The 56826-nt window shown below is 69.6% G+C and carries 50 protein-coding genes and 1 other RNA gene (2 of these 51 running past the window's edge); 12 read left to right on the plus strand and 39 right to left on the minus strand.

Translation table 11 applies throughout. From position 1 onward, the window contains the following. The 4 genes from BO64_RS14025 to BO64_RS14040 all read right to left on the minus strand — a co-directional run. Positions 1 to 2471, minus strand: the 5' portion of a protein-coding gene (locus BO64_RS14025) for a M14 family metallopeptidase (protein ID WP_496403929.1). It extends 289 nt beyond the left edge of the window; only the first 2471 of its 2760 coding nucleotides appear in the window; its start codon is at positions 2469 to 2471; the stop codon falls past the left edge of the window. A 106-nt stretch (positions 2472 to 2577) separates the two neighbouring features. Continuing rightward, complete coding sequence (locus tag BO64_RS14030; RefSeq protein WP_496403930.1) at positions 2578 to 2808, minus strand: FecR/PupR family sigma factor regulator; 231 nt, start codon at positions 2806 to 2808, stop codon at positions 2578 to 2580. Beyond that, positions 2732 to 3325, minus strand: coding sequence for an RNA polymerase sigma factor (locus BO64_RS14035; RefSeq protein WP_496403931.1), 594 nt, complete (start codon positions 3323 to 3325; stop codon positions 2732 to 2734). Before BO64_RS14035 ends, BO64_RS14030 begins: the two co-directional genes overlap by 77 nt. Before the next feature lie 217 nt (positions 3326 to 3542). Continuing rightward, the gene (locus BO64_RS14040) at positions 3543 to 4859 is read right to left on the minus strand and encodes a dicarboxylate/amino acid:cation symporter (RefSeq protein WP_496403932.1); all 1317 of its coding nucleotides are present in this window, start codon (positions 4857 to 4859) and stop codon (positions 3543 to 3545) included. Positions 4860 to 5296: 437 nt separating this feature from the next. Here BO64_RS14040 and BO64_RS14045 point away from each other — a divergent pair, with 437 nt between their 5' ends. Next, positions 5297 to 7564, plus strand: a complete 2268-nt coding sequence (locus BO64_RS14045; protein ID WP_496403933.1) for a TonB-dependent receptor — start codon at positions 5297 to 5299, stop codon at positions 7562 to 7564. A 174-nt stretch (positions 7565 to 7738) separates the two neighbouring features. Here the strand turns inward: BO64_RS14045 and BO64_RS14050 are convergent, their stop codons facing one another. Next, positions 7739 to 9199, minus strand: coding sequence for an amidohydrolase (locus tag BO64_RS14050; RefSeq protein WP_496403934.1), 1461 nt, complete (start codon positions 9197 to 9199; stop codon positions 7739 to 7741). Positions 9200 to 9457: 258 nt separating this feature from the next. On the opposite strand from BO64_RS14050, the gene gcvA reads away from it, so the two are divergent. Continuing rightward, entirely contained in the window at positions 9458 to 10351 is an 894-nt protein-coding gene (gene gcvA, locus BO64_RS14055; protein ID WP_496403935.1) for a transcriptional regulator GcvA, read from the plus strand. 10 nt (positions 10352 to 10361) lie between these two features. Here the strand turns inward: gcvA and BO64_RS14060 are convergent, their stop codons facing one another. The 3 genes from BO64_RS14060 to BO64_RS14070 all read right to left on the minus strand — a co-directional run bounded on the left by BO64_RS14060 (position 10362) and on the right by BO64_RS14070 (position 13666). Further along, a complete protein-coding gene (locus BO64_RS14060) occupies positions 10362 to 11795 on the minus strand; it encodes an FAD-binding oxidoreductase (protein WP_496403936.1) in 1434 nt (477 codons plus the stop codon). 2 nt (positions 11796 to 11797) lie between these two features. Next, positions 11798 to 12757: a DUF1338 domain-containing protein gene (locus BO64_RS14065; RefSeq protein ID WP_496403937.1), complete on the minus strand. Its 960-nt coding sequence runs from the start codon at positions 12755 to 12757 to the stop codon at positions 11798 to 11800. A 183-nt stretch (positions 12758 to 12940) separates the two neighbouring features. Further along, a complete protein-coding gene (locus BO64_RS14070; RefSeq protein WP_496403938.1) occupies positions 12941 to 13666 on the minus strand; it encodes a TVP38/TMEM64 family protein in 726 nt (241 codons plus the stop codon). A gap of 186 nt (positions 13667 to 13852) precedes the next feature. Here BO64_RS14070 and BO64_RS14075 point away from each other — a divergent pair, with 186 nt between their 5' ends. Together BO64_RS14075 and BO64_RS14080 are read left to right on the plus strand one after the other, a co-directional pair. Beyond that, positions 13853 to 15037 (plus strand): calcium-binding protein, encoded by a 1185-nt coding sequence (locus BO64_RS14075; RefSeq protein ID WP_496403939.1) that lies wholly within the window; start codon positions 13853 to 13855, stop codon positions 15035 to 15037. Between the two features lie 280 nt (positions 15038 to 15317). Further along, positions 15318 to 16520, plus strand: a complete 1203-nt coding sequence (locus tag BO64_RS14080; protein WP_496403940.1) for a pyridoxal phosphate-dependent aminotransferase — start codon at positions 15318 to 15320, stop codon at positions 16518 to 16520. A gap of 9 nt (positions 16521 to 16529) precedes the next feature. Here BO64_RS14080 and BO64_RS14085 read toward each other — a convergent pair whose 3' ends face one another. Then, positions 16530 to 16766 carry a DUF2171 domain-containing protein gene (locus BO64_RS14085; protein ID WP_496403941.1) on the minus strand — a complete coding sequence of 79 codons (237 nt, stop codon included), beginning with the start codon at positions 16764 to 16766 and terminating at the stop codon, positions 16530 to 16532. Positions 16767 to 16827: 61 nt separating this feature from the next. On the opposite strand from BO64_RS14085, the gene BO64_RS14090 reads away from it, so the two are divergent. Then, positions 16828 to 17004 carry a DUF4169 family protein gene (locus BO64_RS14090; protein ID WP_496403942.1) on the plus strand — a complete coding sequence of 59 codons (177 nt, stop codon included), beginning with the start codon at positions 16828 to 16830 and terminating at the stop codon, positions 17002 to 17004. A 13-nt stretch (positions 17005 to 17017) separates the two neighbouring features. On the opposite strand, the gene BO64_RS14095 is transcribed toward BO64_RS14090, so the two are convergent. Further along, the gene (locus BO64_RS14095) at positions 17018 to 17791 is read right to left on the minus strand and encodes a Coq4 family protein (protein WP_496403943.1); all 774 of its coding nucleotides are present in this window, start codon (positions 17789 to 17791) and stop codon (positions 17018 to 17020) included. 94 nt (positions 17792 to 17885) lie between these two features. Here BO64_RS14095 and BO64_RS14100 point away from each other — a divergent pair, with 94 nt between their 5' ends. Then, positions 17886 to 18101, plus strand: a complete 216-nt coding sequence (locus tag BO64_RS14100; RefSeq protein ID WP_496403944.1) for a ribbon-helix-helix domain-containing protein — start codon at positions 17886 to 17888, stop codon at positions 18099 to 18101. Here the strand turns inward: BO64_RS14100 and BO64_RS14105 are convergent, their stop codons facing one another. Next, complete coding sequence (locus tag BO64_RS14105; protein ID WP_496403945.1) at positions 18102 to 18848, minus strand: pseudouridine synthase; 747 nt, start codon at positions 18846 to 18848, stop codon at positions 18102 to 18104. It abuts the gene before it with no gap. Further along, positions 18845 to 19783 carry a class I SAM-dependent methyltransferase gene (locus BO64_RS14110; RefSeq protein WP_496403946.1) on the minus strand — a complete coding sequence of 313 codons (939 nt, stop codon included), beginning with the start codon at positions 19781 to 19783 and terminating at the stop codon, positions 18845 to 18847. Before BO64_RS14110 ends, BO64_RS14105 begins: the two co-directional genes overlap by 4 nt. Positions 19784 to 19935: 152 nt before the next feature. Between BO64_RS14110 and BO64_RS14115 the strand changes: the two genes are divergently transcribed. Then, a complete protein-coding gene (locus tag BO64_RS14115) occupies positions 19936 to 22275 on the plus strand; it encodes a UvrD-helicase domain-containing protein (protein WP_496403947.1) in 2340 nt (779 codons plus the stop codon). On the opposite strand, the gene BO64_RS14120 is transcribed toward BO64_RS14115, so the two are convergent. Then, on the minus strand, positions 22272 to 22739 hold the full coding sequence (locus BO64_RS14120) for a DUF7662 domain-containing protein (RefSeq protein ID WP_496403948.1): 468 nt from the start codon (positions 22737 to 22739) through the stop codon (positions 22272 to 22274). The genes BO64_RS14115 and BO64_RS14120 overlap by 4 nt on opposite strands. A 140-nt stretch (positions 22740 to 22879) precedes the next feature. Here BO64_RS14120 and BO64_RS14125 point away from each other — a divergent pair, with 140 nt between their 5' ends. From BO64_RS14125 to BO64_RS14135, 3 genes are all read left to right on the plus strand, one after another. Next, the gene (locus BO64_RS14125) at positions 22880 to 23260 is read left to right on the plus strand and encodes a hypothetical protein (protein ID WP_496403949.1); all 381 of its coding nucleotides are present in this window, start codon (positions 22880 to 22882) and stop codon (positions 23258 to 23260) included. A 51-nt stretch (positions 23261 to 23311) separates the two neighbouring features. After that, complete coding sequence (locus tag BO64_RS14130) at positions 23312 to 24181, plus strand: 50S ribosomal protein L11 methyltransferase (protein ID WP_496403950.1); 870 nt, start codon at positions 23312 to 23314, stop codon at positions 24179 to 24181. 74 nt (positions 24182 to 24255) lie between these two features. After that, the gene (locus tag BO64_RS14135; protein WP_496403951.1) at positions 24256 to 24642 is read left to right on the plus strand and encodes a hypothetical protein; all 387 of its coding nucleotides are present in this window, start codon (positions 24256 to 24258) and stop codon (positions 24640 to 24642) included. A gap of 5 nt (positions 24643 to 24647) precedes the next feature. Here the strand turns inward: BO64_RS14135 and BO64_RS14140 are convergent, their stop codons facing one another. Next, positions 24648 to 24989 (minus strand): GIY-YIG nuclease family protein, encoded by a 342-nt coding sequence (locus BO64_RS14140; RefSeq protein WP_496403952.1) that lies wholly within the window; start codon positions 24987 to 24989, stop codon positions 24648 to 24650. Between the two features lie 82 nt (positions 24990 to 25071). On the opposite strand from BO64_RS14140, the gene BO64_RS14145 reads away from it, so the two are divergent. Continuing rightward, positions 25072 to 26886 carry an aminopeptidase P family protein gene (locus tag BO64_RS14145; protein ID WP_496403953.1) on the plus strand — a complete coding sequence of 605 codons (1815 nt, stop codon included), beginning with the start codon at positions 25072 to 25074 and terminating at the stop codon, positions 26884 to 26886. Positions 26887 to 26894: 8 nt separating this feature from the next. Here BO64_RS14145 and ligA read toward each other — a convergent pair whose 3' ends face one another. The 6 genes from ligA to ftsZ form a co-directional block, all read right to left on the minus strand. Continuing rightward, positions 26895 to 29225, minus strand: coding sequence for an NAD-dependent DNA ligase LigA (ligA, locus tag BO64_RS14150; protein ID WP_496403954.1), 2331 nt, complete (start codon positions 29223 to 29225; stop codon positions 26895 to 26897). Between the two features lie 33 nt (positions 29226 to 29258). Beyond that, entirely contained in the window at positions 29259 to 30956 is a 1698-nt protein-coding gene (gene recN / locus BO64_RS14155; protein WP_496403955.1) for a DNA repair protein RecN, read from the minus strand. Between the two features lie 42 nt (positions 30957 to 30998). Beyond that, positions 30999 to 31934 carry an outer membrane protein assembly factor BamD gene (locus BO64_RS14160; protein WP_496403956.1) on the minus strand — a complete coding sequence of 312 codons (936 nt, stop codon included), beginning with the start codon at positions 31932 to 31934 and terminating at the stop codon, positions 30999 to 31001. A gap of 93 nt (positions 31935 to 32027) precedes the next feature. After that, positions 32028 to 32909 (minus strand): UDP-3-O-acyl-N-acetylglucosamine deacetylase, encoded by an 882-nt coding sequence (gene lpxC / locus BO64_RS14165; RefSeq protein ID WP_496404029.1) that lies wholly within the window; start codon positions 32907 to 32909, stop codon positions 32028 to 32030. Positions 32910 to 33067: 158 nt separating this feature from the next. Then, positions 33068 to 33286 (minus strand): hypothetical protein, encoded by a 219-nt coding sequence (locus tag BO64_RS14170; RefSeq protein WP_496403957.1) that lies wholly within the window; start codon positions 33284 to 33286, stop codon positions 33068 to 33070. A gap of 118 nt (positions 33287 to 33404) precedes the next feature. Next, the gene (ftsZ, locus tag BO64_RS14175) at positions 33405 to 34886 is read right to left on the minus strand and encodes a cell division protein FtsZ (protein WP_496403958.1); all 1482 of its coding nucleotides are present in this window, start codon (positions 34884 to 34886) and stop codon (positions 33405 to 33407) included. A gap of 359 nt (positions 34887 to 35245) precedes the next feature. Between ftsZ and BO64_RS14180 the strand changes: the two genes are divergently transcribed. Beyond that, positions 35246 to 35710, plus strand: a complete 465-nt coding sequence (locus BO64_RS14180; protein ID WP_496403959.1) for a hypothetical protein — start codon at positions 35246 to 35248, stop codon at positions 35708 to 35710. Positions 35711 to 35729: 19 nt separating this feature from the next. On the opposite strand, the gene ftsA is transcribed toward BO64_RS14180, so the two are convergent. From ftsA to BO64_RS14275, 19 genes are all read right to left on the minus strand, one after another. Beyond that, positions 35730 to 37076, minus strand: coding sequence for a cell division protein FtsA (ftsA, locus tag BO64_RS14185; protein ID WP_496403960.1), 1347 nt, complete (start codon positions 37074 to 37076; stop codon positions 35730 to 35732). A gap of 21 nt (positions 37077 to 37097) precedes the next feature. Beyond that, positions 37098 to 38009, minus strand: a complete 912-nt coding sequence (locus BO64_RS14190; RefSeq protein WP_496403961.1) for a cell division protein FtsQ/DivIB — start codon at positions 38007 to 38009, stop codon at positions 37098 to 37100. Continuing rightward, positions 37945 to 38922, minus strand: coding sequence for a D-alanine--D-alanine ligase (locus tag BO64_RS14195; RefSeq protein WP_496403962.1), 978 nt, complete (start codon positions 38920 to 38922; stop codon positions 37945 to 37947). The genes BO64_RS14190 and BO64_RS14195 overlap by 65 nt, the downstream gene beginning before the upstream one ends. Before the next feature lie 62 nt (positions 38923 to 38984). After that, positions 38985 to 40268, minus strand: a complete 1284-nt coding sequence (locus tag BO64_RS14200) for a SulP family inorganic anion transporter (RefSeq protein WP_496403963.1) — start codon at positions 40266 to 40268, stop codon at positions 38985 to 38987. Positions 40269 to 40343: 75 nt separating this feature from the next. Continuing rightward, positions 40344 to 41717, minus strand: coding sequence for a M20/M25/M40 family metallo-hydrolase (locus BO64_RS14205; protein WP_496403964.1), 1374 nt, complete (start codon positions 41715 to 41717; stop codon positions 40344 to 40346). A gap of 127 nt (positions 41718 to 41844) precedes the next feature. Then, positions 41845 to 42759, minus strand: coding sequence for a UDP-N-acetylmuramate dehydrogenase (gene murB, locus BO64_RS14210; protein WP_496403965.1), 915 nt, complete (start codon positions 42757 to 42759; stop codon positions 41845 to 41847). A gap of 10 nt (positions 42760 to 42769) precedes the next feature. Further along, positions 42770 to 44179 (minus strand): UDP-N-acetylmuramate--L-alanine ligase, encoded by a 1410-nt coding sequence (gene murC, locus BO64_RS14215; protein ID WP_496403966.1) that lies wholly within the window; start codon positions 44177 to 44179, stop codon positions 42770 to 42772. Between the two features lie 38 nt (positions 44180 to 44217). Further along, complete coding sequence (murG, locus tag BO64_RS14220; protein WP_496403967.1) at positions 44218 to 45315, minus strand: undecaprenyldiphospho-muramoylpentapeptide beta-N-acetylglucosaminyltransferase; 1098 nt, start codon at positions 45313 to 45315, stop codon at positions 44218 to 44220. A 13-nt stretch (positions 45316 to 45328) separates the two neighbouring features. Continuing rightward, the gene (ftsW, locus tag BO64_RS14225) at positions 45329 to 46504 is read right to left on the minus strand and encodes a putative lipid II flippase FtsW (protein ID WP_496403968.1); all 1176 of its coding nucleotides are present in this window, start codon (positions 46502 to 46504) and stop codon (positions 45329 to 45331) included. Then, positions 46501 to 47910, minus strand: coding sequence for a UDP-N-acetylmuramoyl-L-alanine--D-glutamate ligase (gene murD / locus BO64_RS14230; RefSeq protein WP_496403969.1), 1410 nt, complete (start codon positions 47908 to 47910; stop codon positions 46501 to 46503). Before murD ends, ftsW begins: the two co-directional genes overlap by 4 nt. Positions 47911 to 47927: 17 nt before the next feature. Then, positions 47928 to 49037, minus strand: a complete 1110-nt coding sequence (gene mraY, locus BO64_RS14235; RefSeq protein WP_496403970.1) for a phospho-N-acetylmuramoyl-pentapeptide-transferase — start codon at positions 49035 to 49037, stop codon at positions 47928 to 47930. Continuing rightward, on the minus strand, positions 49037 to 50443 hold the full coding sequence (locus BO64_RS14240; protein WP_496403971.1) for a UDP-N-acetylmuramoyl-tripeptide--D-alanyl-D-alanine ligase: 1407 nt from the start codon (positions 50441 to 50443) through the stop codon (positions 49037 to 49039). Before BO64_RS14240 ends, mraY begins: the two co-directional genes overlap by 1 nt. Beyond that, positions 50436 to 51884, minus strand: coding sequence for a UDP-N-acetylmuramoyl-L-alanyl-D-glutamate--2,6-diaminopimelate ligase (locus BO64_RS14245; protein WP_496403972.1), 1449 nt, complete (start codon positions 51882 to 51884; stop codon positions 50436 to 50438). The genes BO64_RS14240 and BO64_RS14245 overlap by 8 nt, the downstream gene beginning before the upstream one ends. Beyond that, entirely contained in the window at positions 51884 to 53632 is a 1749-nt protein-coding gene (locus BO64_RS14250) for a peptidoglycan D,D-transpeptidase FtsI family protein (RefSeq protein ID WP_496403973.1), read from the minus strand. Before BO64_RS14250 ends, BO64_RS14245 begins: the two co-directional genes overlap by 1 nt. Beyond that, positions 53629 to 54069, minus strand: a complete 441-nt coding sequence (ftsL, locus tag BO64_RS14255; protein ID WP_496403974.1) for a cell division protein FtsL — start codon at positions 54067 to 54069, stop codon at positions 53629 to 53631. Before ftsL ends, BO64_RS14250 begins: the two co-directional genes overlap by 4 nt. Then, positions 54066 to 54998 carry a 16S rRNA (cytosine(1402)-N(4))-methyltransferase RsmH gene (gene rsmH / locus BO64_RS14260; protein ID WP_496403975.1) on the minus strand — a complete coding sequence of 311 codons (933 nt, stop codon included), beginning with the start codon at positions 54996 to 54998 and terminating at the stop codon, positions 54066 to 54068. Before rsmH ends, ftsL begins: the two co-directional genes overlap by 4 nt. Beyond that, complete coding sequence (locus BO64_RS14265; protein ID WP_496403976.1) at positions 54995 to 55462, minus strand: division/cell wall cluster transcriptional repressor MraZ; 468 nt, start codon at positions 55460 to 55462, stop codon at positions 54995 to 54997. Before BO64_RS14265 ends, rsmH begins: the two co-directional genes overlap by 4 nt. 248 nt (positions 55463 to 55710) lie before the next feature. Further along, positions 55711 to 56108, minus strand: an RNA gene (gene rnpB, locus BO64_RS14270) — RNase P RNA component class A. Positions 56109 to 56174: 66 nt separating this feature from the next. Further along, positions 56175 to 56826, minus strand: partial view of an N-acetylmuramoyl-L-alanine amidase gene (locus BO64_RS14275; RefSeq protein WP_496403977.1) — the 3' portion only. Its footprint extends 71 nt past the window's final position; the window shows 652 of its 723 coding nt (coding positions 72-723); its start codon lies off the right edge, out of view; the stop codon is at positions 56175 to 56177.

The following is a 56826-nucleotide window of genomic DNA, read 5'->3' on the forward strand; positions in this document are numbered from 1 at the left end:
AGGCCGTAGGCCAGCGGGTCGTTCACATCGACCTTGTTGGCCATGATCGCGCCGGGGACGAAGAACTGGGTGCGCGGCACGCGGACCAGCTTGCCGTCCGGACCCGGCTCCTGCAGGGCGTTGAACACCGGAAGTTTCAGCTGCTCGGCCAGGGTGGTCGAGCTGCCGATGGCGATCAGGGTGCCGCCGTTCTTCACGAAGCGGTCGAGCTGCGGCGTGGTCTTCTCGGCGGTGATGTAGCCCAGCCACGGACGGAACTCGGCGGGGATGTCTTCCGGCTTCGGCTGCGGACGAATGCGGCCGCCCGGTTCCGGCACCACGTCGTTGGCGAACAGCAGCACGTCGAACTTGCTGTTCAGGCCGCCGGCGTCGAGCGTCTTCGGATAGACGACCGTGTACGGGAACTCGAACTGCTCGAAGATCCAGCGGATCCAGCCGGAGGGCATGACCCCGCCGTAGGTGTCCACCAAGCCGATCTTCACCGGCTTGATCTTCATCGCCGGCGCGGCGGGCTGGGCGCCCGTGGCATAGACGTCGACACCCGCATCCTTGGCAGCGGCTTCCAGAATCTGGCGAACGCCCGCGCCCGCCGGAACCCACAGGGCCCCCGGCGAAAAGCTCTTGCCGTCCACCGTCGTGGCCTGGGTCAGCCAGTAGACCGGCTTGCCGGCCTTGAGCAGGCGGTTCTGGATGATGAAGGCGTTATTGATCTCGTGGCTGATGACAAAGCCGGCCGAGCCAGAGCCAAGGATCTTGCCCGGCGGCGGGGCGATCACGTCGCCCAGGGGCTGAACCGGCGCGTCGAAGCCGTCCAGGATCCGGTCGAAGTCGATGCCCATCTGATAGGCCGGCGTATAGCCCGCCACGTCATACGGCGGGATCGGAGGGCCGCCCGGATAGGCGAAGTCGTTCGGGTGGTCCTGGGGCTCGAACATGTCGAGCACGGTGGCGCGGTAGGCCTGGCCGGTCTTCACCACAAACGAGCCGGCGGCATAGGTCTTGCCGCCGACAGTGAACGGCTGGGTCGCCCGGCCGACGTCCACGCCGTTCTTGATCAGCATGTTCACGAACGCCACCGCGGTGGGCAGGTCGGTCTGATCGGCGGGGATCACATAGCCGCGGGGATCGCGCTGGGCGGGATCACGGAGGAACTTCTCGAACAGCGACGGGTCCACCGCCTCGGACCGGCGGCCGTACTGGGGCTCGCCCTCATAGGCCGGACCGGCCTTGGCCGCCGCCTCCAGGGCCGCGATCTTGCTCGGCGTGATCGTCCAGCTGTCCTGGTTGCCCTTCTCAACGCCGTTCTTGCCCATCCGGTAGAAGGCGTAGAGCAGATTCTCCTTGTTGCGCACGGCGTAGTCGAGCACCGCGCGGTTCATGCTAACCGAGTAGTCGATCGACTGCTTGAACTTCCACGTCTTCTGCGGCGTCAGCGGCAACGGCAGATCGTTGCGGGCGATCTGGTTCTTCGGCACCAGCGGAATCGACATGGGCGTCGGGTGGCCGCTGATCTCGGTGAGGATGCCGATGGAGTTGTGGAACAGCGCCGTCGACCGCAGGGTGGCGTTCGTCCAGTTGGAATAGGTGGCGACGCTGCGGCGGCCCGAGCCGGGCTTGCCCTCGCGGATCAGCCGCTCGTGCATGAAGGCGCCGACGCCGTCGAGGCCGGTGATCACCAGCGGATCGAGGTTGTAGTTGTAGGGGTCGCGGAAGGGCGGGATGAAGACGATCATCCCCTCCGGGCCGGCCTGGTGGTGGTTATAGACGATCTGCGGGAACCACTCGCGGTACAACACCTTGTTGATATTGGTGTTTTCCGGCTGGTTCGAGATCAGGAAGTCGCGGTTGTTATCGTGGCCGACGTACTTCTGATAGAGCCGCGGGATGTGGTTGTATTCCCGCTTGGTCGGGTCCGCATGGCGCATGTACCAGTTGGACACGAGCTCCATGCCGTCCGGGTTCGCCGGCGTGAACAGGATGATGGCGTCCTTCAGGAACCGCATCGTCTCGGGATCGTCCCGGCTCACCATCTCATAGAGCGTCTGGGTCAGTTGCTGGGCGCCCACCGTCTCGGTGGAATGCAGGCCGCCGTCGATCCAGACCACCGCCTTGCCCTCGGCCGCCAGGGCCTTGGCCTGCTCGTCAGTCAGGCCCTCGGCCTTCGCCAGCCTGCGCGAGATCTCCTGGTAGCGCGCCAGGTTCTTCAGGTTCTCCGGGCTGGAGACGATGGCCATCATCTGGTCGCGGCCTTCGGCCGTCTTGCCGATGGTGGTCAGCTTCATCCGGTCGGAGCTGGCGGCGAGCTGTTTCCAGTAGGCCTGGATCTGGGTGTAGTTGGCGAGTTGGTAATCGTCGCCAATGTCGAAGCCGAACACGGACCGCGGGCTCGGAACTTCGGCGGTCGTCGCGATCTGTGGCGCGGCGAACGCCAAGGCCAGGCCGCAGGCGGCAGCCATCAGTACGTTGCGCATTTGCATCCCCCGAGAAGCGGCGCCCACATGGCGCACGAGACTCATTCGGGTAGACGCAGAGCGCGGGAGTTCCGCCACACGCCGCGAAGGGGATTCTCAGGGGAGCTTAGCGGCCAGACTTGGAGCGCGAGGACGGGGCCTCGGTCGCGCCGAGGCCGGCCCAGAGGGCTTCTATCATGGCCAGGGCGCGGGCGTTTTCGGGCCGCTCGGCGGCCCAGAGTTCGGCCGCCCGCCGATCCGCTTCCGTCGCCTCGGGAGACCTAAGCCGCGCGAACCACTCGGACGCCGCCGCGACGGCCGCCGCGTCGATGTCCTTCAGTGGCGGCCTGCGTGTCATGGGTCTCCAGAAGGCGGGTCATCATATGCCGCATTGAACGCGTGACATGCTTCTGGACAGCGCTCACGGAGATGTCGAGAAGCTCTGCGACCTCGCTATAAGACATTCCCTCCCAGCGCAGAAGCACCAGGATGCGGCGACTGCGCTCGGGCAGCTCGTTCATCGCCGCCAGGGCCGTCTCCAGCTGCTCGCGCCCAAAGAGGATGCGTTCAGGCGAAATCTCGTCCGGCGGATGATCCTGCTCCAGGAGCTCGACGTGATCGGCGCGACGCCGCACGTGGTCGCGCCGATAGCGGTCGCGGAGCACATTGCGGGCCACCCGGAACAGGTAGCACTCGTAGTTGTCGATCTCCGAGGTCTGGCGCCCATGCATCCGGATCAGGACCTCCTGGATGAGGTCCTCGACATCATCCCCATGGGCCTTGTGCCGGAAGAACGCCTTCAGGGCCGGCATGAACGCGAGGGCGTCGCGCGGCTCCGGTGGCGGCGTCAGGAAGTCTGAACTCGCAATGGCCATGTTTCCCCCGATCGAACTAAATCGGCCACCCAAACTTCGCAAAAAATCTCTTTGTGTCTTTTTATTTTTAGCGGCCGATCGGATTTTTGTTGATGCGCCCCAATCAAGTCAAGTTGTGACCAAATCTTAGCACAGCTACATCTAAGGTTATACTTATGCATAACTTCGCGCCGCAGGCCCAGGGAGGGCTGCGACGGAAGTCGCACCGCCACGCTGCTCAGCTGGTCGGCTTTGCGCGGTAGATCTCCTCGTCCAGTTCGTTCTCCCAGCGCGCCACGGTGACCGCCACGGCCAGGTCGGACGTGCAGTTCGGCACCGTGCGCATCATGTCGAGGACCCGGTCGAAGGGCAGGATGAAGCCCACGACCAGGGCGGTCTGTTCGGCGGACAGGCCCAGAACCTGCAGCACGCCGGCCAGCAGGAACAGCGAGGCCGACGGCACCGGGCCCGAGCCCATGGCGATGATCACCGTGGTGATGACGATCAGGCCATACTGCAGCGGGGTCACATGGATCCCGAACGCCTGGGCGGCGAACATGCTGAGCAGGCCCACGTACATGGCCGTGCCGTCCAGGCACATGGAGGTCCCGAGGGGCAGGCTGGTGGAGGACACCACGCGGCTCACCCCGAGATTCTCCTCGGCCACCCGCATCACCACCGGCAGGCTCGCGGCGCTGGACGAGGTGGAGAAAGCCACCACGATCGCATCGGCGATGTCGCGCAGGAACGGGATCGACGGCATGCGGCCCAGCAGCCCCACGACCAGGCCGCCGTGGACGAACACCACCTGCAGGGCGCAGCCGAGCAGCACGCAGACCGCCAGCAGGAAGATATGGACGAAAGCGCCCGGGCCAGTGACGCCGACCACCCAGGCGATCAGGGCGAAGACGCCGAAGGGCGCCACCTCCATCACCCCACGGGTCAGCTTCTGCATCACCTCGGCCACGGCGCCGAAGGCGTTGGCGATCGGCTTGGCCCGCTCGCCAGCCAGCAGCACCGAGATGCCGAACAGGATCGAGAAGAAGATGATCGACAGGATGTCGCCGTTGGCCAGGGCGGCCACCGGATTGGTCGGGATGATGCTAAGGAACTGTTCGCCCAGGGACACCGCCGGCCTGGCGATCGAGGGATCGGCCGCCTGGCCAAGCTCGACACCCAGCCCCGGCTTGAACACGGCCCCCAGCACCAGGCCAAGGGAGGCGCCGACCAGGGTCACCACGAGATAGAGCAGGATGGTCTTGGCGCCGATGCCGCCCAGCCGGCGCACATCGCCGATGGAGACCACGCCGGCGACGATGGTGGCGAACACCAGCGGCACGATCAGCATGCGGATCAGGCGAATGAAGATGTCGCCGATCCACTTGATCTGCTGGGCATGCTCGCCGAGCAGCAGGCCAGCGACGGCGCCCAGGGCCATCCCCAGGATCACGCGCTTCCAGAGGACGATGCCGAACCAGCGCGAGAGCAGCCCGCGACGGGCCGGCGCCAGGGTCTCCGGCGCGACCGAAGTATTGGGAGAGTTGTCAGCGGACATGACTAAACGCGAGACCGGAAGTAACGCCCGCCCAGATCGAGCGAACCACCACGGCGCTCGCGCCGGCTGTCAAGACGTCGGCCGCCCGCTATGCATACGGATGCCTGCCAAAACTGTAACGCAGCCACCACCACCCCCGCAGTACTCTGTGACCTAAACGTCTGGATGGAGAGCTTTCCCCGGCCCGTTGGCACGGAAAAGCGATTTATTTCGACCGACTCATGACTGTTGCGCATGAGGCCGGATAAACCGCCCCTCGGAGCGGTCGTTTTCTCTCGGGAAGAGCCGCCTCAGCCCCCATCCATCAGATGCGATCTAGCTGACGACAGGTGGCGAACTTTTCGCAGCCCGCGTCTGCCCTGACGAAGCCGTCGGCAAGTCACCGGACGGTAGGTTCAGGGGATAACAACATGCGCGCATCATCGGCACATCGTGGATTGAAGTTCGGCCTGATCGTAGGGACGGCGAGCGTCGCCCTGGCGACCGCGGCCGAGGCCCGCCAGGCCAGCGACGTCGAAGAACTGATCGTCACCGCCACCCGGCGTGAGACGACGGTCCAGACCACGCCCATCGCCATCACGGCTCTCGGTGAGAACACCATCGAGAACATGGGCGCCACCGGTCTGCAGGATGTCACCACCCTGGTGCCGAGCCTGAAGATCGGCGGCGGCTCCGACGGCGGCGGCCGCATCACCCTGCGCGGCATCCAGGCCTCGGGCGAAGCCACCGTCGGCCTCTACTACGACGAAACCCCGCTCACCGGTCCTTCAGACACCACCCAGAACTCGGGCGGCTCCTCGCAGGACGGCAACCTGTTCGACGTCGAACGGATCGAAGTGCTGCGCGGCCCGCAAGGCACCATGTATGGCTCGGGCTCCATGGGCGGCACCGTCCGGGTGATCTTCAACAAGGCCGACGTGCGCGAGTACGAGGGCACGGTGGACGTCATGGCCTCCACCATGCGTGAAGGCGACGCCAGCTACTACGCCAAGGGCGTGGTGAACGTGCCGCTGATCGAGGACAAGCTGGGCGCCCGCGTGGTCGCCTATCAGGAAGTCCGCGGCGGCTTCATCGACAACATCCGCTACGGCCACGAGAACATCAACGAGCGCAAGATTCGCGGTGCCCGCCTGATGCTGACCGCGTTCCCGACGGACAACATCAGCTGGCACGGCATGTTCATGGCCCAGAAGACGCTCGCTCCCGGCGGCGGCTCCAGCTGGTATCCGCTCCTCGGCGCCGAGGACTATTCCACCGACCGCTACGTGGTGCCGGTCAACCGCGACGAGCTGACCCTCTATTCGTCCGACCTGGACTGGGACCTCGGCTTCGCCACGGTCACGTGGGCGGCGGCCTACTACGAGTGGGATCAGCTGAACGCCAGCGACTACACCAACACCATGCTCTCGAACTCGACGAGCAACACCAACTGCCGGAACTGGTTCACGATGTCCCTGGGCATCCCGACCACGACCTGCAACGCCTCGCAGCTGGCCGAATTCAAGGCCTTCGCCGACAGCCTGATGCCGACCACGCTCTACAAGCCGGCGTGGGTGCACACGACCAACAGCGAGCTGCGCATCAGCTCGAACGGCGACAACCGGCTGAACTGGACCTTCGGCGCCTTCGTCGAGATGCGTAAGGACTACGTGGACTCGACCCTGGCGGTCGTGGACGGCGCCACCGGCATCATCGGCATCCCGCCGACGATCTTCTTCCACCGCGACATCACCACCGAGACCGACCAGACCGCGTTCTTCGGCGACGTGTCGTACAAGATCATCGAGGGCCTGACCGCCAACGTCGGCCTGCGTCGCTACGACTACAAGAAGAAGACCTACGGCGAGACCGACATGCCCAACTGGGTGTCCGGTTCGCTGGTCGAGCCCTGGCGCGAGTACAACGCCGACGCCTCGGGCTGGCTGCGCAAGTTCAGCCTGAACTACCAGATGAACTCCGACGTGCTGATCTACGCCACGGCGGCCCAGGGCTTCCGTCCCGGCGGCGCGAACAATACGCCGAACCTCGAGCCCGAACTCGTCCCGTACGGGCCTGACCGGGTGTGGAACTACGAACTGGGCCTGAAGACCACCTGGTTCGACCGTCGCCTGACCCTGAACGCGGCCCTGTTCCAGATCGACTGGGACGACATCCAGACCTCGGCCCAGACGCTGTCCGGCTGCTGCTCGTTCATCGTCAACGCCGGCAAGGCCCAGATCCGCGGCGTGGAACTCGAGTTCACCGCCCGTCCGATCCCCGGCCTCACCATCTCGGGCGGCGTGACGGTCTCGGATCCGGAGCTGAAGGAAGACCAGATCAACCCGAACATCCGGGACTCGACCTCGCTCGGCGACAAGGGCGACCAGATCCCGAACGTGTCGCGGTTCATGGCCTCGACCTCGGTGGAATACACTTGGCCGATCAGCGACGCCTTTGGCGGCATGGTGCGGGCCGACTACGGCTACACCGGCAAGTCCTACTCACACTTCCGCCCGACCAACACCTACTACGAGAAGCAGGGCGACTACGGCATGGTGAACATCCGCGCCGGCCTGGAAGGCGAGGAGTGGGGCGCGTACCTCTTCGTGCGCAACGTCTTCGACGTCTTCGCCCCGGTCTCGGTCACGTCGAGCAACGGCTCCGAGCAGCTGACCAACTCGGTCCTGCCGCGCACCATCGGCGTCAATCTCCGCAAATCGTTCTGACCATCCCCGTCGGAACGCGGAATGCGGCCGCCTCTGACCCCTAGGAGGCGGCCGCTAACCCCTCGGACCCCATCCCCGTGGGTCCAGCTCAAGAGGGAGCCTGCTTCGGGAGGCTCCCTCTCTTCTTGCCTGGCGTCCGGAAACGGGCCGGCCAGGGCCGGCCCGCCCGTCGGCTTAGTCCCCGCGGCTCGGCGCCTTGCGGTAGTCCAGCGGCGGCTTCCGGTCCCCCGCCATGGAATCGTACTTGAAGTCGGCCCCGCGCCGCTCGTTCAGCTCGGCCTTGGCCGCCGACAAGGTCTCGGGGCTGAGGAACAGGTCCGCCGCGGTCAGCGCCAGGGTCTTGGCTGCGACCACCGCCCCCTTCACGCCGATGCTGGAGCCGCTGGCCGCCACCGCCTGCCAGCTGTGCCCCGGGGTGCCGGGCGCCCAGGTGGCGACGCTGAGGCCGACTGTCGGGGTCACGTAGCTCACATCGCCAACGTCGGTAGAGGCCAGGCCCTCCGAGCCGACCTGGTACGGCACGACCTCACTGGCCGGCGGGCGCTTGGCGCCGGGCGGCAGGGTGGCGGTGATCTTCTCGGCGAAGGCCTTCTCTTCCTCCGTCCATTGCGGACCGCCCACGCGGCGCAGATTGGCGTCCATCACCTTGCCCAGGGTATCGTTGGGCAGCAGGCCGTAGACGCCGTTGATCAGTTCGAACTCCACCTCGGTCTCGGTGGCGTGGGCCGCGCCGTCAGCCGCCCGCTTCACCCGCTCCATCACCGAGCGAACGACCTGCGGATCGATGTGGCGCACGTAGTAGTAGCTCTCGGCGAAGTCCGGCACGACGTTCGGCGCGCCGCCGCCCGAGGTGATCACATTGTGGATCCGGGTGCGGTCCGGGATGTGTTCGCGCATGAAGCTGACGATCACGTCGTGAATCTCGGCGGCGTCCAGGGCCGAACGGCCGCGGTCGGGCGCGCCGGCCGCGTGCGCGGCCCGGCCCCGCCAGCGGAACTTGCCGCTCTGGTTGGCCGAGGTGACGCCCTGGCCGGCCGAGTTGGAATCCCCGGCGTGCCAGTGCAGCGTCACGTCCACGTCGTCGAACAGGCCGGCCCGGACCATGTACACCTTGCCGCCGCCGCTCTCCTCGGCCGGCGTGCCGTAGAAGCGGATTTCGCCCTTCACATTGTTCTTTTGCATCCACTCCTTGATGGCGATGGCCGCGCCCATGGAGCCGGCGCCGAACAGGTTGTGGCCGCAGGCATGGCCGGCCGCCGCATTCAGCGGCTTGCGCTCCGGCGTCGCCGCCTGGGCCATGCCCGGCAGGGCGTCGAACTCGCCGAGGATGGCCAGCACCGGCCCTTCGCCGTTCTTGAAGCTGGCCACGAAGGCCGTCGGGATCTCGGCGACGCCCGCCTTCACGGTGAAGCCGGCCTTGCGGAGCCGCTCCTGCAGCAGCTTGCTGCTCTCGGTCTCGAGATAGCCCATCTCGGCATGGCCCCAGATCTTCAGGGCCGTGTCCGAAATCTGCGGCGCCAGCCGGTCCACGCTGGCCACAATCTCCGCCTTCTGCGTCTCCGGCGCAGGCGCCGCCTGCCCCCCCGTCGCCAGCACGAGCGGCGCGAGCGCCGCGGCCATCATCAGTCTCCGCATACGTCAGTCCTCAAAACGAGGGCGAAAGCCGCCCCACCCCAGCGCGCGGGCCCGCAGCGCCGCGCACACCGCCACATCAGTGGCGACACTGGAGTAGACGTGCCGAGCGCCGCGCCCGGCACTGACCCGTTCCGCGCATGGACTGCCCTAAGGGAAGGCAGATGAGTTCAGCTTCTGAACTGCGGCGAGCATACCTCTCATTCCATGAACCCTAACGCTTGGCCGCCCCATCACACCGGTCTTTCATGAGCCCTGCGCATGACCCGTCAGATCCTTCTCCCGTCGATCGGTGACCTCACGGCCTTCGAGGCCGCCGCTCGGCACGCCAGCTTCACGCGGGCCGCCGCGGAGCTCAATCTGACCCAGAGCGCCATCAGCCGGGCCGTGCGGATGCTGGAAGACCGCATCGGGGTCACCCTGTTCGAGCGGGTGCGCCAGCGCGTGGTCCTGACCGCGGCGGGCACGCTCTATCTGAAAGAGGTCCGCCGCATCCTCGCCGAGCTGCGTGAGGCCACGCATGCGGTCATGGCTCATACCGAGAGCACCTCGACGTTGAACGTGGCCGTGCTGCCCACCTTCGCCACGCGCTGGCTGGTGCCCCGGCTCCCGGCCTTCATGGAGAGCCATCCGGACGTGACGGTGAACTTCTCCGCGCGTCTGGAGCCCTTCGACTTCTCGGAAGAGCCGTTCGACGCGGCCATCCACTACGGCGCCCCCACCTGGCCCGCGGCCCGCTGCCACCACCTGATGGACGAGGTGGCGGTGGTGGTCGCCAGCCCTGAGTACCGCGCCGCCCGCCGGCTGAAGACGCCCGACGACCTGCAGCGGGCCACCCTGCTGCACCAGACCACCCGGCCGCGGGCCTGGGCCGACTGGTGCGCCCTGGCGGGCATCGAGCTCGACGGGGTCAATCGCGGGCCGCGATACGAGCAGTTCGCCATGATCGCCCAGGCCGCCGCCGCCGGCCTGGGCGCCGCGATCCTGCCGCGGGTGCTGATCCAGGACGAGCTTTCGGCCCACCGGCTGGAGGTGCTGTTCGAGCCGGAACTCACCGGCCCTCGCGCCTACTACTGGGTGGTTCCCGAGGACAAGTCGGCCTCGCCTGCGCTCCGCGCTTTCACGGACTGGATCACGGCCGAAGCGCGGGCCTGAGCGCTGCGGCTCAGGCCCGCGGCCGCGACAGGCTCACGAAATCCACCGAGCCCAGCGGGGCCTCGGCGAAGACGTTCTGAACACCGCCGGACAGCTCCCGCACCAGATCCGGGGTGAACGCCCGGTACCAGTCGAGATTGGCCCGGCCGAGGCCATGCTCTCCGCTGTAGCTGCCGCCGAACTGGCCCACGGCCAGGTCATAGACGCAGGTGCGCAGCGCCTGCATCCGCTCTGGCGAAAGCGGCGCGTCCGGTGCGGCCACCAGGTTGAAGTGCACCCCGCCGTCGCCGATGTGGCCGAAGTCGCAGATCTCGACCTCCGGAAACTCCCGCCCCAAGCGCTCCACCGCCAGGCGCCGGAAGGCCGGCAGGTCCGACCGGCGGAACGACAGGTCGAAGCCGATGACCTTGCCCTTGGCCCGCAGGCCTTCGCTAATGGCGTGCCGGATAGCCCACAGCGGCTCCGGCGCGCCCACCAGGATGTCGAGCGCCGTCTCGCCCGCCGTCTCCAGCCAGTCCGCCAGGCAGGCCTCAAGGACCTCGGACAGCGGCGGCTCGCCCTCCCGCTGGGGGCGGGCGGAGGTCAGCTCGATCAGCACGGCGTAGGGCGGCGCGCCGTCCCGGAACGGATTGCGCAGGTTGGGCACGTGGCCGAGGGCCGCCTCCAGGGCGGCCTGCGACATGCCCTCGAAGGCGGTGAGCAGTTCGCCAGCGTCGCGCTCCACATGCTGAAGCAGCGACAGGGACGCGTCGGCGTCGGCCAGCATGACCAGCCCCGCCGCCGTCTGGCGCGGCCGCGGATGGACCTCCACCTCCACCTCGGTGATGACGCCGAGGGCGCCGGAGCTGCCGACGAACAGCTGGCGCAGGTCAAGGCCGGTGTTGTCCTTGCGCAGGCCGCCCTTCAGCTCGATCACCTCGCCGCGCCGATCGGCGAGCACCACCTGCAGCCCCAGGACATGCCGACGCATGTCGCCGTAGCGGATGAAGCGGGCCCCGCCGGTGTTAGTGGCGGCCATGCCGCCAATGGTCGGGTCGGCTCCCAGGTCGATGGGCAGGAAAAGGCCATGCGGCTCCAGGGCCGCATTGAGCGCCGAGAGCCTGACGCCCGCCCCCACGCGCACCGTCCGGTTAGCGGCGTCGATGGCCAGGGGCTCGCGCAGCAGGTCGAGGCTGAGCACGACCTGCTGGCCGCTGGCGTCGGCGGTGGAGCCGGCCACCAGGCCGGTGTTTGCGCCCTGGGGCACGAGCCGGATCTCCCGGCCCACGCAGTAGGCGACCACGGCCGAGACCTCGGCCGTGGTGCGCGGCCGCACCACGAGGGCGGCCGCGCCGCCGTCGTAGCGCGCCGCGGTGTTGTAGGGCGCGACGTCCTCCGGCGCCGTCAGGACGTCGCCGCCGCCGACCAGCGCCTTCAGGTCGGCGATCAGGCGCTCGCGCTCCATGCTCAGGCGGCCGTGGCGGCCTCGGTCATCTTGAAGATGCCCTGGGCGTTGGAGCTGTCGAACGCGAGGTCGAGACGGGTCTTGCCGGTCTCGTCGGTCATCGGCAGGCGGGTGATGAACTCGTAGAACGAGCCGGGCACCACGCGGGTGACGATGTTGCCGTCGGCGTCACGGAACTCACGCTCCACCTGGGCGGCGCGATAGGCGGTCTGGCGTACGCGCTTGGTGCTGGAGACCTCCACCTCGTCCTTCATCGGACGGCCCAGCGCCTTCTGCTGCGCGGCCAGGGCGTCCACGTCGGCCACCCGGTCGGTGGCGTGGTTGAAGGCGTTCCCCTCGGTGGCGATCCAGGCCATCTCGGCCGACTCCGCCAGCAAGGTCTCGTAGTCGGTAAGGCTCGGAATGTCGTGCTGGCGGTCGAAGCAGGCGGCCAGCGCTGGCAGGGCCGCGGCGGCGGATTCGAAATCCACCTCGCCGTCGGACTCGAACCGCGCCAGCACGGTCCGGGCCTGCGGCGACAGCGGATCGCCCGAGCTCTTGGTCACCGACAGCGCCGCCGCCGCAAAGGCCTCGGAGAAGCGGTCCACATGCAGCTCGCTGACGAAAAACTGGGCGATGTCCTCCGGATAGTCTTCCTGGGCGTAGGACCGGCCGGTCATCTTCAGCCGCTCCAGGGGATAGACCCCGTTCAGGCGATAGCCCAGCGGGCGCAGCACCCGCACCAGCGCCTCTTCGCCAGAAGGCAGGGCGCCCATGCCCGAGAGCACCACCGTGCGGACGGCGCCGTGGTCGTGGAAGACCTTCTGGCCGTCCCGGACGCAGTCGTCGACGTAGGCGCTGGCGGCCGGCACCCGATCAACCAGATCGCTGAACAGCACCACGTTCAGCGCCTCAGCCATCACCGCCCGCGACACCTTGGCGGCGGCCATGAGCTCCGGATGGACCACCAGGACCGAGAACATACGCTCCGTCCGTTCCGCGCCCAGAACGGATTGCACCAGTCGACGCAACTGCACCTTACGCACCCCCTGAAAGCCCTGAAAGAATGGGCCAAGCGATGCGCCGCCGGGGCGTGAGTGAAAAGCGATAACTTCTCAGGAAATCATGAGCGGGCCGAATGATGCAGGCGGCCCAGACGGCAGGCTTCAATCGTCGGTTCGCCCCTCGGCCGCCGCCTCCCGGGCCTTCAGCCATCGGCGGGCGTACCAGCCGACGGCCAGCCACAGGATGGCTATCCCCGCCAGCAGGGCCAGATGTCCCGCCCCGCCCCGTCCCCGCATGACCTCGGCCACCGAGTTGCCGGCGAAGGCGGTGAGAGCGATCTTGGGAACGATGCCGAGGGCGGTGCCGGCCGTGAAATCACGGGCCCGCATGGGAGTCACCCCCGCCGCCATATTGACCACAATGAACGGCGCCGAAGGCACCAGCCGCACGATCAGGCTGGCGAAGAAGCCGTTGCGGCCCACCAGCGTCATGAACTGCCGCAGCCCTTCGCCCTGGAAAGTGGCCAGGGTTCGCGCTCCTGCGACCCGCCCCAGGTAGAAGCCGATCAGGGCCGAGACCATGGTGCCGATCCAGGAATAGGCGAAGCCCTGCCAGGCGCCGAAGGCCACTACACAGGCCGCGATCAGCATGAACTGCGGGACGCCGACGAAGGCCAGGGCGGCGAAGGCCAGCACGGCCACGGGCAGGGCCCAGACGCCATGGGCCGAGCCCAGCCAGGCCTCCACCGCCTCCTCTCCGCCAAAACCAAGCAGCGGGGCCCCGAAGACGAAGACCAGGCCGACGCCGCCGAACAGCACGAACGAGATCAGCAGCGCCCGCCACGCCTGGGCGTCCATGTTCGACAGGAACGAAAAGAGGCGGCGCATCGCAGCGTGCCTCGCCCATGCGCCGCCCGGGGTCAAGCCGGGCGCCGTTAGCGATCCAGGCTCAAGCCGCAGCGCACCGCCCTGGCGCCCTCACAGAACATCACTATTTATGAGTTGCATTTTTACGCAATACGCACCATCTCCCTGAGCCGCGAGGGGCGTTCGACGACGGAGCTACGAGAGCCCATGGAATACGCGTTCGAGACGATCACGCCCGAGCAGGCGCTGAACATCCGGCTCGGCGACACGCTGACGATCAATGGTGGGCCGGCCCGCGCCGTCTCAGTGGTCTACCAATCCTACGAGCCGCTAGCGCTGACGCCCGAGGTTCCCAGCATTCTCCTGACCTTTGGCGACAGGACGGTGAAGTTCGGAACTGGTCTCACCGAACTTTCGGACGTGGGCGCCATTGTCATGACCGACGGCTCGACCCTGTTCGTGGGCGATTCCGGAAGCGAGCGGATGGACGGTGGCGCGCTCGACGACGGCCTCTACGGCGGCCCCGGCGCGGACACCCTCGCCGGCCTGCAGGGCGACGACCTGCTGCACGGCGGCCTTGGCGATGATCTCCTTATTGGCGGTGAAGGGGCCGACAGCATCTACGGCGGCCAGGGCGACGACATCATCCATGTGGGCGACGCCGACCTCAGCCGCCCTGACACGGCGGGCAATTTCGCCCATGGCAACCTGGGCGACGACGAGATCATCGGCGGGGCGGGCGACGACTGGCTGTACGGCGGCCAGGGGAACGACCTCCTCGCGGGCCGGGACGGCGACGACTACCTCTCCGGCGATCTCGGCGACGACGAGCTGCACGGCGGCCTCGGCGACGACACCCTGGTCGGCGGGGCCGGCAACGACACCCTCCAGGGCGGCTTCGGATCCGACCGGCTGGCCAGCGGCGCGGGCGACGACCTGCTGGTCGCCCAGGGCCCGGAAGGCGCCTGGATGCGCGCAGATGAGGGTGAGGACACCCTCGTCGCCGCCGGCGGCGGGCTCGACACCCTCTACGGCGGCGAGGGCCGGGACCGGTTCGAGATCGTCGCCAGAACCGACCCCGCCACGTCGCCAGACGCGGTGATCCTGGACTGGGAAGCACACGACACCCTGCACTTCCCGGAGGCCAGCATCCATGTCTCCGCGCAGATCCTGGCGCAGAGCTATGCCGAGATCGTGGCCGCCGACTACGCCCAAGCCCTGGCCCTCGCCAACCAGCACATCTCCGGCGCGGGGGCCAGGTACGTGGCCGCGCAGGTGGGCGACAGCGTCGTGGTCTTCGCCGACACGGGCGATCCGTCCGACGGCGCCGACGTCTCTGTAATCCTCGTCGGCCGCACCCTGGCCGACATCGACCTGACGAACTTCGCCTAGCCGAACCCCGGGCTAGGCGAAACGACGGCGCAGGGATCGGCCTTCCCGCACAGGCCGCCTGTGACCGTCATGCCCCGAGGCGGTGCGGGATCGGTTGGAGAGAGCCCGATCCCGCCCGCCTCTTTCCTATACTCTTGAGGCCACGGCCGGGGCCGGCGACGGCAAACCTCTCCCTGCAGAGGCGCCGGAAGCGAGGTTCGCCGCATGAGCTGTTTGCGTGCGCTGCAGCATGGTCTAAACCGCGCCGCAATCTCGCCAACCCTCGAGGGAGTCCCTTCCTATGTCGCTCCAATCCGCCGCGCTCGCCCGCGTGAAGCCGTCCGCCACCCTGGCGGCCGACGCGAAGGCCCGCGAGCTGAAAGCGCAGGGGCGGAATGTCATCAGCCTGGCCGCCGGCGAGCCCGACTTCGACACGCCCGAGAACATCAAGGAAGCCGGCATCCGCGCCATCCGCGAGGGCAAGACCAAGTACACCAACGTCGACGGCATTCCCGAGCTGAAGGAAGCCATCTGCGCCAAGTTCGCCCGCGAGAACGGCCTCACCTACAAGCCCAGCCAGATCAACGTTTCGCCGGGCGGCAAGCCCGTGATCTGGAACGCCTTCCTGGCCACCCTGAACCCGGGCGACGAAGTGATCGTCCCGACGCCCTACTGGGTGAGCTACTGGGATATCGTGCTCCTGGCCGGCGGCACGCCGGTGGCCGCGCCGACCTCGGCCGAGACCGGCTTCAAGCTCACCGCCGCCGCCCTTGAGGCCAAGATCACGCCCAAGACCAAGTGGCTGATCCTGAACTCGCCGTCGAACCCGTCCGGCGCCGCCTACACCAAAGCCGAGCTGCGCGAACTGGCCGACGTGCTGCTGCGCCACCCGCACGTCTGGATCCTCACCGACGACATGTACGAACACCTGGTGTTCGGCGACTTCGAATTCTTCACCATCGCCCAGGTGGAGCCTGGCCTCTACGACCGCACTCTGACCATGAACGGCGTGTCGAAGGCTTACGCCATGACCGGCTGGCGGATCGGCTACGCCGGCGGCCCGGAGCCGCTGATCAAGGCCATGGCCAAGGTGATGAGCCAGACCACCTCCAACCCCTCGTCCGTCTCGCAGTGGGCGGCGGTCGAGGCCCTCAACGGGCCGCAGGACTTCATCAAGCCGAACGCCAAGCTGTTCGAGCAGCGCCGCGACCTGGTGGTCTCGATGCTGAACCAGGCCAACGGCATCAAGTGTCCGACGCCGGAAGGCGCGTTCTACGTCTATCCGTCGGTGGCCGAGCTGATCGGCAAGACCGCGCCTTCGGGCAAGATCATCACCTCGGACGAGGACTTCGCCGTCGAGCTTCTGGAAACGGAAGGCGTGTCGGTGGTGTTCGGCGCGGCCTTCGGCCTCTCCCCGCACTTCCGGATCAGCTACGCCACGTCCAACGCGGTGCTGGAAGACGCCTGCACGCGCATCCAGCGCTTCTGCGCCAACGTGAAATAAGGCTGGCGGCTAGGTTTTCGTCCGCCACGCGGCCTTGGCCGCGTCCTTGGTGAGGTTGAGGCAGACGGTGTCCTCCTCGACGTGGTCCACCCACGTCATGGGGATCATGTGGTGCTTCAGGCCCGAGCCCAGGTCGAGCTTGGTGAGTTCGATCTCGTCGCCCATGACGTGATCGACGCGGCCCACGTGGCCTCCGTCCGAGCCCACGACTTCCATGTGCTCATGGATCTGGGAAGGCTGGATCATCTTCGTCTCCTCGGCTTCACTGCCGGGAAACACGCGAGCAGCCGGCGAAGTTTCGGAACCGATGGTCGAGCCGATCAACCTCAACAAGGCCCGCAAGGCCCGGGAGAAGGAGCGGGCCAAGGCGCAGGCCGCGGCGAACCGCGTCCGTTTCGGCCGCCCCAAGGCCGAGACCGTGACCTCGAAGCTGGAAGCCGCCCGCGCCCGGCGCGAACTGGACGGCAAGAAGCGGGAAGACTAGCCGCCGGCCGGCCTCAGCGGGCCGGCACCGCCCGGTCGCGGAGTTCGGGCGGGATGCTGTCGTAGACGGTCGGCGGGGTGATGCCGAGCCGACGGCGCGCCGCCTCGAGAGGCTCGGCCATCAGCCTCTCATAGTCCTCGCCCAGCAGCCACTTGGCGGCCTTGCCGCGCTTGTAGCCCTGCCAGATGGCCTTCACGTAGGGTTGGCTGCGGTCCTGACGGGCGCGGCTGGCCGCCCCCAGGGCGATCACCGCCCAGCCCAGCCCCTTGGTCTGGGCGTAGGAGAAGGCCACGAGACAGGCCTCGCCCAGGCCGTCCCGGTGATAGCCGGTCAGCACGTGCCAGATGTCGTGCACGTCGCGGATGCGGCGGCCGAACCACGCGTAGGGGTGACGCTCCTCGATGTCGCCGACGCCCTCGCGGCTCACCATGGCCAGGCCTTCCGCCGACAGGTTCTCGGAACGGACGAACTCGCGATAGGCGGCCCCGACGCTGCCTTCCGGCAGGCTGTCCAGCCAGGCGTCGTCCATCAGTCGGCGGGCGAACTCCACCTGGTCATAAGCGATGCGGCCGCCCTCCACCGTCGAGATCAGCCGCTGATAGCCCTTGGCCGTCGACGAGCCGTTTAGGGCGCGCATGATCTCGAAGACCTGGCGCGTGTCTTCCTTGTCGGCCAGCAGGCGCTGCAGGGAGCGCAGGGCGTGGCCCCAGTCCATCTTGGTGGACACCCGCTTCGGCGTGGCGGGCGCGTAGTCGGCGGTGATGTCGGCCATGGCCATGGTCGGCATGAGACCCTTGATACTGAGCGCCTGAAAATGACGCCCGCGTCATGATTTTGCAAGGGGCTGGCGCACAGGCGTCCGACGTCCCTAAACAGGACCAATGTCCCAGTTGAAGAAGCGCTCCGTCCTGCTGTCGGGCCACGCGACCTCGATCGCGCTGGAGCCGGAGTTCTGGGCCGTTCTGGACGAGATGGCCGAGACGCGGGGCCTGAGCCTCGCCGCCCTCATCGTGGGCATAGACCGCAGCCGGGCGGGACGGCCGCTGGCCTCGGCCTGTCGCCTGGCCGCCCTCGCCTACGCCCGCGGCGGATGCTGATCAGGCCGCCGGCTCTGACGCGGCGAAGATCTTGGCGATGTCCTCGGCCGTCATGAGGCGATAGCGCCCGGGCTCCAGGTCCGCAGGCAGATCAAGCCCGCCGATGCGGTCGCGGTGAAGCGCCTCCACATGGTTGCCCACGGCGGCGAACATCCGCCTGACCTGATGGTAGCGGCCCTCGGTGATGGTCAGCCTCGCCAGCTTCTCGGACAGCGGTTCCAGCACGGCCGGCGCAAGGGGCTTGTCCTCGCCCTCCAGCATCAGGTCGCCGGCGGCGAAGATCGCGCCCTCGTCGCCCCGCAGGGGCCGCGCGAGGGTGGCCAGATAGCGTTTGGCCACATGCCGCCGGGGCGAGATGATCCGATGCAGGAGGTCGCCATCGTCGGTGAGCAGCAGGAGGCCGGAGGTGTCCTTGTCCAGCCGCCCCACCGTGGAGATCGCCGGGTCGCGCATCCGCCAGCGCGACGGCAGCAGGCCATAGACCAGTTCGCCCGCTTCCTTGTGCGAGCAGGTCACGCCCACCGGCTTGTGCATCATCAGCGCCACGCCCGGCAGCGGGTCCAGCGGACGGCCGTCCACCAGCATCCGCTGCGGCAGGTCCGGCGTCAGGGCGATGCGGGCGTCCGCCTTCGGGACCTGGACGCCATCGAGGGTGATGGCGCCGGCCCGCGCCAGGGCCTGCACCTCGCGCCGAGAGCCATAGCCCAGATTGGCCAGCAGCCGGTCCAGCCGCACGGAACCGCTCATTTCCGCGCCTCGTACACCTTGAACCCCGCCCCTTCCGCCTTCAGCGCCGCCTTGCCGAACAGCTCGGCGAGCACGCCTTCATAGGGGAGGTGGCGGTTGGCGACGAGCCACAGCCCCCCGCCGGGCTTCAGCATCCCGTGCGCCCGGCGGATGAACGCCTGCCCCAGGGACCGGTCTTCTGCGCCCCCGTCGTGGAACGGCGGGTTCATCACCACGAAATCCAGCCCCGAAAGTTCAGGGCCGGTCCGGACGTCCCGCCAGTGGAAGCTGGCCCGCGGATCGAGGACGTTGCGACGGGCGCACTCCACCGCCCGGCGGTCGAGGTCCACCAGCGCAAGCTCGGTCACCCCTGCATTCGCCAGCACCGCCCGCGACAGAAGTCCGACGCCGCAGCCAAGGTCCGCACCTCGCCCGGCCAGGGCGGGCAAGGCCTGGATCAGCAGCAGGCTGCCGGGGTCGGGCCGGTCCCAGCTGAAGACGCCCGGCTGGGTCCACAGCCCCAGGCCCTCGGCGATGCGCGGCCGCCCCGCCTCGATGGCCGCCTCAATGGCCGCCCCGATGGCGGTCTCGGCGCCCTCGGGATCGGCGGGCCGCTTGCTGCGGCAGATGCGCTGATGACGCTGGCCGGTCTCATGGACCGCGCAGCCGAAGGCGGCCAGTTCCTTGCCCAGGCGCGATCCGCCCTTCTCCTTCGGCGCCAGGGCGATCAGCGACTCGCCGGGGGCGAGAGCCCGCAGGGCGAGGGCCAGGACGTAGCGCCGCTCGAGAGTCCCGGGCGGCGCGGCCACCACCGCCGCCTCAAGGCTGCCCGGCGCGATGTCCTCGAGAACCGCAGCTCCGGGGATCAGCGGCGAAACCTGAACGGCGCCGGGCGGCGGGGGCGCAAGCTCGGGCAGAGGCTGTCCATAGACGATAGCGGCCGGATACTGGCTCAAGCGACGTAAACTCCTGGAAGCTCGGGCCGCGATACCGGGCAGGGCGCGCCGCGTCCAGGGCCGCGCCCCTGTGCAGCGGCAGGCGCATGGACCGGAACGCAGCGCGAACGCCGGGGCGCCATTCCCGCGCCGCGCGTGCTAATTGGCTCGCGATGTCTTCCGAGTCCTTCGATCCGCCCTCCGGCGTTCCGGCGCCGCGCATCAGCGACCTGGCGCGCCCGCAGCCGGCCGCCGCCTTCGACTATCTGGAGGGGCTGAACCCCGAGCAGCGCGCCGCCGTCGAGGCGACCGAAGGGCCAGTGCTGGTGCTGGCCGGCGCGGGCACGGGCAAGACGCGCGTGCTCACCACCCGTCTGGCGCACATCCTGGCCACCGGCCGGGCGCGGCCGTGGGAGCTGCTGGCCGTCACCTTCACCAACAAGGCCGCCCGCGAGATGCGCGAGCGGATCACCCACATCATCGGCCCCGCGGCCGAGGGCCTGCGCTGGCTCGGCACCTTCCACTCGGTGGCGGCCCAGATCCTGCGCCGCCACGCCGAACTCGTCGGGCTGAAGTCGAACTACACCATCCTCGACGACGACGATCAGGAGCGGCTGCTCAAGCAGATCCTGGAAGCCGAGAACATCGACGTGAAACGCTGGACGCCCAAGGCGCTCAGCGGCCTGATCGATCACTGGAAGAACCGCGGCTGGACGCCCGATCGCCTGCCGCCGGCCGAGAGCCAAGCCTTCGCCAACGGCCGAGGCCAGGCGCTCTATCGCCTCTATCAGGAACGCCTGCGGGTGCTGAACGCCTGTGATTTCGGCGATCTCTTGCTGCACAACATCACGATCTTCATGAGCCAGCCGGACGTGCTGGCCGACTACCACAACCGCTTCCGCTACCTACTGGTGGACGAATACCAGGACACCAACGTCGCCCAGTACCTGTGGCTGCGGCTCCTGGCCCAGAAGACCCAGAACCTTTGCTGCGTGGGCGACGATGACCAGTCGATCTACGGCTGGCGGGGCGCCGAGGTGGACAACATCCTGCGCTTCGAGCGCGACTTCCCCGGCGCCAAGGTGGTGCGCCTTGAGCGCAACTACCGCTCTACGAGCCACATCCTGGCCGCCGCCTCCGGCCTGATCGCCGCCAACAAGAGCCGGTTGGGCAAGACGCTGTGGACCGAGGCCGAGGGCGGCGAAAAGGTCGTGGTCCGCGGCGTCTGGGACGGCGAGGCCGAGAGCCGGCTGATCGCCGACGAGGTCGAGCGGGTGCGCAAGCAGGGACGCAAGTACAGCGACATCGCCATCCTCGTGCGGGCCGCGTTCCAGATGCGCGCCTTCGAAGAGCGCTTCGTCCTTCTGCAGATCCCCTATGTGGTCATCGGCGGCCCGCGCTTCTTCGAGCGGGCCGAAATCCGTGACGCCGTGGCCTATCTGCGGCTGATCTATTCCGAGGACGACGACCTGGCTTTCGAGCGGATCGTCAACACGCCCAAGCGCGGTATCGGCGAGACCAGCGTGCAGAAGCTGCTGCAGGCCGGACGCCTCAATAATGTCTCCGCCAGCCAGGCGGCGCGACAGATCGTCCTCACCGACGAACTGGCGGCCAAGACCCGCACCGCCCTGGCCAACTTCCTGCGCGACCTCGACCGCTGGCGCGCCCAGGCCCGGGAGATTCCGCACTACCGGCTGATGGAGACAGTGCTGGAGGAGAGCGGCTACACCGACGCCCTTCGCCTCGACCGCAGTCCCCAGGCCCAGGGCCGGCTCGAGAACCTTAAGGAGCTCATCAATGCGATGAGCCAGTTCGACACCCTCGAATCCTTCCTGGAGCACGTGTCGCTGGTCCTCGACCTGGACCGCAGCTCGGGCGACGACCGGGTCCAGATCATGACCCTCCACCAGGCCAAGGGGCTGGAGTTCCCGCTGGTGTTCCTGCCCGGCTGGGAGGAAGGCATCTTCCCGTCCCAGCGCAGCATGGACGAAAAGGGCGAGAAGGGCCTCGAGGAGGAGCGGCGGCTGGCCTATGTGGGCATCACCCGCGCCCGCGAAGAGGCGCGCATCAGCTTCGCCGCCAACCGTCAGGTTTACGGCCGCTGGACCAGCCAGCTGCCCTCGCGCTTCGTGGACGAACTGCCGGTCGCCCACGTCGAGGCGAGTTCCGAAACCGGCTACTACGGCGGCGGCCCGGGGATGCAGCAGCACGGCAGCCGCTGGGACGAGAGCCCTTCCTTCGGCTCAGGCTATTCCTCGCCGGGCTGGCGGCGGGCCCAGGCGGCCAACTACCGCGGCAGCCATCCGGGCCGTCAGCAGGTGATCGAGGGCGACGGCCGCCTCGTCGTCTCCGGCTCGGAGGCCAAGAGCGACTACAGCCGAGGCGACCGGGTCTTCCACATCAAGTTCGGCTACGGGACGGTGAAGTCCATCGAGGGCAACAAGCTTACCGTCGCGTTCGACAAGGCGGGCGAGAAGAAGGTCATCGACAGCTTCGTGGAGAAGCAGGCCTAGGATTCCTCGCCCGGTCCGGATCGCCGACGCAGAAGCGTCCTCGCCACCAGCGCAACGACGCCTGCGGCGACCGCCACGCCCGCCACAATGGGAGCCGTCGCGCGAGGCCGACGCATCGGATCGGACGTCGCCTCCGGTGTGGCGTTCATGGCCGCCTCATCGGGTGGCAGCGGCGGCCCGCCGGCGCCATGCTGAGGTTCCGGCGACATTACGTCCTCGGCGACCGCCGCCGTAATCCGCCCGTTCCGCCGGAAGGTGACATAGCCGCCGCTGTGGTCGATCTCGTCGGCCTCCCAGCCGTGCTCGCGCCAGTGACGCCGCGCATCGCTCCACCACGGTCCGCTCGTCCGGGCGGCCTTGGGCAGCGGAAAGCCCAGCACCTCCTCGATCTCGGCGAAGCTCGCGCGCCATTCCGGATGCGGGTGACCGGCCAGACGGTCGGAGAGAGGCTTGTACTTGCTCATGCCCCCTAAACGCGCGGGGCCGTGATCGGCGCCAGCGGAAGCTGCCCAGCGGAACCAGATCGTCCAGGCCGCGCTTCGCTGCCATGCGAGAACTTGTCCGCCGCCGGGATCTGGGGCCGCTGCTGCTGGGAGCCGCCGGCATGGCGACGGTCGGGCTGCTCGTCGGTGCGGCCATGCGTCCCGAACTGCTGGCCCCTGGAGAGGTAGTCGGCCCGCAGATTCAGGCCGGCGTCTCCGGACCGCGCGCCGCGCCAGCCTATGGCGGGGTGTCCTACACGAACTACGCGGGGACCTTGCCAGATCATGTGGTGGGTACGGACTGGCTGAAGCCGCCGCCTGAGGCGCCGCCGCCCGTAGACTACGCCCCCGCCGACTACGCCTATGCGGATGAGTTGCTCGAAGACCCGCCGCAGGACGCGCCCGCCGCCGCTGTCCTGGGCGGCGACGCCGTCGCCACCGAGCCCATGGCCACCGCCCTCGCGCCGGAAATGGCCGAACCCGCGCTTGCGACACCCGGCTAAGCGCGATCAGCCCTCGCCTTTCGGGCCAAGCCCCGTTAGAGCCTCACGCCCATGAGCGACGAGGCCGTCCAGATCATCGCCCGCGGGCCGCGCCTTGAGGCCGAGGCCGCAGCCGCAGCCCTTGAGGCTGAGCCCGCCACCGAAGCCCTCACCTATTCGATCCTCGAGGAGGACGAGGACCACGACGTCTGGCGCATCGACGCCTTCCCGACCACGGACGAGGAGCGGGACGCCCTGACGGCCGTCCTGGCGCGGTTCGGCAAGCTGCGCACCGTCGTCGAGAAGCTGGCGGACGCCGACTGGCTGGCCATGGCGCTGTCGGGCCTCCCGCCGGTCCGCGCAGGTCGCTTCTTCGTCTATGGCGCCCACGACAGGGGCCTCGCCCCCGCCAGCACGGTCAATCTGCGGATCGAGGCCGGCGCGGCCTTCGGCACCGGCCACCATGGCACCACCGTCGGCTGCCTCCAGGCCTTCCACGACCTTCTCAAGTCCCGGCGCTTTGAGCGCGTGCTGGATGTCGGCTGCGGCACCGGCGTCCTCGCCATCGCCGCCGCCCGCACCGGCTCGCGGGTGGCCGTGGGCACCGACATCGACGGCCCGTCCGTCCGCATCGCCAACGAGAACGCCGCCCTCAACCGGGCTCAGGCCCGGTTCGTCCACGCCTCTGGCCTCAACCACCCCGAGGTGCGCAAGGATCGCCCCTACGACCTCGTGTTCGCCAACATCCTGGCGCCGCCGCTCGTGGCCCTGTCGCAGGACATCAGGACGGCCCTGAAGCCGGGCGGCTTCGCCATCCTTTCGGGCCTGCTGCGCACCCAGGAACGGCGCGTTCTGGCGGCCTATATGTCCAAGGGCTTCCGGCTGCATCGCCGCCTGCACCGCGACGCCTGGGCGACCCTGGTGCTGCGCCGCGGCGGCTGACCGCCGGAACCTGCTCCGATGGCCTCACGTTCCCGGCTCGACGGCGACGCTCGCCGCCGCAGAAGGAGCCCGGCATGTCGGAAGAGTACGAACGCACCACCGTGACCCAAGAGCCCACGCGCACCGTCGAGGTCCGCCGTGGGAGCGCGGCCGGCTGGTGGGTGGCGGCCCTGGCGGGCATCGTCGCCATCGTCGCGGTGGTGTTCCTCTATAACAATCGCTCGGCCCAGGACCTGCAGGTCGCCCGCGAACAGGGCCGCAGCGAGGCCGCCATGGCGGCCGCCAGCGAGTCCGCCCAACAGGCGGCCGCCACGGCGGCCCAGGCCGCTCAGGACGCCGCCGCAGGCGCGGCAGCGGCAACCGAAACCGCGGCCCAGGCCGCCGCCGATCAGACTGAGGAAATGGCCGCGACCGCCGGGGATGCGGCTAGGGACGCCTCCGACGCCGTCCCATCGCCTTAATCCCGCTAGGCCAACGGCTGGGCGTCGAGCGCCTCGATCCAGTGGCGCTCGCGCCGCTTGAGTTCGTCAGCGAGCCCGACCGGCGTCAGGTCGGGGTCCTCGATCCGCTCGAGCTCCTCGTAGGTGAAGGCCTCAGCCCCGTGCGCCCGCAGCGCAGCCTGGACCGCGCGATTGGGATGGCTCCCCATGCGCAATTGGAAGCGCATGCCGTTGGCCTGGGCTTCGATGTTGCGTGACACGCCGACCCACACGCCTTGTGCGGGGGCGCACCGGATGGCGAAGACGCCGGCGGCGACGGGCTTTTCCTTGTAGTCCCGCACGATCTGGCGGCGATCGGTCTTGCTCATGGAACGGAGGTACGCCGCGCCATCGCCCGGGTCAATTTGCCCGCCCTTTGCCGCGGCCTGTGGAAGGGCTTACATCCGGACCATGCGCCAGACCTTCGACGAGACCACCGACCCCAGCTTCGGCCGCGAGCACGTCCCACTCATCCGCAAGGCCATGGAGGCCCAGGGGCTCGACGGCTTCCTCGTCCCGCACGAGGACGAGCACCAGAACGAATATCTGCCCGCGGCGAATGACCGGCTGGCCTGGACCTCGGGCTTTACCGGCTCGGCCGGGGCGGCGGTGATCTTCAAGGATAAGGCGGCGATCTTCGTCGACGGCCGTTATACCCTCCAGGTCCGCGACCAGGTGGACCAGGCCGTGTTCGAGATCCGCGACCTGGTGGACGGAGGCGTCCCCGCCTATCTCGAAACCTCGGCCTCCAGGGGCCAGAAGATCGGCTACGATCCGCGCCTGCACAGTCCGGACGCGCTCCATTGGCTGAAGGCCGCCGCCGCCAGCGCCGGCGCTGAACTCACGCCCGTCGAAACCAACCCGGTGGACGCCGCCTGGGGCGCAGCCCGGCCCGCCCAGCCCACGGCCCCGGTCGTGCCGCATCCCGCCGAATATTCCGGCGAGAATTCGGCCTCCAAACGCGCCCGCATCGGCGAGCTCGTGGCCGGCAAGGGCGCCGATGCAGCGGTGCTGACCGCCCCATCCTCCATCGCCTGGCTGTTCAACGTCCGCGGGGGCGATGTCATCCGCACGCCCCTGCCCCTGGGCCAAGCCATCCTCAACAAGGACGGCAGCGCCCGCCTGTTCCTCGACCCCGCCAAGGTCACGCCCGAACTTCCGGCCTGGCTCGGCAATCAGGTTCGCCTGGAGACGCCCGAAGACCTGCCCCAGGCGCTCGCCGAGCTGAAGGGACGCAAGGTGCTGGTCGATCCCGCCCAGTCTTCCGCCTGGTACTTCGACACCCTGCAGGCGGCCGGCGCCGAGGTGGTCCGCGCCGAGGACCCCTGCGCCCTGCCCCGCGCCTGCAAGAACGCCGTCGAAATCGAGGGCAGCCGCCGGGCGCACGCCCGCGACGGCGCGGCCCTGGCCCGCTTCCTCCACTGGCTGGCCACCGAGGCCCAGGAGACCCTGCCTGACGAGATCGAGGTGGTGACCCGGCTCGAGGCCTTCCGCGAAGCCACCGGGGCCCTCAAGGACCTTTCTTTCGACACCATCGCCGGCGCGGCTTCCAACGGCGCCATCGTCCACTACCGGCCCACCGCCCGGCTCAACAAGCGGACCGAGAAGGGTTCGCTGCTGCTGGTTGATTCCGGCGCCCAGTACCTGGACGGCACCACCGACGTCACCCGCACCGTCGCCATCGGCGAGCCCAGTCAGGAAATGCGCGAGCGCTTCACCCTGGTGCTCAAGGGCCACCTCGCCCTGGCCAATGTGAAATTCCCGCCGGGCACCACGGGCAGCCAGCTCGACGCCCTGGCCCGCGCCCCCCTGTGGCAGGCCGGCCTCGACTACGACCACGGCACCGGCCATGGGGTCGGCAGCTACCTCGGCGTCCACGAGGGGCCGCACCGCATCGCCAAGGCGCCGAACACCGTGGCCCTTCGGCCCGGCATGATCGTCTCCAACGAGCCCGGCTACTACAAGGAAGGCGAATACGGCATCCGCATTGAGAACCTGCAGTTCGTCACCGAGGCGAAGCCGGTCCCGGGCGGCGAGCGGTCCATGCATGGCTTCGAGGCCTTGACCCTGGCGCCCATCGACCGCCGCCTGATCGTGGCCGATATGCTGACCCCTGCCGAGCGCGCCCAGCTCGACGCCTACCACGCCCGGGTGCGCGAAACGGTCGGGCCGCTGCTGGAGGACGAAGTCCGCGCCTGGCTCGAAGAGGCGACGGCGCCGATCTGAAGCGCCGTCTAGCTATCGCCCACCAGGGCCAGCCATTCCTCTTCGGTGATGACCTTCACCCCGTGCTTCTCGGCGTCGCGCAGCTTGGAGCCGGCGCCGGGGCCAGCGACCACGAGGTCGGTCTTCTTCGACACCGAACCCGAGACCTTGGCGCCCAGGCGCTCGGCCTGGGCCTTGGCCTCGTCGCGGGTCATGCGTTCCAGGCTGCCGGTGAACACCACTGTCTTGCCGGCGATCGCAGTATCGGTCTTCGGGCGTTCGGCCGGGATCACCGTCAGCTCGCTGAGCAGGTCGTCCACCAGAGCGCGGTTGTGATCCTCGCCGAAGAACTCGGCGATCATCCGGGCGGCCACCACGCCCACGGCGTCCACCGAGGCGACCTCCAGGAAGGCCTCGCCGGGCGTTTCCGCCGCCGCCTGCCGCGCCGCCGCCTCGAAGCTCCCCCAGTCGCCGTAGCGGTCCGCCAGGGCCGCCCGCGCCCGGGCGTTGAGCCTGGGGATCGCCAGTCTCAGCCGGCCGTCCAGCGACATATCCGGCGGCGCCAGCACGCCCTGGCCGCTGCGGGCGAAGTCGAGCACCGCCGCCACAGCGGTGGGCCCTAGGCCTTCCAGGTCGGACAGCTCCGCGTAGGTCGGCCCCGCCATCTGTTCCGACGCGAGTTTCGAGGTCTCCACGAAACGTTCCACGGTCTCGAAGTGGCGCGCCAGGGCCGTGGAGGTGGTCTCGCCGATGTGCCGGATGCCCAGGCCGTAGATGAACCGGTCGAGCTCGATCCTCCGCCGCTCCTCGATGCTGGCCAGCAGGTTGCCGACGCTGGTTTCGCCGAAGCGGTCGAGGGCCAGCATCTCCTCGCGCCGGGTCTTCAGGCGGAAGATGTCGGCCGGAGAGTTCAGCCAGCCGAGCTCCGAGAACTGGGTCAACTGCTTTTCGCCCAGGCCCTCGATGTCGAAGGCCCGGCGGCTGACGAAATGGCGCAGATGCGCCAGGCGCTGGAACGGGCAGGCGAACTCGCCCGAGCAGCGACGCACCACGGTCTCGGCGCCCGAGGCGGTGGTCTCGCGCACCAGTTCGGTGTGCAGGGGGCACGGGCAGTGGGTCGGGAATTCGAAGGGCTGGGAGTCCGCGGGCCGTTCCTCCAGCACCACGCTGACGATCTGCGGGATCACGTCCCCCGCCCGCTGCAGCACCACGGTGTCGCCGACCCGGATGTCCTTGCGGGCGATCTCGTCTGCGTTGTGCAGGGTCGCATTGACCACCACCACCCCGCCCACGGTGACGGGATGCAGCCGGGCCACCGGCGTGATCGCGCCCGTCCGTCCCACCTGGATGTCGATGGCCTCCAGGATCGTGCGAGCCTGCTGGGCCGGGAACTTGCGGGCGATGCCCCAGCGCGGCGCGCGCGAGACGAAGCCTAGCCGCTGCTGCCAGTCCAGCCGGTCGACCTTGTAGACCACGCCGTCGATGTCATAGCCGAGGTGCGGTCGCACCTGCTCCATCCTGGCGTAGGCGGCCAGCAGGCCCGCGGCGTTCTCCACCCGGCAGCTCTCCGGCGTGGTCTGGAAGCCCCAGGCCTTCAGCTTCTGCAGCGCTTCCCACTGGGTCTCCGCGAAGGGCTCGGAGTGCGCGCCCCAGGCGTAGGCGAAGAAGCGCAGCGGGCGGGCGGCGGTGATCTTGGGGTCGATCTGGCGCAGCGAGCCGGCGGCGGCGTTGCGCGGGTTGGCGTAGGTCTTCTGGCCGGCCTCGGCGGCGGCCGCGTTCAGGGCCGCGAACTCCTCGTGGCCGAGATAGACCTCCCCTCTGACCTCGATCTCCTTGGGCCAGCCCTCTCCGGCCAGCCGGTGGGGGATCTCGGCGATGGTGCGGACATTGGCGGTGACGTCCTCGCCCACCCGCCCGTCGCCGCGGGTGGCGGCTCGGACCAGTTCGCCGTCACGATAGAGGATCGAGCACGACAGGCCGTCGATCTTCGGCTCGGCCGTGTAGCCCACCGTCTCCTCCGGCGAGAGGCGCAGGAACCGGCGGATGCGCGCGTCGAACTCCACCGCCTCGTCGTCATCGAAGGCGTTGTCCAGGCTCAGCATCGGCACGCCGTGCTCGACGGCCTTGAACTTCTCGGACCGCGCCGTCCCTACCTTCAGCGACGGCGAGTTCTCGCGCACCAGATGCGGGAATCGCGCCTCGATATCGGCGTTGCGACGCTTCAGGGCGTCATAGTCCGCGTCCGAGATCAGCGGATCGTCGTTGCGGTAGTAGGCGATGTCGTGCCGGGCGATCTCGTCGGCGAGCCGGGTCAGCTCCTCGACAGCTTCGGCTTCGGTCAGGGACTCGGGCGGCTTCATCCGGGGAAGGTCTAACCCGGGCCGCCGGCCGCGTCAGGCCCCGATCAATGCCCGGGCGGCGGCGCGGGCGGCGTCGGTGATTTGGGCGCCGGCCAGCATCCGGGCGATCTCCTCCTCGCGGTCGGCGGGCGAGAGAACCTCCACCGCCGTGCGAATGCGTTCGGTGTCGCCGGCCTTGGAAATCCGCCAGTGCGCCTCGGCCCGCGCGGCCACCTGTGGACTGTGGGTGACCACCAGGACCTGGGCGTTCCCGGCCAGCTTCTTCAGCCGCAGGCCTACGGCGTCGGCGACCGCCCCGCCCACGCCCTGGTCCACCTCGTCGAAGATCATCAGCGGCTGCGGCCCGGCCGCGCGACCGGCCAGGGAGGCCTTCAGGGCCAGGGCGAAGCGGGCCAGCTCGCCCCCTGAGGCGATGGCGCCCAGGTCGCCGAACGGCGCGCCCGGATTGGTGGCCACCTCGAACGCCACCCGGTCCAGGCCCGCAGGCCCCGCCCGGTCCTCGGGCAGCGGCTCCACGGCGACCCGGAAACGGGCCTTCTCGAGCTTCAGCGGCGCGAGCTCGGCCATGACCGACATGGCCAGGCGCTCGCCGGCGGTCTTGCGCCCGTCGGTCAGCCGGGCCGCGGCGTCCATATAGCCGTCCCGGGCGGCCTTCAACTCGGCCTCGGCGGCCTTCAGGGCGTCTTCAGAGGTCTCCACCGCCCGCAGCCGCTCGGCGAAGCGCACGCGCAAGGCCGGCAACTCCTCCACGGTCACGTTCAGCTTGCGGGCGAGCCCCCGCAGGTCGAACAGCCGCTCCTCCGCCTTCTCCAGGCGGTCAGGCTCGAAATCGAAGGCGTCGGCGGCGGCGTCGATGGCCGCCTCGGCCTCGCCCGCCTCGATCAGCACCCGGTCCAGGGCCTCGGAGGCCTGGGTCACCCGCGCCACGGCGGCGCTCTCGGCCCCGGCGCCGGCGGCGACCGCCCGCTCGCGGGCCCGCTCCAGGGCGCGGACCGCCGAGGCTACCTTGGCGGACAGGCCGTCGAACACCTCCCGGGCGGCGGCAATGTCGGCCAGGGCCTTCTCCGCCGAACCCAGCAGCGCCCGCTCCTCGGCCAGGGCCGCCTCCTCGCCCGCCTTGGGATCGAGACGGTCCAGCTCGGACAGGCGGAAGGTCAGTTCCTCGGTCTCGGCCGCGGCCCGGGCGACGTCCTCGCGCAAGGCCTCCACCCGCTCCCGGGCGGCGCGCCAGTCCCGGTGGCGGGCGGCCACCTCGGCGGCCAGCGGCTCCAGCCCGCCGAATGCGTCCAGCATCGGCCGGTGAGTGCGGGCGTCCAGCAGGCCCACCGTCTCATGTTGTCCATGCACCTCGAGCAGCAGCGCCCCGATCTCGCGCAGCACGCCCACGCCCGTGGACTGGTCGTTGACGAAGGCCCGGCTGCGCCCATCCGCGGAAAGCGAGCGACGCAGGACGAGGTCCTCGTCCCGGGCGTAGGCGAGGCCCTTCTCCTCCAGCAGGTCCCACACGGGATGGTCGGGCGCCGGGGCAAAGACGGCGGTGGCCACCGCCTGGGCCGCACCGCGGCGCACGAGGCCGGCCTCGGCGCGCATGCCCGTGGCCAGGCCCAGGGCGTCGAGAATGATCGACTTGCCCGCGCCGGTTTCGCCCGTGAGCGCGGTCAGGCCCGGCCCGATCGACAGGTCGAGGGCCTCGATCAGGACCACATCACGGATCTGCAGGCCGATCAGCATCGCGGCGCAGGATCGTACGGAATCACGTCGGCCGGAAAGGCCTTAGTTCACCTTCGGTTCCGCCGCATTGGCCGCGGCGTCGGTGGCGGTCTGAGCGGAGGGCGCCTCGGCCACCGGCGGGCGGATGGTCTGGCTCTTGTCCTTGCGGAACGGCAGCCGCAGCAGGCGTTTGCCGCCGCCGCTCTCGGGCTCTACCGCAGGCCGCAGGCCCCGGTCGGTGAGCAGCCGGTAGGCGTCGCGGTACCAGATGTCGCCCGGATAGTTGTAGCCGAGCACGGCGCCATTCTTCCGCGCCTCGTCCACCAGGCCCAGGGTCAGATAGGCCTCGACCAGGCGGTACAGAGCCTCGGGCGTGTGGGTGGTCGTCTGATAGCGGTCGACCACGGTCTTGAAGCGGTTCACCGCCGCCAGGGTGTCCCCGTTGCGCAGGTACCAGCGGCCAACGGTCATTTCCTTGCCGGCCAGCTGGTCGTTGACCATGTCGATCTTCAGGCGGGCGTCCTGGGCGTACTCGGTGTTCGGGTAGCGCTGGACGACGGTGCGCAGGGCTTCCAGCGCTTGGCCGGTGGCGGCCTGGTCGCGGCCCACATCAACGATCTGTTCGAAGTAGCAGATGGCCTTGATGTAGTGGGCGTAGGCCGCCGCCGGATTGCCCGGATAGAGCTGGATGAAGCGCTCGGCGTCGCCGATGGCCTCGGCGTAGTCGTTGGACTGGTAGTGAGCGTAGGCCTGCATCAGGATCGCCCGGCGCGACCACTCCGAGTAGGGGTGCTGCCGCTCCACTTCCCCGAAATAGTTGATCGCCTGGTTCCACAGGCCGCGGTCCAGGCGGTTTGCCCCCGTGGCGTACAGCAGCTCGACCGGCCGTTCTTCATAGACCAGCCGCGGCTTCTTCTTGTTGCCCGCACAAGCCGTCAGAGCCAGTGCGCAGGCGGCGACGATGACGACCGCCCGGGTAGACTTGCGAACCGAAGACACCTTCACCTCAAGACCAGCGCGCGCGCCCCCACGCGGAGAGTCGCTTCTACACTACCGACTGTGGCGAGCAAACGGCGGTGCAGCCGCCGGAGCTCAGACCGCCTCGGCGAGGTCCTCGGCGAAGGTCCGGACGCGCCAGGCTTCGGGCCGGGCGGCGAGCGCACGCACCAGGGCGTTGTTCAGGCCATGCCCCGCCAGGACGCCCTCGAACCGCCCGATCACGGGCAGGCCCAGGACATAGAGGTCGCCGATGGCGTCCAGCGCCTTGTGGCGCACGAACTCGTCGGGCCGACGCAGGCCCTCGGGGTTGAGCACCCGGCCGCCGTCGACGACCACCGCGTTCTCCATGGAGCCGCCCCGGGCGAGGCCCATGGCGCGCAGGGCCTCTACCTCGTGCAGGAAACCGAAGGTGCGGCAGTCAGCGAGCTCCTCGCGGAACGCCCGCTCGTCCATGGCCATGTCGATGGTCTGGGTTCCGATGGCGGCGGAGTCAAAGCGGATTTCGAAGGCGACCTCGAACCGCTCGGCCGGCTTCAGTGCGGCGCGCTTGTCCCCGTCGACCACTTCCACAGTCTGGATGATCTCGATGTAGCGGCGCGGCGCCTGCTGCTGGCGGCGGCCGGCCCGGTCCAGGACGCGCAGGAACGGCAGGGACGAGCCGTCCATGATCGGCATTTCCGGGCCGTCCAGCTCGACCACGGCGTTGTCGATGCCCGACATCACCAGCGCGGCCATCAGATGCTCGATGGTGGAGACGGTCACGCCGGCGGCATTGGTGATCACGGTGCCCAGCTGGGTCTTGCACACGGCCTCCGGCGAAACCGGCACGCGGTTGTCGCAGTCGGTGATATCAGTGCGGACGAAGACCACGCCCGTGTCGGCCGCCGCCGGCCGCACGGCCACGCGGGTATAGGCGCCCGTATGGACGCCGATGCCGGCGAACAGCGCCGGCGCCTTGACGGTGTGCTGAAACACAGGTGCGGACAAAGCCAGGACCTTCCACAAACACAAGACAGTCCGGTCGCGGCGGACCGAGCTTTAGCCCCAACGTTCGCTTTAGGCCGCTTCGATGCAGCGCAGCAAAACACTTGCTGTTTCGCTATGTTTCTCTGGGTGCGCTGCGAAAATCCGCCTCAGGCGGCCGGAAAGTCCTGAGCGCCGATCAGGTTCATCGACCGATCCTGGATACGCACCTGGGCGGGGCTGCCCAGGTCAGAGAGGCAGCGGGCCAGCGCCCTCGCCTGTTCTTCCGCCCGGCGGCCCGAACGGAACACCAGCGGCTCAAGTTCGGCGCAACGCACCGTCCAGCCATTCGCCAGCGGCGAAACCCAGATCACCTTCGTGTAGGCCATGTCGCCCTCCCGTCAGGTGGAACGCAAAAACAAGAATAGCAGGGGGCTGCGGCCCCCTGCCTTCTCGTTTTCGTGACGATGGCGGCTTTTCGAGGGCCGGCCGGGCCCTCGACACGCCTCAGTTGGCGAGGCGGCGCAGGAAGGACGGGATTTCCAGGTCCTCGGCCGGATCGGTCTCGTCGATCACCTGCGGCGCTTCCAGCGGCTGGGCGCCGCCGCGCACCGGAGCCGGCGCGGCCGTGGCGGCCGGGCGGCTGTCCATCCGCGGCTGCGGCGCGGCCGGCGGGGCGTCGTAGCGCGGACGGCCGCCAAACAGGCTGAGGAAGCCGCCGCGGGGCTTGCGCGGTTCGTAGGCCGGCTCGGTGAAGAGCGGCTCTTCCTCCGCCGGCGCGGGGGCCGCGGGCTCGAAAGCGTGAACCGTCGGCGCCGGGGCCGGCGCCGGCTCGGCCGCAGCGACGCCGCCGAAGATGTCGGGTTGCTCTTCCTCACGGACTTCCGGCTCGAAGGCCGCCTGCGGCTCGGCCGTGGCGGCGGCCATCACGGGCTCCACCTCGGCCTTGGGCGTGACGGAGGCGAGCAGCGGCTCAGCCGTCAGCGAGCGGCGCTCGACGCGCGGCTCGATGGAGGCGATCGAGGCGCCGTCCATGCCGGTGGCCACCACCGACACGCGGATCTTGCCTTCCAGGGTCGGATCGAAGGCGGCGCCGAAGATGATGTTGGCCTCGGGGTCGACCTGCTCCGAGATGGCGTTGGCCGCCTCGTCGACTTCCAGCAGGGTCATGTCCAGGCCGCCGGTGACGTTCACCAGCACCGCCTTGGCGCCCTTCAGCGAGACCTCGTCCAGCAGCGGGTTCTGGATGGCGTTCTGGGCGGCCATCAGGGCGCGGTCGTCGCCGGTGGCCTCGCCGGTGCCCATCATCGCCTTGCCCATCTCGGTCATGACCGTGCGGACGTCGGCGAAGTCGAGGTTGATCAGGCCCGGCAGCACCATCAGGTCGGTGATGGAGCGCACGCCCGAGTGCAGAACCTGGTCGGCCATGCCGAAGGCCTCGGCGAAGGTCGTCCGCTCATTGGCCACGCGGAACAGGTTCTGGTTCGGAATGACGATCAGGGTGTCGACGTAGCGTTGCAGTTCGTTGATGCCGGCCTCGGCCAGGCGCATCCGGTGACGGCCCTCAAAGTGGAAGGGCTTGGTGACCACGCCGACGGTCAGGATGCCGCGCTCGCGCGCGCACTTGGCGATGATCGGGGCCGCGCCGGTGCCGGTGCCGCCGCCCATGCCGGCGGTGATGAAGACCATGTGGGCGCCGTCGAGGTGCTCGCCGATCTCCGGGATGCTCTCCTCGGCCGCACTCATGCCGACTTCAGGATGGGCGCCCGCGCCCAGGCCCTGGGTGACCTGCACGCCGAGCTGAATCCGGCGATCCGTCTTGGCGAACTGCAGCTGCTGCGCGTCGGTGTTGGCGACGACGAACTCCACGCCCTCGAGGCCGGCCTCGATCATGTTGTTGACGGCGTTGCCACCCGCGCCGCCGACGCCGAACACGACGATCCGGGGCTTCAGTTCCGTGGCGCGCGGCGCGGAGAGAGAGATGGCCATGGACCCTGCGTCCTTCCCAAATACGGTCAGAGCGCCAAGCGACCCGCCCGCCCGACGCACCCTTGTTTAAGGATGGGTTTAGTTGGCGACCGACATCCTTAAGCGAGCGTTAAGCCCATAGCGCGAGTCGCGATTCCCGCGAGCTTAGCCACAGGGAAATTTCCGCTTTTGGCTCAAGGACTCACGCCGGGTGGTTCCGACCGGCCCGGGCGGGGGCCGCGGGCAGGCCGTTAGGACATGGTTAGGCCAAGTTAGCGGGTCGTTCAGAAATGGGCGAGCGCCCCCGGCCGAGCCTTGGCCGGAACCTGTTGTGGTCAAGCTCGTTTCGCCCCTTTGGGGCGGGGGCCTCGGAGAATGACATGCCCAGGACCATCGTGGTGATCATGGCCGCCGCGGCGCTGCTTCCGGCGTGCGCCGCCCTGCCGAACACCGCCTCGGCGCCGGCGCCGGAGTCGCCGCCCTTCTCGGCCAGCATCAATGTGCGGAAGGTGAGCGGCTGGGCCGATGCGGGCGCCCGGCTTCCCGCCGACATGGTCCCGGCCCTGACTGAGGCCATGCGCGCCGAGTTCGCCAAGGAACCTCAGGCCGGGCCGGCGGCCAACCTCGTCTTCACCATCGCCGAATACCGCCCCGCCGGCCGGCGGGCGAAGGCCGCCAGCATGACGGTCAAGGTCAGCATCACCACCCCGGCGGGCTCGGCGCTACGCCAGTTCGCAGTGACCAGGGAAGCGGAAGGTCCGGGCGCCGAGGCCCGGGCCAGGCTGATCGCCCAGACCGCAGAAGCCGTCGCCAAGGCTGTCCGCGGGGAAGCCCCGCCGTCCTGAGGCCCTGTTGGGCGCGACCCTAGAGGTTCTCGCGCAGCCAGGCGGCGGCCTTGGCCACCGGATTGGCCCGCGGATCGAGGGGCTCGCGCCGCAGCTTGGCCGAAGTCAGGGACTTGGCCGAGACCGCTTCGCGCGGACCGAAGGCGGCCCGGTGCAGGATCCCGGCCGCCGCCGTGAAGGCCGGGCCCGAGGCGGCGTCGGCCAGGTGCGGCACGCGACGCGGACGGCCCAGGCGAACCGGGCGGTCGAACACCCGCACCGCCACCTCGCGCACGCCGGCCAGCTGGCTGGCCCCGCCGGTCAGCACCAGGCCCGCGCCCGGCTCCACCGGCGCGCCCGAAGCCTTGAGGCGATCGCGCAGCAGTTCGAGGGTCTCCTCAACCCGCGGGGCGATGATGCCCTTCAGCAAGCTGCGCGGCGCCACGACCGGACCTGCGCCCGGATCGTCGCCGCGCGGCGGCGCCTCGATCATCTCGCGGTCCTCATTGGTCGAGGCGATGGCCGAGCCATGCAGGGTCTTGATCCGCTCGGCGCCGGCGATCGAGGTGGACAGGCCCCGGGCGATGTCCTGGGTCACATGCTGGCCGCCCACCGGCACGGTCTCCACATGGACCAGACTGCCGCCCGAGAAGACCGCCGCGGAGGTGGAGCCGCCGCCCATGTCGATGCAGACGCTGCCGAGGTCCATCTCGTCCTCTTCCAGCGCGGCGAGGGCCGAGACGAACGGGGCCGCCACCACGCCTTCCAGCTGCAGGTGGGCGCGCTCGACGCAGGCGCCCAGGGTCTGGAAGACGGTCTCGGCCACCGAGACCACCAGAAGTTCGACGCCCAGGGTCTTGCCGAACATGGCGCGCGGGTCGCGCACGCCGCCCTGTCCGTCCACGGACCAGGCCACGGGCAGGATGTGGATCGCCCGGCGGCCGGGCAGCTTGATCTGGGCCAGGGCGTTCTGGATGGCGCGGATGAGATCGTTGTCGGAGATCGGACGGGCGCCGATGGAGACCCGGCCCGCCACCCGCGACGAGGCCAGCTGGCCCCCAGCGGTGGCCACGGTGACGCCCTGGACGTTCACGCCGGCCACGTTCTCGGCGCGCTCCACGGCCTGGGCGATGGCGTCAGAGGCCTCGTCCAGGTTCACGATCGCGCCGCCACGCACGCCGCGCGACTGGACATAGCCCACCCCGCAGGTGGTGAGGGTCCGGTCGATCTTTCGCACGCCTTCCGGCTTCATGATGAAGCAGGTGACCTTGGACGCGCCGAGGTCCACGGCGGCGATCACCTTCGGCGGCGCCAGCGCAGCCTTCAGGCCTTCACGGCCATCCTTAGCGGCGGCGGAAGCTTCGCGGCGGGTGAGCGACTTGAGCATCTAGGGTCTTTTCTTCTCTCGTTACACGCCGGCGGCGGCCAGGCCGCCGGGCGCGGTGGGGGCGACGGGGGCGCGCGGCCGGACGGCCACGACATCGGGATTGCGCAGGTCGATGCGCTCGAAACCCAGCTCCAGGATCCGAGAGCGCAGGTCGAGCTGCTCCAGCTGGCCCAGGGCGTCTTCCTCGCCGGCCGCCGGGAGCTGGATCAGCGAACCATCCTTCAGCCGCAGGTCCCAGCGGCGGTCATCGACGCGGACCAGGGCTTCCAGGCGCTGCATCAGCTTGGGCCGCTGGGCCAGGATCGGCAGGATTTCCCCCGCATGCTCGGCGCCGCCGGCGCCCACCACCAGGGGCAGCATCGGGAAGCGGCCCGGATCGGCCTCGGGGATCACGCGCCCCTGGTCGTCGATCACCACCGTCTTGCCGGCGTGCTGCCAGACGGCGAGCTGACGGCGCTCCTTCACGGCGATGACCAGGGTGTCCGGCATCAGGCGGACGACCTTGGCCTCCTCCACCCAGCCCACCTGCTCGACGCGGGCGCGCAGGGCGTTGAGATCCATGCCCAGCAGGGGCTGGTCCTTGTGGATCGCGGCGGCGCGGACGATGTCGGGCGTCGCCATCTTCGAGGCGCCCTGGACGTGGACCGTGCGCAGACGGAAGCCGGCCTGGCCGAACTGGCCGTCGATGGCGGCCACGACGCTGTCCGCCAGGGCCTGGCCCCGGCCGCCGGTGGCCAGCGTGGCGGTGACGGCGGCCGCGAGAACGCCGGCCGCGGCGAGCAGGATCAGCTTGGGAGACGCGCCTGCGGAGGCCGGAGCGCGCGCCGCCGCCGCCGGCGCCGCGCCCTTGCCGGACGCGCGCTTATGGCTAAGGGGCGTCTTGGCCCGAGGTTTCGCCGCTACTCGCGATCCTCCCCGCTCCGCCGCGGGCATAGGCGTCCTCCGTGATCCACAACACAAGCCGGTCGAAATCCACCCCTTGCGCCGCCGCCTGCTCGGGGACGAGCGAGGTGGGCGTCATGCCGGGCTGGGTATTGACCTCCAAGAGGACCAGAATGTCGTTAATGTCGTCATAACGAAGGTCCGCCCGGGTAACTCCCTGACAACCAAGGGCGGCATGCGCCTTCTCGGCCATTTCCTTCGCTTTTTCAAAGGCGTGAGCCGGCATCCTGGCCGGGACGATGTGCCGGGATCCGCCGTCCGCGTACTTCGCCTCGTAGTCGTAGAATTCCCGCTCGGTAAGGATTTCGGTGACAGTCATCGCCTTGCCGCCCATCACCCCCACGGCCAGCTCCAGACCGCGCACGAATGGCTCCACCAGCACCTCGTCCCCATAGGTCCAGGAAGGCTCGATGATCTCCTGCGGCGGACGGTTGGCGCGGTCGCGGACGATGTGGACGCCCACCGAGGAGCCTTCGGCATTGGCCTTCACCACATAGGGCGGCGGCATGACGTGGTCGCGGGCCACGTCGAAGCGGTTGTAGAGACCGCCGCCGGGCACGGCGACGCCGGCCGCAGCCATCACCGCCTTGGCCTTGGCCTTGTCCATGGCCAGGGCGGAGGCCAGCACCCCGCAGTGGGTGTAAGGGATCTGCAGCGTCTCCAGGATGCCCTGGACGCAGCCGTCCTCGCCCCAGGCGCCATGCAGGGCGTTGAAGACCACGTCCGGCTTCACCTTCGCCAGCACCTCGGCCAGGTCGCGACCGGCGTCCACCCGGGTGACCCTCGCGCCCAGGCGTTCCAGGGCGTCGGCGCATTCACGCCCCGAGACGAGGCTCACCTCCCGCTCGGAGGAGATGCCCCCCATGAGGACGGCGACGTGATGTCCGGAAAGCGGGGCGGCCATGGGCGACTCTTGAGCTTGGAAGGCGGGTCAACGTCCCGCCGTGGAGGACGCGGGGGCGCCGGTCAAGTGTGCGCGCCGTCACCCTGCGCCTTGGTGAACAGCCGCAGGAAGGCGGCCAGGAGACAGCCGGCGACAATGCCGGCGGTCAGGTCGTGCAGCAGCGTCAGGCCGAAGGTGGCGAACAGCACCGCCCCGGTGCGCCAGTCGCGGGCCATGGCCACGAACTCTTCCTTCTCGGCCATGTTCCAGGCCACCACCACCAGCACCCCGGCCAGGGCCGACAGAGGCACATAGCTGGCGAGCGGGGCGGCCAGCAGCATGAACGCCAGGAGGAAGGCGGCGTGCAGCATGCCCGAGATCGGTGTGCGGGCGCCGGCGCGGATATTGGCGGCCGTCCGGGCGATCGTGCCGGTGACCGCGATCCCGCCGAACAGCGCCGAGCCCACATTGGCCAGGCCCTGGGCCACCAGCTCCATGTTCGAGCGGTGAACCCGCCCGGTCATCTTGTCGGCCACGGTGGCCGAAAGCAGGCTTTCCACCCCGCCCAGCAGCGTGAAGGCCAGGGCCGATGGCAGGACGTCCATCGCCAGGCCAGGGCTGAACGTCGGCACGGACGGCAGCGGCAGCCCCCGGGGCAGTTCGCCGAAGCGCGTGCCGATGGTCTCGATGGGCAGGTGCAGCAGGTAGGCCAGCAGGGTTGCGCCGACCACGCCGTACAGCATCCCCGGCCAGTTGGGCCGCACGCGATGCAGCCAGAGGATGAAGGCCGCGACGCCCAGCCCCAGCGCCAGGGCCGCCGGCGTCACGGTGGGCGCGGCGCCCGCGAGGGCGGCAAGCTTGGGAACCAGGGGCCCCGGCTCGGGCCTGGAGAGGCTCAGGCCCGCCAGGTCACGAATCTGGCTGGCCAGGATCGTTACGGCGATACCGGCGGTGAAACCCACGGTCACCGGATGCGGGATGTAGCGGATCAGCGAGCCCAGGCGGGTCAGGCCCACCACGGTCAGCATCAGGCCCGACATCAGGACCGTCAGCAGCAGGCCCTCGATCCCGAAGCGGGCCACGGTGGCCGAGACGAGGACGATGAAGGCGCCCGCCGGGCCGCCGATCTGGTAGCGGCTGCCGCCCAGGGCCGAGACCAGGAAACCGCCGACGATGGCGGTCCAGAGGCCGCGCTCCGGCCCTACGCCCGAGGCCACGGCGATGGCCATGGACAGCGGCAGGGCCAGGATGGCGACGGTGAGCCCGGCCATGGCGTCCCGCTGGAACGCAGCGGCGTCGTACCCCTCCCTCAGAGTGGTCGCGAGCTTGGGCTTGTAGCGATGGGCTGTGGCGGCGCCGTTCGGCATTTGCAGGCAGGTTTCGCGCCAAACCTGCCCTTGATGCAACTCCGTTTGGCTACGTAGCGGCGCTACCTATCGCCGCTAGCGCGCGAGCGTCCGGAAATCGATGTCGCTGTTGGCCGCGGTGTGCAGGAAGGCGGCCCAGACGGCCACGTTCTGCGCCAGTTCGGCCGGGTCGATCTTGTCCAGGGTGTCGTCCGCCGAGTGGTGGAGGTCGAAGTAGCGACTGGCGTCCTGGGCGAAGTCCACCACCGGCGCGCCCGCCGACACCAGACCCGAGACGTCGGCGCCGCCGAAGCGCGCCGGCTCCGGGCTGACCACCACCTGCAGCGGGGCCAGCGCGTCGGTGAAGGCCTCCATGGCCGGGTGATCCAGGCTGCCCTTCGGCAGGCGCACCTGCCAGATGCGGCCGGCCCCAAGGTCGCTCTCGCCGACCACGACCATTTTCGCGACCTCGTCGCGGTGAGCCTCCAGATAGGCGGCGCTGGAGCCGCCCTGCTCTTCCGAGCCCCACATGACCACGCGGATGGTGCGCTTCAGCGGCCCCTGGCTCGCCGCCAGCTTGGCGGCCGCGGTGGTGATGGCGATGCCGGCGGCGTCATCGATGGCGCCGGTGCCCGGATCCCAGCTGTCCAGGTGCCCGCCCACCACCAGCACCCCGGCGTCGGGATCGGTCCCGGGGATCTCGCCGGAGATGTTGTAGGCTTGGACCTTGGGATCGGAGCGCGAAGTCATGTCGAGCTTGATCACCACGGGCTTGCCCCGGGCGACCAACTTCTCAAGCAGGTCGGCGTCGGGCGTCGCCAGGGCCGCGGCGGGAATGCCCGCCGGCTGCGACCCGCCGGTGTGCGGCAGACGCGCATCGTCCGTGGAGATGGAGCGGACCAAATAAGCCACAGCGCCCCGCTTGGCCGCCTCGACCGGACCGCGGGTCCGCTGGGCGTTGACGGCGCCGTAGCCGGAACCGTCCTGGGTGCGGGGCATCACGCCGGTGACCACGGCGATCTTGCCCTTCAGCGAGCCTTCCGGCTGGGCGAGCAGGTCCTCGAAGCTGCGGAACAGGGCCACCTCGGCGGTCAGCCCGCCCTTCGGCGTCGAGCTCGACCGACCAAGGCCCAGGATGTGCAGCTTGTGCGGATAGGGCGCGACCACCTCGGCCGACTCCGGCCCGCGGAACCAGCCGGGCGTGGTGAAGGTCTCGACCTTCACGTTCTGGAAGCCCTCGCGCTTCAGCGTCTCCACCGCCCAGTCCCGGGCCCGCTCCATCCCGGGCGAGCCCAGCAGGCGCGAACCGACCTCGGTGGTCAGTGATTCCGTGAGGCTCCAGGCCTTCCCGTCGGTCAGCGCCCGGTCGCGGATCGCGGCGGCGTTGGCGGCAAGGTCCTGGGCGGCGGCGGGCGCGGCGGCGACCAGCAGACTGGCGGCGGCGACGGTGATCAGGGCGAAGCTACGCATGGCGCTGGCGTGCGCGGTCCCGGGATTCCCGTCAAGCCGCCTCGCCGCCCGGCCCTGGGGCGTCATCAAGGCTTGCTCCGCGCTTGGCCGCACAGCGCCCGGCTGCGCGGAAATTGAGACGCCGCCCTCAGCGCGCGGGCGCCGCACGCCCGATACGCTTGATTTCCCAGTCCAGCTCGATGCCGAACTTGGCCTTCACGTCGGCGCGGACGGCTTCGCCCAGGCCTTCCAGGTCGGCGGCGGTCGCCTCGCCGGTGTTGATGAGGAAGTTGGCGTGCAGCGGCGAGAACATCGCCCCGCCGAACGGCTTGCCGCGCCAGCCCGCCTCGTCCACCAGCTTCCAGCTGGAATGTCCCGGCGGATTCTTGAAGGTGGAGCCGCCGGTCTTCTCCCGGATCGGTTGGGTCTGCTCGCGCCGGGCGGTGATCTCGGCCATCCGCGCTTCCACGGCCGCCGGATCGTCCGGCGTCCCCTGGTGGAGCGCTCCCAGGAAGATCAGCTGCTCGGCCGCCGCCCGGGCCGACTTGCGATAGCTGTAGCCGAGGTCGGCGTTGGAGAGCGTCAGCCGCTCGCCCAACCGGGTCAGGGCATAGGCCTCCACCAGCACATCCTTGGTCTCCGCGCCGTAGCAACCGGCGTTCATGACCAGCGCCCCGCCGATGGTCCCCGGCACCCCGCGGTAGAACTCCAGGCCCGCGATCCCGGCCTTGGCCGCCTCCCGGGCCACGTTGGCGTCGAGGGCCGCGGCCCCTGCGTAGATGCGGGCGCCGCCGCGCGGCTCCACCTTGGCGAAGGCCTTGCCCAGGCGGATCACCACCCCCTCGACGCCGCCGTCGCGCACCAGCGTGTTCGAGCCCACGCCCAGCACGGTCACCGGCACGTCCGCAGGCAGCCCTTTGAGGAAGGCGGCGAGATCCTCCTCGTCCTCGGGCAGGAAGATCACGTCGGCCGGGCCGCCCACGCGGAACCAGGTGAAGGGGCCCAGCGGCTCGTCCTTCAGGATCTTGCCGCGAACGGCGGGCAGGCGGTCCTTCCAGCTCATCCGCCGCGGCCTATCCGAGCGCTTCCAGCTCGCCCGGCAGGGCGTAGGCCCAGCTGGTGATGTCCCCGGCGCCCAGCAGCACCACGAGATCGCCGGCCTGCGCCTCCTCGCGGACGATGCCGGCCAGGTCGGAAGGCGCCGGCAGCGGCAGCACGCGGCGGTGGCCATATCGGCGCAGGCCCGTCACCAGGCCGTCCTTGTCGACCCCCGGGATCGGCGCCTCGCCGGCCGGATAGACGTCGGCCACGATCACGGTGTCGGCGTCGTTGAAACAGGCGCAGAAGTCGTCGAACAGGTCGCGCAGGCGCGTGTAGCGGTGGGGCTGGACCACGGCGATCACCTTGCCCTCGCTCACCGCCCGGGCCGCTTTCAGCACCGAGGCGATCTCCACCGGATGGTGGCCATAGTCGTCGACCACGCGCACGCCGTTGGCCACGCCCGTGGTGGTGAAACGCCGCCGCACCCCGCCAAAGCTCGCCAGGCCCTTGCGGATGGCCTCGCCATCCACGCCCAGTTCGCGGGCCACGGCGATGGCGGCAAGGGCGTTCTGGACGTTGTGCTGGCCCGCCATGGGCAGGAGCAGGTCCTCATAGGAGGCCGCCTCGCCCTCGTGAGGCTGGATGATGACGTTGAACCGCGCCCCGTCCGGCCCCATCCGGATATCGTGCGCCCGGACCTCGGCCTGGGGATTGAGGCCGTAGGTGATCAGCCGGCGGTTCTCCACCCGCGCAGCCATGGCCTGCACCTCTGGATGGTCGGTGCAGACCGCGGCGAAGCCGTAGAACGGAATGTTCTCCACGAAGTCCTGGAAGGCCTTCTTCACGGCCTCGAAGTCGCCGTAGTGGTCCAGGTGCTCGGGGTCGATATTGGTGACGACCGCCGCCGTCGACTTCAGCTTCAGGAAGGTGCCGTCGCTCTCGTCCGCCTCCACGACGATCCAGTCGCCGGAGCCGACCTTGGCATTGGTGCCATAGGCGTTGATGATGCCTCCGTTCACCACGGTGGGGTCGAGCCCGCCCGCATCCAGCAGGGTGGCCACCATGGAAGTGGTGGTGGTCTTGCCGTGGGTGCCGCCCACCGCCACCGAGAACTGCAGCCGCATGATCTCGGCCAGCATCTCGGCCCGACGGACCAGGGGCAGGCGCTTCTCGCGGCCGGCCACCATCTCGGGATTGTCCGGCCTTACGGCCGTCGAATAGACGATGGCGTAGGCGCCCTCGATATTAGCCGCGTCGTGACCGATGAACACCTTCGCGCCCAGCTTCTCGAGCCGTTCGGTGTTGGCGCTGGCCTTCGCGTCCGAGCCCTGCACCTGGTAGCCGGTGCGCAGCATGATCTCGGCGATGCCGCTCATGCCGATGCCCCCGATGCCGATGAAGTGCACGGGGCCGATTTCGAAGGGAACAGGGCGGCGATTCATGGAGTCCTGCTAACGCCGCTGGCGGTTCGCAGCAATGGCTAGCCGCCGCGCGCCGTCTGCTCGACCACGTCCGCGAGACGTTCGGCCGCATCCGGAATGGCCACGGACCGGGCCGCCTCGGCCATCCGCTGCAGCCGCGCCGGGTTGGTGAGCAGCTTCTCGAGGGCGTTGGCCAGGCTGTCCACGGTCAACTGATGCTCACGCGCCACCTCCGCGCCGCCGGCGTCAGCCAGCAGCTTGGCGTTCTGGCCCTGGTCGTCGTCCAGGGCGATGGCCAGAGGCACCAGGATCGACGGCTTTCCGGCCACCGCGAACTCGCAAACGGTGCCGGCCCCGGCCCGGCCGATCACCAGATGGGCGTCGCGCAGGCGGGCGGCGATGTCCCGGAAGAAAGGGGCGATCTCGGCGTCCACCAGGGCGTCCTGATAGACCCGCCGGGCGGTGTTCATGGACTCGGCCCGGGTCTGCTGCTGCACCACCAGTCGCCGGCGCAGATCCTCCGGCAGCGCCTTCACGGCCTCAGGCACCAGCTCGGACAGGAGGCGGGCGCCCTGGCTGCCGCCGGTCACCAGAAGGCGCACGGTCCCGTTCGGCTCGGGCGGGACATAGGGAACCTCGGCCAAGGCCCGGATCGGCGGCCGCACCGGATTGCCCACCACGATGGCGCGGCCGGCGACCTTGGCCGGCGCCTTCTTCAGGGTCGGGAAGGCGCAGGCCACCGTCTTCACATGGCTGGCCAGCATCCGGTTGGTCCGGCCCATCACCGCATTCTGCTCATGGATCACGGTGGGACGACGCTCGAGGAGCGCCGCCACCAGGGCCGGGGCCGACGGATAGCCGCCAAAGCCCACGACGACGCTGGGCTGGATCTCGCGGAAGGCGGCCCGGGCGTGCAGCGCCCCGCGCAGGACGGCGAAACCGGCCCGCATCATGCCGACGGGGTCGCCGGGCTTGTAGGTGGCCGCCGACAGCCCGATGCGGCGCTCGGCGGGGAAGTCCTGGGCCAGGCCCGCCACCCGTTCGTCCGAGGCGAGCACGATCCGCCAGCCCCGGGCGATCAGCGCCTCGGCCAGAGCCTGGGCGGGGAAGAGATGGCCTCCGGTGCCCCCGGCGGCGACGACAGCGATCTTACGCATCAGGCCTCGAGGGTTAGGCGAAGGCGCCCGCCTTGGCGAGCCCTTCGGTCGGGGTGTAGGCGCCCGGCCGGCGGCGCGTGAGCGCCAGGGCCATGCCCAGGGTCAGGCCCATGGCCAGCATGGACGAGCCGCCGTAGCTGATGAACGGCAGGGTCATGCCCTTGGTGGGCATCATGTTGAGATTGACCGCCAGGTTGATGATCGCCTGCTGGCCGACCAGCACGAACAGCCCCGCCGCCGCCACCTGCTCGAACGGGTCGGTCAGCTTCATGGAGCGGTAGAGGCCGCGCACCACCACGAAGGCGAACAGGGCGATGATCAGCAGCAGGAACACCAGGCCGAACTCCTCGGCGCCCACCGAGGCGGCGAAGTCGGTGTGCAGGTCGGGCACCCGCCGCTTCATAACTCCCTCGCCCGGCCCGCGGCCGAACAGTCCGCCCGCCGCCTGGGCGACGGCGGCGGCGTCCACCTGATGGGTGTCGGCCTTGTCCGGGGACAGGAAGCGGTCCACGCGGCTCTGCACGTGCGGGAACAGGAAATAGGTCGAGGATAGGCCAGCCAGGGCCACCGCTCCCAGCAGCATCACCCACGACATCGGCACCCCGGCCATCCAGAATGCCGCGCCGAAGGCGACGGTGATCAGCACCGTCTGGCCCACGTCGGGCTGGATCAGCAACAGGGCCACGGAGACGCCATAGAGCGCAAAGGCGATGGAGACGCCAGGAACGCCCTGCCCCTTCTGGCCTTCCGCGAACATCCAGGCCACCAGGATGATCAGCGCCGGCTTCATGTATTCCGAGGGCTGGAAGGTGAAGCCGCCGAACTCGATCCAGCGGGTCGCCCCCTTGGCGTTGTGGCCGATGAACGGCAGGGCGATCATCACCGCGATCGCCACCACCCAGATGAAGAAGGCCGCCCGCCGGACGCCTTTGACGTCCAGCATCGAGACGGTGAGCAATATGATCGTGGCGCCCACGGCGAAGACGCACTGGCGGACCGCGAAGTGGAACGGGTCGCCGATGTTCATCCGCATGGCGGCGGCCGGGCTCGACGAGAACGAGATGACCACGCCGATGAAGATCAGCAAGGCCACCACGCCGAGCATCCACCGGTCCACGGTCCACCACCAGACGCCCAGGGGCGAACGGTCCGAACGCGGGAAGGCGTGAGCCTGGCTGACGGGCGTCATGCGAGGGGCCCCTGGGCCTGGGCCAAACGCTGGACAGCGGCGCGGAAGGCTTCGCCGCGCTGCTCGAAATCGGCGAACTGGTCGAACGAGGCGCAGGCCGGCGACAGGAGGACGATGGCGTCCTCGCCGCTGGCGCGGGCGTCCCCATAGGCCTGGGCCACCGCCGCCTCCATGGTTCCGGCCTGGACGACGGGGGCATGGCCCTTGAGCGTCTCGGCGAAGGCCGGCGCGGCCTCGCCGATCAGATAGGCCTTCTCGACCCGCGGAAAGAGGTCGGTCAGGCTGTCGATGCCGCCGGTCTTGGGCAGGCCGCCGGCGATCCAGAAGAACTTCGGATAGCTCGACATCGCCTGGCGAGCGGCGTCTGCGTTGGTGGCCTTGCTGTCGTTGACGAAGCGGACCTTGCCGAGGGTCGCCACCGTCTCCATCCGGTGCGCAAGCCCCGGGAAGGTCATCAGATGCTGGGCGGCTTCCTCGCCCGAGACGCCCAGGCCCTTCACCGCCGCATAGGCCGCGGCGGCGTTCTGCCAGTTGTGGCGGCCCGGCAGCGAGCGAGCCCGCTTCAGGTCGGCCACCTCCTGTGCGCGCTCACCGGTGGCGTCGTACAGCAGGCCGTCGAGGGCGTAGACGCCCCGGCTCATGGCCTTGGAGGCCGAGATCGGCACGATGGTCCGGCGGTTGGCGGCGGTGATCTCGGTGCAGATCCGCTGGCCCCAGGCGTCGTCCACGCCGATAACCGCGGTGTCGCCCTTGCCCTGGTTGAGGAGGATGCGGCGCTTGGCGGCCACGTACTCGTCCATTGTCCCGTGCCGTTCCAAGTGGTCGGGCGAGACGTTGACGATCACCGTGACGTCGGCGTGCAGGCTTGAGGTCAGATCGAGCTGGTAGGACGACAGTTCCAGGACATAGACCGCCCCGCCGTGCATGTCCTCCAGGCCCAGCACGCCATAGCCGATGTTGCCGCCGATGCGGACGTCCCGGCCGGCCTCGGCCAGGATGTGGCCGATCAGGGCGGTGGTGGTCGACTTGCCGTTGGTGCCGGTGATGGCGACGATCTTCGGCCGCTTGTGCTCGGGCGCGGCGTTTACCGTGCGGGCGAACAGTTCCACATCGCCCAGGATCTCGACCCCGGCCTCCCGGGCCCGCTGCACGGTCCAGTGCGGCGCAGGATGGGTCAGCGGCACCCCCGGCGAGAGCATGATCGCCGCAAGGCCGCTCCAGTCAGCCTGGGACAGGTCGGTGAGTTCGAACCCCTCTGCCTCGGCCGCGGCCCGGGACTTCGGATTGTCGTCCCACAGGGCCAGCTTCGCGCCCCCGGCCATGAGGGCGCGCGCCGCCGCCAGTCCCGTGCGGGCCAGGCCGAAAACGGCGACCGTCCTGCCTTCGAAGCCGAGAACCGGGATCATGGCCGCGCCTTGCCCTCCTACCGCAGCTTGAGGGTGGCCAGGCCCAGGAGGGCCAGCATGATGGAAACGATCCAGAAGCGGATCACCACGGTCGATTCCGACCAGCCGAGCTTTTCGAAGTGGTGGTGGATCGGAGCCATCAGGAAGATGCGCCGCCCCGTCCGCTTGAACCAGGCGACCTGGATGATCACCGACAGGGTTTCGGCCACGAACAGGCCGCCGATCACCGCCAGGAGAATCTCATGGCGGGTGGCCACCGCCACCGTACCCACCGCCCCGCCCAAGGCCAGGGAGCCGGTGTCGCCCATGAAGATCTTCGCGGGCGGCGCGTTGTACCAGAGGAAGCCCAGCCCCGAGCCGATCAGCGCCCCGCAGAAGACCGAGATCTCGCCGACCCCGGGCACGTGGTGGAGCTGCAGATAGTTCGAGAAGACGAAGTTCCCGACCAGATAGGCGATGAGGCCGTAGGCCGCCGCGGCGATCATCACCGGCACCGTGGCCAAGCCGTCGAGCCCGTCGGTGAAGTTCACCGCATTGGCGGCCCCCACGATGATGAAGGCCCCGAACAGCAGGTAGAACCAGTTCAGGTCGAGGAAGTACTGCTTGAACATCGGGAAGGTCACCGAAGTCAGCAGCTCCGGCGTCTGGGCCGGCTTCTGGGCGAAGACGATGATCAGGGCCACAGCCGCCATGGCGATCGCCGCCTCCAGCACCAGGCGCAGCTTGCCCGAGACCCCCGCCGTGGATTGCTTGGCGACCTTGGCGTAATCGTCCAGGAAGCCCAGCAGGCCGTAGCCGGCGGTGACGATCACCACCGCCCAGACATAGACATTGGAGAGGTCGCTCCACAGCAGCGTCCCGGCGAGCAGACCGGCCAGGATCATAACCCCGCCCATGGTCGGCGTGCCGGCCTTCTCGATCACGTGGCGCTGGATGCCTTCGGAGCGGATCGGCTGGCCCTTGCCCTGCTTGGCCTGCATCCAGCGGATGAAGCGCGAGCCCATGGCGACCACCACGAGCTGGGCCGTGAAGATGGCCATGCCCGTCCGGAAGGTCTGATATTTCAGCAGGTTGAGGATCGGGACGTAGCCGGAGGCTGCGAACTGTTCATACAGCCAGTAGAACATCAGGCCGCCCCTCCTGCCCCCGAGCCGAGCGCGGCCAGGGCCTGCGCGATCGCGCCGGCTTTCGACCCGTTCGACCCCTTGACCATGACCACATCGCCCGACTGCACCGCCTGGACGACCTGCGGCGCGAGCTCCGCAGCGGTTTCGGCGTAACCCCCGCGCCGAGTCGGCGGAAGGGCGTCCCAGAGCGATTTCATCTGCGAGCCGGCGCAGAAGACGAGGTCAATTGACGCAGCCTCCAGCGGCGCCGCCAGACCCGTGTGAAATGCGTCGGAATCCGCGCCGAGTTCGAGCATATCGGTGAGCGCCACGATCCGCCGGCCCGCCACTTGGCGCGCGCCGAGGGTGGCGATGGCCGAGGCCATGGAAATGGGATTGGCGTTGTAGCTCTCGTCGATGAGCGTGAACGTTCCGCCGTCCTTGGGGATCTCCATCTCGGCGCCACGCCCGGCCAGGGGCTCGAAGGCGCCGAGGGCGGCGAGGCCGTGCGACAGGTCCACGTCCAGGGCCTGGAGCATCAACAGCACGGCCATGCTGTTCAGGCCCCAGTGGAAGCCGGTTTGCAGGATCGGGAAGTCCAGCGCCTTGCCATCCAGCCGCGCCTGCACCACCGCATGCGGGCCGCCCGGCCCCGCCGCGACCTGGAAATCGATGAGCCGGGCGTCACAGCCCTCGCCCGTCCCGAAGCTGCGGACGGTCGCGCCTGCCGCCTCGGCCGCGTCCCTGAGCAGGCCGAACCAGCGGTTGTCGGCGTTCAGCACGGCCACGCCGCCGGGCTCCAGCCCTTCGAAAATCTCGGCCTTGGCCCGGGCGACTCCCGTCTCGCCGTCGGGGAAGTTCTCGGTGTGGACGGGCCCCACCGTCGTCACCACGGCCGAATGCGGCCGCACCATGCGGGTGAGCGGCCGGATCTCGTCGGCGTGGTTCATGCCGATCTCGAACACCGCCCGATCCACCCCGCGCGGCATCCGCGCCAGGGTCAGCGGCACGCCGATGTGGTTGTTGTAGCTCTTGACCGACGAATGGGCCGGCCCGGCCAGCTTCAGGCCCGCCATGACCGCCTGGGTGACGCTGGTCTTGCCCACCGAGCCGGTCACCGCGCCGCGCTTGACCTGAGGCGCCCGCTCCCGGGCCGCCACGCCCAGCCGCTCCAGAGCCTGGAGGGTATCGTCCACCATCACCGCCGGAGCGTCCACCGCCCGGGCGGCCAGCACGCCCGCCGCGCCCTTGGCCAGGGCCTGGGCGACGAACTCATGGCCATCGCGCACGCCCGCCAGGGCCACGAACAGGTCGCCCGGCTCCAGCGTCCGGGTGTCGATGGAGACGCCGGAGGCCGCGAAACCGCCGGCGATCCGGCCGCCCGTGGCCGCAGCGATCTCCTCGGCGGTCCAGAGCGGCTCAGCCATGGACGAGCTCCAGCGCCTGGGCCGTCTCGGCCACGTCGTCGAACGGGTGGGTCACGCCGCCGATGATCTGGCCCTGCTCGTGGCCCTTGCCGGCCACTACCAGGATATCGCCGTCGCGCAGCATGGCCGCGGCGGCGCGGATGGCCTCCCGGCGGTCGCCGATCTCGGTGGCGTCCGGGCAGCCGGCCATGACCTCAGCCCGGATCGCGGCCGGCACCTCCGAGCGCGGATTGTCGTCGGTGACGATGGCCACGTCGGCCAGTTGGGCGGCGATCCTGCCCATCAGCGGTCGCTTGGTCCGGTCGCGGTCGCCGCCCGCCCCGAACACCACGATCAGCCGGCCCCGCACATGCGGGCGCAGGGCGTTGAGCACCGTCTCCAGGCCGTCGGGCGTATGAGCATAGTCCACATAGGCCTCGCCGCCGCGCGCCCCCTGCCCGACCCGCTGCAGCCGTCCCGGCGCCCCGGTCAGGGCCTCCAGCCCCGCAAAGACCTCGTCCAGGGTGAGGCCGGCCGCCCGGCACAGGCCCGCCGCCACCAGGGCGTTGGAGGCCTGGAAGGCGCCCGCCAGCGGCAGGCGCACATCGTAGGCCCGGCCCTCGCACTGGATGTGCAACCGCTGGCCCTCCGGCAGCAGTTCGCGGCGGGCGAGCCTCAGGTGCTGGCCCTTTTCGCCCACGGTCATGACCCACTGACCGGCGATCACGGCCGAGGCGGCGAAGGCCGGGAAGGCGTCATTGTCGGCGTTCAGCACCGCCGTCCCGCCCCGCGGCAGCAGGGTGTCGAACAGGCGAAGCTTGGCCGCCCGGTAGGTCTCCATGGTGCCGTGGTAGTCCAGGTGGTCCTGCGTCAGGTTCAGATAGCCCGCCGCGGTCAGCCGCACGCCGTCCAGGCGGCGCTGGTCGATCCCGTGCGACGAGGCCTCCATGGCGAAGTGCGAGACACCCATGGAGGCGAGCTTGGCCAGCCATTCGGCCACGTCGGCGGCGTCAGGCGTGGTCAGGCCCGGCGGGGTCAGTTGCTCGTGCGTGCCGTCCGGACGCGAGACCGTGACGCCCAGGGTGCCCATGCTGGCCGAGGTGCGGCCGGCGCGGGCGAACATCTGGCGGCAGAAATTGGCCACCGAGGTCTTGCCGTTGGTGCCGGTGACCGCGACGCAGACCTGCGGCTGATGCCCCCAGAACTCGGCGGCGGCCAGGGCGTAGGCCCGGCGCGGATCGCGGGCCAGGACGATGGGGACCGGCAGGCCCAGGTCCCGGTCGGCGATCACGGCGGCGGCGCCGGCCTGCACGGCTTGCGCGGCGAAGGCCGCCCCGTCCGCCTTGCTGCCGGGCAGGGCGGCGAACAGCGAACCTGGCTTCACCTTGCGGCTGTCGGCGGTGACGCCGGTGATCTCGGGATCCACCGTCAGGCCGCGTTTCACGATGGCGGACAGGCGCATCACTGACCGTCCCCCACCGGCGTCGCGCCGGCCGGCGCGATCTCGGCGATCTCAGGTTGGCGCTGCACGCCCAGGAACGGCGCGATGCGCTCGATGACCCGGCCCGCGGCAGGGGCGGCCACCCAGCCGCCGGTGGCGTAGCCGGCCGACCGCGCCGTGCCGTGCGGCTCGTCCAGCAGGATCAGCACGAAGTAGCGCTTGGCCTCCACCGGCCCATTGGTGGGGAACACCGCCGCGAACGACGACACCTGGCGCTTGCGGTTGTAGCCGCGGATGGCCGGGTCGTACTTCTCGCCGGTGCCGGTCTTGCCGCCCACCGACAGGCCCGGAATGTTGGCCGACCGGCCGCTGCCCGCCTCACCCGCCACATTGGCGCGCATGATCGACAGCATCTGCAGGGAGGTTCGCTCGGACATCACCTGCCGCCCTTCGACCGACTCGCCCGGCTCCTTCTTGAGGATCGTCAACGGGATCAGCCGACCACCGTTCAGGATGGTGTTGTAGGCCCGGGCCAGGGCCAGGGGCGTGACGTTGATCCCGTGGCCGAACGAGGTCGAGGCGACGGCGTCCTCGTTCCACACCTTGGGCGTCAGCGGCCGGGCGGTCTCGATCAGCTCCACCGGCGCGGGCTCGGTCAGGCCCAGGCGCTTGAAATAGTCGCCCATGCGCTGCGGGCCGATGGCCACCGCCAGCTTGGCCGTACCGATGTTGGACGAGTGCTGGAACACCTCCACCAGCGTCAGCACCTTACGCGCGGCGTGGTAGTCGTGGATGGTCCGGTAGCCCAGCTTGAAGGGCTGGGTGGCGTCGAAGGTGCTGTTGGGCGTGGCCACGCCCGTGTCCAGGCCGATGGCGACGGTGAACGCCTTGAAGGTCGAGCCCATCTCGAAGACCGTCGCCGCCGCCCGGTTGGTCTGGGCGTAGACGCCGGCCTTGCCTGGCTTGTTGGGGTCATAGACGGGCCAGCTGGCCATCCCCAGGATCTCGCCGGTGTGGACGTCGGTCACTAGGCCCACGGCGCCCTTGGGCGTGAACTCGTGGACCGCCTTGTAGAGCTCGTCCTCCAAGGCGCCCTGGACGCGCAGGTCGATGGACAGCGGAATCTGGCCGCCCGCCGCCGCGCGGATCTCCTCGTTCAGCGCCGCCTCGGCCCCGGCGATGCCCTCGCCGCCAGCGTCGGAGAAGCCGATGAAGTGCGCCGCCGAGGTGCCCAGGGGATAGACCCGGCGCTGCTCGGGCTCGAAGCTCACGCCCGGCAGGCCCAGGGCGTGCACCTTGTTCCGCTGCTCGGGCGTCAGGGCGCCCAGGACGAAGATGCGGCGATTGCCGCGCAGGGCCCGCTCCAGGCGGTTGGGATCGAGGTTCGGCAGGGCCGCCAGCAGAGCCCGGCGGGTCTCCTCGGGCTCCCAGATTTCCCGGGGGTCGATGTAGAGGCCGTAGTGCAGCAGGTCGGCCGCCAGCAGCATGCCGTTGCGGTCGACCAGGTCCGCGCGGGTGGTGGCGGCGGGCGCCACCCGGCCGTCCGCCCGCGCCGCGTCCGAGAACAGCGCCGCCCGTGTGGCGCCGATGGCCAGGATCACGAACCCGATCGCGAAAAGCACCAGGACGAAGAAGATGCGCAGGCGCGTGTCGTCCTCGGCGCGCCCCGAGGCGCGGGCCCGCTCGAAGGCATGCTCCAGCCCCCAGACGCGCTCGGACAGCCACCGCGACAGCAGCGAAGCGCGCAGCGATGACTCGCCAAAGCTCATCGGCTCGCCTCTGCGATGCGCAGCGGCAGGGCCTCCGGCGGCGGAGGCGGCGGCACGCCGGGGATGGCGTCGCTCTCGTTGACCATGGCGGCCACGATGGAGACCGGCTTCTCCTTCTTGGGCGGGCCAGCCCGGGCGATGTCGATGATCTGCTCGACCGTGGCTTCGCGGCCCGCGGTCACCGGCTCCATCTTCAGATAGCCCACCGACAGCCGCTCGATGCGTCCGGGCTGCTCCAGGTGGGCGACCTCGGCCTGCAGCAGGCGGATGCGGGTCTGTTCGGCCTTGATCTGTCGCTCGACGGCGGCGATCTCGGCGCGCTCACGCCCGGCGATGGTCTTGGCCAGATAGACGCCGAGGATGAGGACCACCAGCAGGCTCACGCCGATCAGGTCCACGAGGCGGAAGCCGCGAACTTTCCGATCCAGCAGGCTCATGCCGCATCCCTCCAGACCGGCGCATCGGTGCGCACGGCCGCCCTCAGCTTCGCCGAGCGGGCCCGGGGGTTTGCGGCCACCTCCACCTCGGACGGACCGCGCGCGCCGTTGAACAGGAGCTGGAAGCTGGGCGCCGGGCCCTTCTGGACCGGCGGCGCATGGCGCGATCCCGCCGGCGTTCTGCCCGCTCGCACCTGCAGGAAGCTCTTCACGATTCTGTCTTCCAGCGAATGGAACGTGACGACGCAGAGACGGCCCTGCGGCTTCAGCACGCGCTCGGCCGCAGCCAGGCCGGCCTCCAGTTCGGAAAGCTCCTCGTTCACGGCGATACGAAGGCCCTGGAACGACCGGGTGGCCGGATGGATCTTGGCCCCGCGCCGGCCGCCCAGCGTCCGCTCGATGAACTCCGCCAGTTCCAGGGTGCGCGTGAAGGGCTGCTCCTCGCGACGCTTGGCGATGGCCCGGGCGATCCGGCGGCTTTCCCGCTCCTCGCCATAGACGAAGAAGATCCGCGCCAGCTCGGCCGGATCTGCGGTGTTCACGAGGTCGGCGGCGGTGAGACCGCTCGCCCCCATCCGCATGTCCAGCGGCCCGTCATGCAGGAACGAGAAGCCACGCTCGGCCTCATCGAGTTGCATGGACGAGACGCCGAGATCGAGGGCCACGCCATCGACGCTGGCCTCGCCCAGCACCTCGCTCATTTCCGAGAAGCGCACCTCCACCAGGCGGAAACGGTCGCCGGGCAGGCCGTCCGTAAAGCGCTTCACCGTGGGATCGCGATCAAAGGCCGTGACGGACGCGCCGGTGGCAAGGATGGCGCGCGTATAGCCGCCGGCCCCGAAGGTGCCATCGACGATGATCTGGCCGGGCGCGGGGGCGAGCGCGTCCACGACCTCGTTCATCAGGACGGGGATGTGCGGACCCGTCATCCGACGCCTCCCAGACGGGCGGCCCGCTGCTGGGCGCGCAGCTGGGCCAGCCCCTGCCGAGCCAGTTCACGCTGGGCGGCGCGGTGGGCGTTGAAGGCCTCGCGCTCCCAGATCTGGAAGCGGTCGCCGAGACCCACGATCGTCACCCAGTCGGTGAGACCGAACATCTCGCAAAGGCTCTCGGGCAGGGTGATGCGGCCGGCGGTGTCGAACGACAGCTTGGCCATGCCGCCGAGGACCGAGGTCTCCAGAGCCGAGCGCAGGGGATCGCCGAACTCCAGTTCCTCGATGACGCTGTTGTAGCGGTCGAACAGGGCCTTGCCGCCGCCTTCGATGCAGTCGGCCTCGATGGAGGGGAAGCAGAACACGCCGTCGAAGGGGCCGGCGGCGAGCGCGCGGAATTCCTGCGGCACGACGATGCGCCGCTTGGCGTCCAGCTGTTTCTCGAAGGTCGAGAGAAACATCCCGGCCCAGTCCCCTGCCACCCTCGCCCAAAACCCCGCGGCGGCGCCCCAACGCAGCTTTTGGTTAGCGAGACGTTGATTGGGGTATCATGGGATCAACTGGGATACAATGACACCAAATGCCTAAACAGGGCTGAAATCGTGGGGCACGGGCCGCACCTGATGGGCCGATCAGGACCATCCTCAGAACATACATTGAACACCCATCGCCGCCGACCGGGCCGGCGGATTTCGGAGCTGAAGGCGTGCGGATCAGACGGCCTGTAAGCCGGGTTCTGTGCCGCCCTTACGGGCGCGGCGATCATTCCTCTGGACCGGCCCTCGCGGGACGGTTCTCGCGACCAACCCGGATCCCTCGGGCCGACGACGGCCTTGCCGGCAGTTTCCCGTGAAGGACTTGCCCGGCGCGGGATCCCTATTCGGTCTTGCTCCTGGCGGGGCTTGCCATGCGGCCTTTGTTACCAGCGGCCCGGTGGGCTCTTACCCCACCCTTTCACCCTTACCCCGGCAAGCCGGGGCGGTTTGCTTTCTGTGGCGCTATCCCTGGGGTCGCCCCCGGCGGGCGTTACCCGCCGCCATGTCGTCGTGGAGCCCGGACTTTCCTCGAGCCTTCGCTGGGAAGGCCCGCGACCGCCCGGCCGTCTGATCCGGAGCGGAAGGTGAGCGAACGCCCTGCAGAGTCAAGCGCCCAGCGCTTCCGGCCTCTGGCAGGCTAGCCCGCCGCCAGGCGCAGCAGGGCGATGAGGCGGGCGCGGGTCTCGCCATCGGCCACTCCGTCGATCCGCTCAGGCCGCCAGTGTCGCTGGAAGGCGCTAACCACCGTGGTGGTGCGGGCGTCGTACTGGCCGGACGGCGGCAGGTCATAGCCCAGGCGCGTCAGCCCGGCCTGCAGGGCGAACACCGCCGCGCCTTCCTCGCCCTCGCCGATCGCCGCCCCCGGCGCGGCGGGCGCCTCGGCCCACAGGCCATGGCCGGCCTCGGCCAGGCGCTTCCAGGGGAACAGTTCGCCAGGATCGATCTTGCGGTCGGGGGCGATGTCGGAATGGCCGACGATGTGGCCATCGTCGATCATCCACCGGCTGCGGATGTCGGCCGTGAGCGCGATCACGGCCCGGACCTGCGCCTCTGGAAACGCCCGATAGCCCCATTCATGGCCGGGATTGACGATCTCGATGCCGATGGAGGTGTCATTGAGGCTCCGCCGCCCCTTCCAGAACGACACGCCCGCATGCCACGCCCGCCGCTCCTCCGGCACCAGTCGGAAGATCCGGCCATCCTCTTCCACCAGGTAATGCGACGAGACCTTGGCCTCGGGATCGCGCAGGCGTTCCAGGGCCCCCTCGCCGGTCTCCATGCCCGTGTAG

It is taken from the genome of Phenylobacterium composti DSM 19425 (assembly GCF_059568645.1).

Coding starts and splice junctions, on each gene's coding strand:
- BO64_RS14030 (WP_496403930.1), bottom strand. CDS start 2,808: ATGACACGCAGGCCGCCACTGAAGGACATCGACGCGGCGGCCGTCGCG.
- BO64_RS14035 (WP_496403931.1), bottom strand. CDS start 3,325: ATGGCCATTGCGAGTTCAGACTTCCTGACGCCGCCACCGGAGCCGCGC.
- BO64_RS14040 (WP_496403932.1), bottom strand. CDS start 4,859: ATGTCCGCTGACAACTCTCCCAATACTTCGGTCGCGCCGGAGACCCTG.
- BO64_RS14050 (WP_496403934.1), bottom strand. CDS start 9,199: ATGCGGAGACTGATGATGGCCGCGGCGCTCGCGCCGCTCGTGCTGGCG.
- gcvA (WP_496403935.1), top strand. CDS start 9,458: ATGACCCGTCAGATCCTTCTCCCGTCGATCGGTGACCTCACGGCCTTC.
- BO64_RS14060 (WP_496403936.1), bottom strand. CDS start 11,795: ATGGAGCGCGAGCGCCTGATCGCCGACCTGAAGGCGCTGGTCGGCGGC.
- BO64_RS14065 (WP_496403937.1), bottom strand. CDS start 12,757: ATGTTCTCGGTCCTGGTGGTCCATCCGGAGCTCATGGCCGCCGCCAAG.
- BO64_RS14070 (WP_496403938.1), bottom strand. CDS start 13,666: ATGCGCCGCCTCTTTTCGTTCCTGTCGAACATGGACGCCCAGGCGTGG.
- BO64_RS14075 (WP_496403939.1), top strand. CDS start 13,853: ATGGAATACGCGTTCGAGACGATCACGCCCGAGCAGGCGCTGAACATC.
- BO64_RS14080 (WP_496403940.1), top strand. CDS start 15,318: ATGTCGCTCCAATCCGCCGCGCTCGCCCGCGTGAAGCCGTCCGCCACC.
- BO64_RS14085 (WP_496403941.1), bottom strand. CDS start 16,766: ATGATCCAGCCTTCCCAGATCCATGAGCACATGGAAGTCGTGGGCTCG.
- BO64_RS14090 (WP_496403942.1), top strand. CDS start 16,828: ATGGTCGAGCCGATCAACCTCAACAAGGCCCGCAAGGCCCGGGAGAAG.
- BO64_RS14095 (WP_496403943.1), bottom strand. CDS start 17,791: ATGCCGACCATGGCCATGGCCGACATCACCGCCGACTACGCGCCCGCC.
- BO64_RS14100 (WP_496403944.1), top strand. CDS start 17,886: ATGTCCCAGTTGAAGAAGCGCTCCGTCCTGCTGTCGGGCCACGCGACC.
- BO64_RS14105 (WP_496403945.1), bottom strand. CDS start 18,848: ATGAGCGGTTCCGTGCGGCTGGACCGGCTGCTGGCCAATCTGGGCTAT.
- BO64_RS14115 (WP_496403947.1), top strand. CDS start 19,936: ATGTCTTCCGAGTCCTTCGATCCGCCCTCCGGCGTTCCGGCGCCGCGC.
- BO64_RS14120 (WP_496403948.1), bottom strand. CDS start 22,739: ATGAGCAAGTACAAGCCTCTCTCCGACCGTCTGGCCGGTCACCCGCAT.
- BO64_RS14125 (WP_496403949.1), top strand. CDS start 22,880: ATGGCGACGGTCGGGCTGCTCGTCGGTGCGGCCATGCGTCCCGAACTG.
- BO64_RS14130 (WP_496403950.1), top strand. CDS start 23,312: ATGAGCGACGAGGCCGTCCAGATCATCGCCCGCGGGCCGCGCCTTGAG.
- BO64_RS14135 (WP_496403951.1), top strand. CDS start 24,256: ATGTCGGAAGAGTACGAACGCACCACCGTGACCCAAGAGCCCACGCGC.
- BO64_RS14140 (WP_496403952.1), bottom strand. CDS start 24,989: ATGAGCAAGACCGATCGCCGCCAGATCGTGCGGGACTACAAGGAAAAG.
- BO64_RS14145 (WP_496403953.1), top strand. CDS start 25,072: ATGCGCCAGACCTTCGACGAGACCACCGACCCCAGCTTCGGCCGCGAG.
- ligA (WP_496403954.1), bottom strand. CDS start 29,225: ATGAAGCCGCCCGAGTCCCTGACCGAAGCCGAAGCTGTCGAGGAGCTG.
- recN (WP_496403955.1), bottom strand. CDS start 30,956: ATGCTGATCGGCCTGCAGATCCGTGATGTGGTCCTGATCGAGGCCCTC.
- BO64_RS14170 (WP_496403957.1), bottom strand. CDS start 33,286: ATGGCCTACACGAAGGTGATCTGGGTTTCGCCGCTGGCGAATGGCTGG.
- ftsZ (WP_496403958.1), bottom strand. CDS start 34,886: ATGGCCATCTCTCTCTCCGCGCCGCGCGCCACGGAACTGAAGCCCCGG.
- BO64_RS14180 (WP_496403959.1), top strand. CDS start 35,246: ATGCCCAGGACCATCGTGGTGATCATGGCCGCCGCGGCGCTGCTTCCG.
- ftsA (WP_496403960.1), bottom strand. CDS start 37,076: ATGCTCAAGTCGCTCACCCGCCGCGAAGCTTCCGCCGCCGCTAAGGAT.
- BO64_RS14190 (WP_496403961.1), bottom strand. CDS start 38,009: ATGCCCGCGGCGGAGCGGGGAGGATCGCGAGTAGCGGCGAAACCTCGG.
- BO64_RS14195 (WP_496403962.1), bottom strand. CDS start 38,922: ATGGCCGCCCCGCTTTCCGGACATCACGTCGCCGTCCTCATGGGGGGC.
- BO64_RS14200 (WP_496403963.1), bottom strand. CDS start 40,268: ATGCCGAACGGCGCCGCCACAGCCCATCGCTACAAGCCCAAGCTCGCG.
- BO64_RS14205 (WP_496403964.1), bottom strand. CDS start 41,717: ATGCGTAGCTTCGCCCTGATCACCGTCGCCGCCGCCAGTCTGCTGGTC.
- murB (WP_496403965.1), bottom strand. CDS start 42,759: ATGAGCTGGAAGGACCGCCTGCCCGCCGTTCGCGGCAAGATCCTGAAG.
- murC (WP_496403966.1), bottom strand. CDS start 44,179: ATGAATCGCCGCCCTGTTCCCTTCGAAATCGGCCCCGTGCACTTCATC.
- murG (WP_496403967.1), bottom strand. CDS start 45,315: ATGCGTAAGATCGCTGTCGTCGCCGCCGGGGGCACCGGAGGCCATCTC.
- ftsW (WP_496403968.1), bottom strand. CDS start 46,504: ATGACGCCCGTCAGCCAGGCTCACGCCTTCCCGCGTTCGGACCGTTCG.
- murD (WP_496403969.1), bottom strand. CDS start 47,910: ATGATCCCGGTTCTCGGCTTCGAAGGCAGGACGGTCGCCGTTTTCGGC.
- mraY (WP_496403970.1), bottom strand. CDS start 49,037: ATGTTCTACTGGCTGTATGAACAGTTCGCAGCCTCCGGCTACGTCCCG.
- BO64_RS14240 (WP_496403971.1), bottom strand. CDS start 50,443: ATGGCTGAGCCGCTCTGGACCGCCGAGGAGATCGCTGCGGCCACGGGC.
- BO64_RS14245 (WP_496403972.1), bottom strand. CDS start 51,884: ATGCGCCTGTCCGCCATCGTGAAACGCGGCCTGACGGTGGATCCCGAG.
- BO64_RS14250 (WP_496403973.1), bottom strand. CDS start 53,632: ATGAGCTTTGGCGAGTCATCGCTGCGCGCTTCGCTGCTGTCGCGGTGG.
- ftsL (WP_496403974.1), bottom strand. CDS start 54,069: ATGAGCCTGCTGGATCGGAAAGTTCGCGGCTTCCGCCTCGTGGACCTG.
- rsmH (WP_496403975.1), bottom strand. CDS start 54,998: ATGACGGGTCCGCACATCCCCGTCCTGATGAACGAGGTCGTGGACGCG.
- BO64_RS14265 (WP_496403976.1), bottom strand. CDS start 55,462: ATGTTTCTCTCGACCTTCGAGAAACAGCTGGACGCCAAGCGGCGCATC.